At 69.7% G+C, this 43,556-nt stretch carries 44 protein-coding genes, 1 tRNA gene and 1 pseudogene (1 of these 46 cut by a window edge); 25 read left to right on the forward strand and 21 right to left on the reverse strand.

Annotated elements, in window-relative coordinates:
* A protein-coding gene (locus ACFSKW_RS53430; protein ID WP_379583363.1) for an ATP-grasp domain-containing protein crosses the window boundary here: on the reverse strand, window positions 1-291 show its beginning. Its footprint begins 819 nt before the window's first position; the window shows 291 of its 1,110 coding nt (coding positions 1-291); its start codon is at window positions 289-291; its stop codon lies beyond the left edge, outside the window.
* Between the two features lie 99 nt (window positions 292-390).
* Here ACFSKW_RS53430 and ACFSKW_RS53435 point away from each other — a divergent pair, with 99 nt between their 5' ends.
* Complete coding sequence (locus tag ACFSKW_RS53435) at window positions 391-549, forward strand: hypothetical protein (RefSeq protein WP_379583365.1); 159 nt, start codon at window positions 391-393, stop codon at window positions 547-549.
* A 98-nt stretch (window positions 550-647) separates the two neighbouring features.
* Window positions 648-1,622 carry an NAD(+) diphosphatase gene (nudC, locus tag ACFSKW_RS53440; protein WP_379583367.1) on the forward strand — a complete coding sequence of 325 codons (975 nt, stop codon included), beginning with the start codon at window positions 648-650 and terminating at the stop codon, window positions 1,620-1,622.
* A gap of 28 nt (window positions 1,623-1,650) precedes the next feature.
* Here nudC and ACFSKW_RS53445 read toward each other — a convergent pair whose 3' ends face one another.
* The 3 genes from ACFSKW_RS53445 to ACFSKW_RS53455 form a co-directional block, all read right to left on the reverse strand.
* Window positions 1,651-2,598 carry a YbgA family protein gene (locus ACFSKW_RS53445; RefSeq protein ID WP_379583369.1) on the reverse strand — a complete coding sequence of 316 codons (948 nt, stop codon included), beginning with the start codon at window positions 2,596-2,598 and terminating at the stop codon, window positions 1,651-1,653.
* On the reverse strand, window positions 2,595-3,074 hold the full coding sequence (locus ACFSKW_RS53450) for an RNA polymerase sigma factor (RefSeq protein ID WP_379583371.1): 480 nt from the start codon (window positions 3,072-3,074) through the stop codon (window positions 2,595-2,597). The genes ACFSKW_RS53445 and ACFSKW_RS53450 overlap by 4 nt, the downstream gene beginning before the upstream one ends.
* 80 nt (window positions 3,075-3,154) lie before the next feature.
* Window positions 3,155-4,102, reverse strand: a complete 948-nt coding sequence (locus ACFSKW_RS53455; RefSeq protein WP_379583443.1) for a MerR family transcriptional regulator — start codon at window positions 4,100-4,102, stop codon at window positions 3,155-3,157.
* A 53-nt stretch (window positions 4,103-4,155) separates the two neighbouring features.
* Here ACFSKW_RS53455 and ACFSKW_RS53460 point away from each other — a divergent pair, with 53 nt between their 5' ends.
* A complete protein-coding gene (locus ACFSKW_RS53460; protein ID WP_379583373.1) occupies window positions 4,156-5,406 on the forward strand; it encodes a cryptochrome/photolyase family protein in 1,251 nt (416 codons plus the stop codon).
* Between the two features lie 96 nt (window positions 5,407-5,502).
* Here the strand turns inward: ACFSKW_RS53460 and ACFSKW_RS53465 are convergent, their stop codons facing one another.
* Both ACFSKW_RS53465 and ACFSKW_RS53470 read right to left on the reverse strand, forming a co-directional pair.
* Complete coding sequence (locus tag ACFSKW_RS53465; RefSeq protein WP_379583375.1) at window positions 5,503-6,126, reverse strand: response regulator transcription factor; 624 nt, start codon at window positions 6,124-6,126, stop codon at window positions 5,503-5,505.
* Window positions 6,123-7,307 (reverse strand): sensor histidine kinase, encoded by a 1,185-nt coding sequence (locus ACFSKW_RS53470; protein ID WP_379583377.1) that lies wholly within the window; start codon window positions 7,305-7,307, stop codon window positions 6,123-6,125. Before ACFSKW_RS53470 ends, ACFSKW_RS53465 begins: the two co-directional genes overlap by 4 nt.
* Before the next feature lie 147 nt (window positions 7,308-7,454).
* Here ACFSKW_RS53470 and ACFSKW_RS53475 point away from each other — a divergent pair, with 147 nt between their 5' ends.
* Complete coding sequence (locus ACFSKW_RS53475; RefSeq protein ID WP_379583379.1) at window positions 7,455-8,522, forward strand: ABC transporter permease; 1,068 nt, start codon at window positions 7,455-7,457, stop codon at window positions 8,520-8,522.
* A complete protein-coding gene (locus ACFSKW_RS53480; protein ID WP_379583381.1) occupies window positions 8,519-9,208 on the forward strand; it encodes an ABC transporter ATP-binding protein in 690 nt (229 codons plus the stop codon). Before ACFSKW_RS53475 ends, ACFSKW_RS53480 begins: the two co-directional genes overlap by 4 nt.
* Before the next feature lie 50 nt (window positions 9,209-9,258).
* Here ACFSKW_RS53480 and ACFSKW_RS53485 read toward each other — a convergent pair whose 3' ends face one another.
* From ACFSKW_RS53485 to ACFSKW_RS53495, 3 genes are read right to left on the reverse strand one after another with little or no spacing between them, the layout of a single operon-like run.
* Entirely contained in the window at window positions 9,259-9,675 is a 417-nt protein-coding gene (locus ACFSKW_RS53485) for a DUF6463 family protein (protein WP_379583383.1), read from the reverse strand.
* Between the two features lie 52 nt (window positions 9,676-9,727).
* The gene (locus tag ACFSKW_RS53490; RefSeq protein WP_379583385.1) at window positions 9,728-10,336 is read right to left on the reverse strand and encodes a DUF2867 domain-containing protein; all 609 of its coding nucleotides are present in this window, start codon (window positions 10,334-10,336) and stop codon (window positions 9,728-9,730) included.
* Complete coding sequence (locus tag ACFSKW_RS53495) at window positions 10,329-10,637, reverse strand: hypothetical protein (RefSeq protein WP_379583387.1); 309 nt, start codon at window positions 10,635-10,637, stop codon at window positions 10,329-10,331. The genes ACFSKW_RS53490 and ACFSKW_RS53495 overlap by 8 nt, the downstream gene beginning before the upstream one ends.
* 101 nt (window positions 10,638-10,738) lie before the next feature.
* On the opposite strand from ACFSKW_RS53495, the gene ACFSKW_RS53500 reads away from it, so the two are divergent.
* Complete coding sequence (locus ACFSKW_RS53500) at window positions 10,739-11,311, forward strand: TetR/AcrR family transcriptional regulator (protein ID WP_379583389.1); 573 nt, start codon at window positions 10,739-10,741, stop codon at window positions 11,309-11,311.
* 694 nt (window positions 11,312-12,005) lie between these two features.
* Here ACFSKW_RS53500 and ACFSKW_RS53505 read toward each other — a convergent pair.
* Together ACFSKW_RS53505 and ACFSKW_RS53510 are read right to left on the reverse strand one after the other, a co-directional pair.
* Window positions 12,006-12,266, reverse strand: a complete 261-nt coding sequence (locus ACFSKW_RS53505) for a mycoredoxin (RefSeq protein WP_379583391.1) — start codon at window positions 12,264-12,266, stop codon at window positions 12,006-12,008.
* Window positions 12,267-12,337: 71 nt separating this feature from the next.
* Window positions 12,338-13,219 carry an alpha/beta hydrolase gene (locus ACFSKW_RS53510; RefSeq protein WP_379583393.1) on the reverse strand — a complete coding sequence of 294 codons (882 nt, stop codon included), beginning with the start codon at window positions 13,217-13,219 and terminating at the stop codon, window positions 12,338-12,340.
* Window positions 13,220-13,367: 148 nt separating this feature from the next.
* Between ACFSKW_RS53510 and ACFSKW_RS53515 the strand changes: the two genes are divergently transcribed.
* From ACFSKW_RS53515 to ACFSKW_RS53530, 4 genes are all read left to right on the forward strand, one after another.
* A complete protein-coding gene (locus ACFSKW_RS53515) occupies window positions 13,368-15,416 on the forward strand; it encodes an ATP-dependent DNA helicase UvrD2 (RefSeq protein ID WP_379583395.1) in 2,049 nt (682 codons plus the stop codon).
* A gap of 286 nt (window positions 15,417-15,702) precedes the next feature.
* Window positions 15,703-16,575: an acyl-CoA thioesterase gene (locus ACFSKW_RS53520; RefSeq protein WP_379583397.1), complete on the forward strand. Its 873-nt coding sequence runs from the start codon at window positions 15,703-15,705 to the stop codon at window positions 16,573-16,575.
* A gap of 117 nt (window positions 16,576-16,692) precedes the next feature.
* Window positions 16,693-16,944, forward strand: a complete 252-nt coding sequence (locus tag ACFSKW_RS53525) for a hypothetical protein (protein WP_379583399.1) — start codon at window positions 16,693-16,695, stop codon at window positions 16,942-16,944.
* A gap of 120 nt (window positions 16,945-17,064) precedes the next feature.
* A complete protein-coding gene (locus ACFSKW_RS53530) occupies window positions 17,065-17,334 on the forward strand; it encodes a WhiB family transcriptional regulator (RefSeq protein WP_358135760.1) in 270 nt (89 codons plus the stop codon).
* Window positions 17,335-17,676: 342 nt separating this feature from the next.
* On the opposite strand, the gene ACFSKW_RS53535 is transcribed toward ACFSKW_RS53530, so the two are convergent.
* From ACFSKW_RS53535 to ACFSKW_RS53545, 3 genes are all read right to left on the reverse strand, one after another.
* Window positions 17,677-19,173: an alpha/beta hydrolase gene (locus ACFSKW_RS53535; protein WP_379583401.1), complete on the reverse strand. Its 1,497-nt coding sequence runs from the start codon at window positions 19,171-19,173 to the stop codon at window positions 17,677-17,679.
* A gap of 987 nt (window positions 19,174-20,160) precedes the next feature.
* The gene (locus ACFSKW_RS53540; RefSeq protein ID WP_431895992.1) at window positions 20,161-21,480 is read right to left on the reverse strand and encodes an ABC1 kinase family protein; all 1,320 of its coding nucleotides are present in this window, start codon (window positions 21,478-21,480) and stop codon (window positions 20,161-20,163) included.
* Window positions 21,481-21,564: 84 nt separating this feature from the next.
* Window positions 21,565-23,004 (reverse strand): thiamine biosynthesis protein ThiF, encoded by a 1,440-nt coding sequence (locus tag ACFSKW_RS53545; protein WP_379583403.1) that lies wholly within the window; start codon window positions 23,002-23,004, stop codon window positions 21,565-21,567.
* Window positions 23,005-23,107: 103 nt separating this feature from the next.
* Between ACFSKW_RS53545 and ACFSKW_RS53550 the strand changes: the two genes are divergently transcribed.
* From ACFSKW_RS53550 to ACFSKW_RS53560, 3 genes are all read left to right on the forward strand, one after another.
* Entirely contained in the window at window positions 23,108-23,890 is a 783-nt protein-coding gene (locus tag ACFSKW_RS53550) for an enoyl-CoA hydratase/isomerase family protein (RefSeq protein ID WP_379583405.1), read from the forward strand.
* A 69-nt stretch (window positions 23,891-23,959) separates the two neighbouring features.
* Window positions 23,960-24,475 (forward strand): M48 metallopeptidase family protein, encoded by a 516-nt coding sequence (locus ACFSKW_RS53555; protein ID WP_379583407.1) that lies wholly within the window; start codon window positions 23,960-23,962, stop codon window positions 24,473-24,475.
* A 32-nt stretch (window positions 24,476-24,507) separates the two neighbouring features.
* On the forward strand, window positions 24,508-25,047 hold the full coding sequence (locus tag ACFSKW_RS53560; RefSeq protein WP_379583408.1) for a hypothetical protein: 540 nt from the start codon (window positions 24,508-24,510) through the stop codon (window positions 25,045-25,047).
* Here ACFSKW_RS53560 and ACFSKW_RS53565 read toward each other — a convergent pair.
* From ACFSKW_RS53565 to ACFSKW_RS53575, 3 genes are read right to left on the reverse strand one after another with little or no spacing between them, the layout of a single operon-like run.
* Entirely contained in the window at window positions 25,034-26,002 is a 969-nt protein-coding gene (locus ACFSKW_RS53565) for an endonuclease/exonuclease/phosphatase family protein (RefSeq protein WP_379583447.1), read from the reverse strand. The genes ACFSKW_RS53560 and ACFSKW_RS53565 overlap by 14 nt on opposite strands.
* A 27-nt stretch (window positions 26,003-26,029) precedes the next feature.
* Window positions 26,030-26,590: an NUDIX hydrolase gene (locus ACFSKW_RS53570; protein WP_379583410.1), complete on the reverse strand. Its 561-nt coding sequence runs from the start codon at window positions 26,588-26,590 to the stop codon at window positions 26,030-26,032.
* Complete coding sequence (locus tag ACFSKW_RS53575; RefSeq protein ID WP_379583449.1) at window positions 26,587-27,783, reverse strand: zinc-dependent metalloprotease; 1,197 nt, start codon at window positions 27,781-27,783, stop codon at window positions 26,587-26,589. Before ACFSKW_RS53575 ends, ACFSKW_RS53570 begins: the two co-directional genes overlap by 4 nt.
* Window positions 27,784-27,913: 130 nt before the next feature.
* Between ACFSKW_RS53575 and ACFSKW_RS53580 the strand changes: the two genes are divergently transcribed.
* From ACFSKW_RS53580 to ACFSKW_RS53605, 6 genes and pseudogenes are all read left to right on the forward strand, one after another.
* Window positions 27,914-28,987: an NAD-dependent epimerase/dehydratase family protein gene (locus ACFSKW_RS53580; protein ID WP_379583451.1), complete on the forward strand. Its 1,074-nt coding sequence runs from the start codon at window positions 27,914-27,916 to the stop codon at window positions 28,985-28,987.
* Complete coding sequence (locus tag ACFSKW_RS53585; RefSeq protein WP_379583453.1) at window positions 28,984-29,409, forward strand: molybdenum cofactor biosynthesis protein MoaE; 426 nt, start codon at window positions 28,984-28,986, stop codon at window positions 29,407-29,409. The genes ACFSKW_RS53580 and ACFSKW_RS53585 overlap by 4 nt, the downstream gene beginning before the upstream one ends.
* 10 nt (window positions 29,410-29,419) lie before the next feature.
* On the forward strand, window positions 29,420-30,466 hold the full coding sequence (locus ACFSKW_RS53590; RefSeq protein WP_379583411.1) for a YlbL family protein: 1,047 nt from the start codon (window positions 29,420-29,422) through the stop codon (window positions 30,464-30,466).
* A 143-nt stretch (window positions 30,467-30,609) separates the two neighbouring features.
* Window positions 30,610-33,516, forward strand: coding sequence for a UPF0182 family membrane protein (locus tag ACFSKW_RS53595; protein ID WP_379583413.1), 2,907 nt, complete (start codon window positions 30,610-30,612; stop codon window positions 33,514-33,516).
* Between the two features lie 45 nt (window positions 33,517-33,561).
* Window positions 33,562-33,638 (forward strand) — tRNA-Met (locus ACFSKW_RS53600).
* A 436-nt stretch (window positions 33,639-34,074) separates the two neighbouring features.
* Window positions 34,075-34,185, forward strand: a pseudogene (locus ACFSKW_RS53605) (DUF2510 domain-containing protein); the annotation flags it as partial.
* Between the two features lie 214 nt (window positions 34,186-34,399).
* On the opposite strand, the gene ACFSKW_RS53610 reads toward ACFSKW_RS53605, so the two are convergent.
* Complete coding sequence (locus tag ACFSKW_RS53610; RefSeq protein ID WP_379583415.1) at window positions 34,400-35,569, reverse strand: class I SAM-dependent methyltransferase; 1,170 nt, start codon at window positions 35,567-35,569, stop codon at window positions 34,400-34,402.
* A gap of 145 nt (window positions 35,570-35,714) precedes the next feature.
* Here ACFSKW_RS53610 and ACFSKW_RS53615 point away from each other — a divergent pair, with 145 nt between their 5' ends.
* The 6 genes from ACFSKW_RS53615 to ACFSKW_RS53640 all read left to right on the forward strand — a co-directional run bounded on the left by ACFSKW_RS53615 (window position 35,715) and on the right by ACFSKW_RS53640 (window position 42,329).
* Window positions 35,715-36,632 carry a hypothetical protein gene (locus tag ACFSKW_RS53615; RefSeq protein ID WP_379583417.1) on the forward strand — a complete coding sequence of 306 codons (918 nt, stop codon included), beginning with the start codon at window positions 35,715-35,717 and terminating at the stop codon, window positions 36,630-36,632.
* Window positions 36,633-36,775: 143 nt separating this feature from the next.
* Complete coding sequence (locus ACFSKW_RS53620; RefSeq protein ID WP_379583419.1) at window positions 36,776-37,495, forward strand: hypothetical protein; 720 nt, start codon at window positions 36,776-36,778, stop codon at window positions 37,493-37,495.
* Window positions 37,496-37,611: 116 nt separating this feature from the next.
* Entirely contained in the window at window positions 37,612-38,205 is a 594-nt protein-coding gene (locus ACFSKW_RS53625; protein ID WP_379583421.1) for a DUF1707 SHOCT-like domain-containing protein, read from the forward strand.
* 243 nt (window positions 38,206-38,448) lie between these two features.
* Window positions 38,449-39,192, forward strand: coding sequence for a group II truncated hemoglobin (locus ACFSKW_RS53630; protein ID WP_379583423.1), 744 nt, complete (start codon window positions 38,449-38,451; stop codon window positions 39,190-39,192).
* Between the two features lie 9 nt (window positions 39,193-39,201).
* Window positions 39,202-41,664 (forward strand): sensor histidine kinase, encoded by a 2,463-nt coding sequence (locus ACFSKW_RS53635; RefSeq protein WP_379583425.1) that lies wholly within the window; start codon window positions 39,202-39,204, stop codon window positions 41,662-41,664.
* On the forward strand, window positions 41,661-42,329 hold the full coding sequence (locus tag ACFSKW_RS53640; RefSeq protein ID WP_379583427.1) for a response regulator: 669 nt from the start codon (window positions 41,661-41,663) through the stop codon (window positions 42,327-42,329). The genes ACFSKW_RS53635 and ACFSKW_RS53640 overlap by 4 nt, the downstream gene beginning before the upstream one ends.
* On the opposite strand, the gene ACFSKW_RS53645 is transcribed toward ACFSKW_RS53640, so the two are convergent.
* Genes ACFSKW_RS53645 through ACFSKW_RS53655 form a run of 3 tightly spaced genes read right to left on the reverse strand, consistent with a single transcriptional unit; the run spans window position 42,326 to window position 43,221 of the window.
* Window positions 42,326-42,550, reverse strand: coding sequence for a hypothetical protein (locus ACFSKW_RS53645; protein ID WP_379583429.1), 225 nt, complete (start codon window positions 42,548-42,550; stop codon window positions 42,326-42,328). The two genes, ACFSKW_RS53640 and ACFSKW_RS53645, sit on opposite strands and share 4 nt — an antisense overlap.
* Before the next feature lie 28 nt (window positions 42,551-42,578).
* The gene (locus ACFSKW_RS53650; RefSeq protein WP_379583431.1) at window positions 42,579-42,773 is read right to left on the reverse strand and encodes a hypothetical protein; all 195 of its coding nucleotides are present in this window, start codon (window positions 42,771-42,773) and stop codon (window positions 42,579-42,581) included.
* Between the two features lie 49 nt (window positions 42,774-42,822).
* The gene (locus ACFSKW_RS53655; protein WP_379583432.1) at window positions 42,823-43,221 is read right to left on the reverse strand and encodes a hypothetical protein; all 399 of its coding nucleotides are present in this window, start codon (window positions 43,219-43,221) and stop codon (window positions 42,823-42,825) included.
* Window positions 43,222-43,556 lie beyond the last annotated feature (335 nt).

Below are 43,556 nucleotides of genomic sequence, written 5' to 3' on the forward strand. Positions count from 1 at the left end.
GGCCGCCAGGCAGGCCCGCCAGTCCTTGCCGGGCAGGCCGAAGTACTCCGCCGCCAGCGCCGTCTCCACCTGCAGGTGGTCGGAGTTGGAGAAGATCACGTCAGGCCGGTGGTGGTGAGCGATGGTGTCGATCACCGCACGCGGATCCCACACGTCGCACGCGATCGCGTCGGGGTGCTGTCGCGGCCGGTCGGTGAGGATCGTGACGTCGCAGCCCATGGCGCGGGCCGCGGGCAGGAAACCGCCGGTCACCGAGTCGGTCGGTTTGGCAGCGATCACGTACAGCCGCAACGCGTGACACCCCCGGGGCTCAGGTAAGGCTAACCTAACTCGGCAGAATCCTAGCGCGGTGGAGATCATCCTGCGGCACGGACAGCGTAATCACCCGATATGAGAGTCCTCTCATGCCCGGCCGTCTTCTGCGGCCTGCGCCGCCATATAGATGTACGGCCCGACAGGCCGCCCGAACTCCGGCTGATCACCTGTGGCGGCGGCGTCGATGAGCGCAGACACGGCTACCGCGACAACCTGGTGGTCTACGCTGCCTGACAGCGGGCCCCTGACGTTCACCGTCCGGGGCCCTGCGTCCTGCTGCGGTCAAAGGACCGTCATAAGATGACATCTGACCTTCGGGGAGGAAGTGGCGCGTGGAGACGACGGCCGAAGAGCAGTTGCTGGGGCCCTTGCTACTCGCGCGTGGCACGATCGACAGGTCGGCGCTCCTGCGCGGCGACCCGGACTGGATCGCCAGGGCGTGGGCGGACCCCGCGAGCAGGGTGCTGATCGTCAGCGACGGCCACACACTGGTCAGGCGCACGGGCGACCACGTCGAGGCCGTCCTGTACACCACGGAGGAGGCTCCCGAGGGGGAGCGCTACCTGCTCGGCGTCGAGAACGACGTCGCCTACTTCGCGGTCGCCGCGCCGCTGCCCGGGTTCGCCACGGCCGACACCAACGGCCGCGTCGTCGCGCCGCTGAACCTGAACGAGACCCCTGAGGGTGAGCCGTTCCCCGCCGGCCTGCGCCAGGGTGGAGCGCTCCTGGGCGACCGCGACGCGGGCCTGCTCGTCTACGCCGTCGCCCTGGAGGCCTGGCACACCACCCACGAGTTCTGCCCGCGGTGCGGCAGCCGTACGAGAGTCGAGGCGGGCGGGCACATCCGCGTCTGCCCCGAGGACCGCAGCCAGCACTTCCCCAGGGTGGACCCCGCGGTCATCATGCTGGTCCGCGACGAGCTCGACCGCTGCCTGCTGGCCCGCGGGCCCCAGTGGCCCGAAGGCAGGCTGTCGATCCTGGCCGGGTTCGTGGAGCCGGGGGAGTCGCTGGAGCACGCGGTCATCCGCGAAGTGGCCGAGGAGGTGGGCGTCACCGTCGTCAACCCCCGCTACCTGGGCAGCCAGCCGTGGCCCTTTCCGCGCAGCCTCATGCTGGGCTTCTTCGCCCACGCCACGACCACCGAGCTCGTCTGCGACGCCGACGAGATCGCCGAGGCCCGCTGGTTCACGCGTGCGGAGCTGCTGGCCGCACTGGAGAGCGGCGAGGTACGGCTCCCGCCGCCCGTCTCCATCGCCCGCCGCCTGATCGAGACCTGGTACGGCGGCCACCTGTCCGGCGACTGGTGACCCGGCGGGGCCCCGCCCGTCCGAACGGTCACGCCGGCACGTGGTTGCGCAGGCGCAACGCCTCGGGGAAGGGCAGGAAGTAGGTCTGGTCGCGTACGTAGGCGGCGGGCTGGCCGCGGGCGTGATGCCGAAGCAGGGTCGTGGGGACGCTGAGCGGCACCCGGCCCGCCTGGTACGACTCGATGACCTCCACCAGGTCCGCCCGTCTCGCCGGGTCGAGCGTGATCATTCCCATGCAGTGCTGCAGCACGTTGACGTTCCTGCCCACGGTGGCCTTGGTCGCCAGCGCCGAGCGGAACGCCCTGGCGTAGTCGGCGCCCAGCTCCTGCCTGGGCCGCACGCCCGCCCTCGCCACCACGCGGCCCGCCTCCCTGTAGTGGACGGGGTCATGGGCGAGGATCTGCATCTTGTGCCTGGCGTGGAAGGCGACCAGGTCGGCTGGCCGCCATTCGCCGTCCAGCAGCTCGCGCAGCCTGGCATGGGCGAAGACCCGCTCCACGAAGCTCTCCCTGAGCAGCGCGTCGTTGAGCCTGCCCTCGTCCTCGACGGGGAGCAGGGGGTGCGCGTCCGTCACGACCGAGGCGAACGCGCCCCTGTTGCGCTTGCCGACGGGCCTGCCGCCCCCCTCGGGGTGGAGCGGGATGCCGTGGAGGCCGCAGCTGGGGCTCCTGGACTTGAACACATACCCGTCCACGTCGAGCGCGGCGCTGCGGGCGCGCGCCAGAGCGGTCATGCGGCCGGTCAGGTCGACGCCCGTCGTGCGGGTCATCAGCCTCGGCCCGTCGGGTGAGCGCTCCAGCCTGAGCGTCTCGCGCGGGGTGCCGAGCCCGAGCTCCATCTCGGGGCAGATCCGCACCCAGTCCACGAACGGGTCGAGGGCTCCGGACAGGAACCTGTCACGGCTGTGCCCGCCGTTGAACCTGACGAGCTCGCCCAGCAGGCAGCTGGAGACCGCGATCCTCGGCCTGGCCGTCATGCCGCCGCCAGCAGCGTCGAGAGGCGGTGCAGGCCGCGTGCCGTACGGGCCTTGACGGTGCCGAGCGGGACCCGCAGCCGTTCGGCGATCTCCCGCTGGCTGAGCTCGCCGTAGTAGGCCAGCTCGATGGCCTGGCGCTGCGGCGCGGGCAGTTCGGCGAGCGCGCGGCGGACGAGGTCGCGGTCGGCGAGGTCGTCGCCGACCGCCCTGCCGTCGGGCCCCTGGGGGTCGCCGACGGCTTCCAGCGGGACGGTGGGTGGTCGGCGGCCGCGCAGGTGGTCGACGGCCCTCTTGTGGGCGATGCCCAGGACCCACGTCTCCAGGCTCCTGGCCGGGTCGTACCTGTGTCTGGACCGCCAGATCTCGGTGAACACCACCTGGGTGACGTCGTCGATGTCCTGCGCCGGCACGAGGCGGCGCAGATAGGAGCGGACCAGCGAGGCGTGGGTGCGGTAGCACTCGGCGAGTGCCTCCATGTCGCCTCCCTCGCGAGATAACTTATTCAAAACTCATTCAACCCCGCCGGTGGGAAGCCGTGCAACCAAGTCGAGGGAGATCAGTCGACGGCGGCGGAGACCACGGTGACGGCCTCGTCCAGCGAGGCCACCCGGGTGACCCTGGCGGGCAGCGGCTCCGCCCATCCCGGGCCGCCGACGACCACCCGGCCGGGAGGGCGCGGCGACGGCAACGCGCTCAGCGGGGCAGGGTCGCCGGTCGAGGGCTGCTGCGACCAGACGAAGACGACGGAAGGACCCAGGCGGCGCATCGCGTCCCCCAGCGCGGAGTACGGCGTGCGGGCGCCCAGCACCCGCGTCTCCACGAGCCTGTCCACGCTCAGCGCGGCGGCCAGCGCGTAGACGGGCAGGCTGTGCTGCTCCTCCTCCGCGCACGCCAGCAGCACCGGCCGCGTGTTCACGGGGCGGGCGGGCCGCTCGATCAGCGGGAACAGCGCGGCCAGCAACCGGTCGGAGAACAGGTGCTCGACGTCGACGCCTGCCCCCGTCTCCGTCTGCCTGAGGCAGATCGTCCTGAAGACGGGGCGGACCAGCCGCTCCCACGTCCACACGACCCCGCGCCCCGCCAGCGCGGCGGCGAGGCCGTCGGCGACCGCGCGCCCGTCGAGCGCGCACGCCGCCCTGGCCACCGACGCCGCCGTCGGCACCTGCCCCCGCTCCTCCTCGGCCCGCGGTACGGCAGGCGCCTCCCGGGCGTCGTCGGGCGTGATGCTGAGGCGAAGGGCCTCGCGGGCGGCGTCGGCGGGCGGGACGCCCGCGTGGATCAGCCGGTTCATCTCCTCCAGGCGCCGCAGGTCCCCCGCGTCATAGCGGCGGTGGCCACCGGGACTGCGCCTGGACGGGCCGATGCCGTACCGCAGGTTCCACGTCCGCAGCGTGGGCGCGGGCACGCCGAGCCGCCTGGACACGGCGCCGATGCCGTACCCGGGCCCTTCCTCGTGAGGCTCGTCGCCCCGCTCATGCGCACCGATCCCGACATTGTGTCGGATCGGCCGGTCCCTGACCGCAACCGCCCGGCGCCGGCCGTCGAATGCCCGAAGTGATGGACACCGTGATAGTGCTCTTCAACAGGGACCTCAGGGTCCACGACCACCCGGCGCTTGCCGCCGCCTGCGCCCAGGCCAGGCGGGTGGTGCCGCTGTTCGTGCTCGACCCTGCCATCCCCTCGGGGCGCCGCCGCCCGTTCCTGTACGACTGCCTGCGGGACCTGCGCGACTCGCTGCGCGCCCGCGGCGGAGACCTCCTCGTACGGCAGGGCGACACGGTCGCCGAGACGATGCGGCTGGCCGGTGAGACGTCGGCGACGGCCGTCTTCACCAGCGCCGACGTCAGCTCGCTCGCCAGGCGCAGGCAGCGGAGGTTCGCGGAGGAGCCGATCGAGTTCCGGCGCTTCCCCGGCGTGACCGTCGTGCCGCCCGACCTGCTGCGCCCCTCGGGCGGGGGCGACCACTACCGGGTCTTCACCCCGTACTGGCGCGCGTGGTCCGGCGCGCCGCGGCGATCGATCGTCGGGGCGCCCGAAGCCGTCCCGACGCCCAAGGGGCTGCGGGCCGGCGCCATTCCGCGCGGCCTGCCGTACGGAGGGATCGAGGGTGGCGAGGGGGCGGCCAGGAAGAGGATGCGCGCCTGGACGCGCGACCGCCTGGACGGCTACGAGGACCTGCGCGACGACCTGGCGGGCGACGGGACCTCCAGGCTCAGCCCCTACCTGAGGTTCGGCTGCCTGTCGCCGCTGGAGCTGGCCGCCTGCGGGAACGAGGCCTTCGTGAGGCAGCTGTGCTGGCGCGACTTCCACCACCAGGTCGCCTTCGCCTTCCCCGACCTGAACCGGCGCGACTACCGGCCGCGAGGCACGACGTGGCGCTCGGACAAGGACGCCGAGCAGGCCTGGCGCGAGGGCATGACAGGAGTGCCGATCGTCGACGCCGGCATGCGCCAGCTGCTCGCCGAGGGATGGATGCACAACCGCGCCCGCCTGATCACCGCCGCCTACCTCGTCAAGCACCTGAGGATCGACTGGCGGGTGGGCTACGACCACTTCTTCGACCTGCTGCTCGACGGGGACGTGGCCGACAACGCGGGCAACTGGCAGTGGGTCGCGGGCACGGGCAACGACACGCGGCCCAACAGGACGTTCAACCCGCTGCGGCAGGCCAGGCGGTTCGACCCCGACGGCGAGTACGTCCGGCGGTACGTCCCTGAGCTGGCCGACGTGCCCGCGACGCACATCCACGAGCCATGGCTGCTGTCCGGCCAGGCAGGAGGCTACCCGCCACCCCTCACCCGGCCGTAAGACCACAAGGGGCCCCGCCCGCCGTGTCACGACGAGATCACCGCCTGGAGGTCCGCGGCGGGCTCCCGACTCGACGTCGTCCTTGCCTGGCTCGGCTCACGGGGGACGGATGAGGCCCTTCTTCGAGGCCACGGCGACAGCCGCGGTTCGCGAGTCGACGCCCAGCTTGGTGTAGATGTGTGCCAGGTGAGTCTTGACCGTGGTCTCGCTGAGGAACATGGCCTTGCTGATGTGCCGGTTCGACAGGCCCGCGGCGACGTGGCCGAGGACCTCCAGCTCGCGCGGGCTGAGCGTGGTGTCGGGCGTGCGCACCCGGCCCAGCAGGCGCGAGGCGACGCTGGGCGCCAGAGCGCTGGCTCCCGCGGCGGCCGATCGGATGGCGGCGTGCAGGTCGTCCGACGGAGCGTCCTTGAGCAGGTAACCGGTGGCGCCCGCCTCGATGGCGGCGACGATGTCGGCGTCGGTGTCGAACGTGGTCAGCACGAGGACCCGGGGCCCGCCCAGGGCCACGACGCGCCGAGTGGCCTCGCTGCCGTGCATGCCAGGCCCGAGCTGGAGATCCATCAGCACGACGTCGGGAGCGAGCGTTCCGGCGAGCTCCACGCCCTCCTCGGCGGTGGCGGCCTCGCCGACCAGGTCGAAATCCGGCTGCCCGCTGAGCATGGCCCGCAGACCGGAGCGAACCACGGGATGGTCATCCACCAGGACGATCCGGATCACGGCGCCTCCTGGGGCGGCAGCGGCAGGGTGGCCACGACTGCCGTGCCCTCGCCGGGGGCCGACTCCACGGCGATGCTGCCGCCCAGGGCTCCCACCCGCTCGCGCATCGCGCGCAGGCCGAACCCGGCGGTACTGGCGGGGTCGAACCCCCGGCCATCGTCGTACACGTCCAGCATGACCGCGTCGTCCAGGTACGTGAGTGTCACACCGGCGTGCCCGGCACCGGAATGGCGACTGATGTTGCCCAACGCGCCCTGGGCGATACGCAGCAGCGTCGCATCGTAGTCCGCGGGCAACAGCACCGGGGCGCCCGAGACCTCGAAGCGCGCCTGGATGGGCGTGCCGGCCACCGCGGAGTCGCTGATCCTGCGCAGCGCCGCGACCAGGGACGAGTGCTGCAGCGCCGGCGGAGCCAGGGCCCTGACGAAGTTGCGCGCCTCTTCCAGGTTCTCCTTGGCCGCGTCCTCCGCCTCGGTGATGCGGCGCTCGGCCGCGGACGGGTCCTGCGCGAGATCCCGCCGGGCGGCGCGCAGCAGCAGGATGATGCTGGACATGCCTTGCGCCAGCGTGTCGTGGATCTCCCTCGCCAGCCGCTCGCGCTCGGCCAGCCGTACGGCGTCGCTCTCCGCTTCGATCAGCTTCCCGCGCGTGCGGACCAGATCGTCGATCAGCAGGCGGCGCTCCTCGCTCTCCGCGTAGAGCGCCTTGTAGACCATCGCCATCAGAGTGGCCACCGCGGCACCGATCGTCGGCCCGATGACCTGAGCGGCGGTCAGGCGGCCCTCGTGCCAGGCGGCGGCGAGGACGGCCGCGACGGTCAGCACCGCCACGCCCGGCAGCGCGACGGCCAGGGGCAACAGGTGGAGGTAGGCGAAGAACAGGGGGAACGCCAGCCAGACGAACTGGTGCGCTGCCAGGGCGAGCCAAGCCCACCCGACCGTGATCATCACCAGCCAGACCCGGCCCAGGCGCAGGTGCGTCGCTCCCCCGAAGTGCGGCAGCCGTCCCTCGATCAGGAGGCCTGCCGCATAGAGAACCCCGAGGAGCGTCCCACCCAGGACCAGCAGCGGCTGTCCCTGCCTGATGACGCCGGCCAACGCGATCACCAGGAGGATCGCGAACGTGCCGTGGACGGTCCACCGGAGCAGCCGCAACGCGGGCGGGAACGGATAGTCAGCCATTTCTCACACAGAGTATGCGAGATCGTTCATCTCCTGCATCGTTCAAAAGGAGTATTCCGGGCGACCGCATGCACGATGTGCGCGCGTGCCCGGCACGAGGACGCTGACGGAGTCAACGTTCGATTCGACCGCAACGGGGGACGCGCCGTGTTCGTGGCGCTCAGAGACCTGCGCTTCGCGAAGGGACGGTTCGCTCTCATGGGCACCGTCGTCTTCCTCATCACCCTCCTGGTGACCATGCTCTCCGGACTGACCGCAGGGCTGGCGCGGGAGAACATCTCGGCAGTGGAGAACCTGCCCGCCGACCACATCGTCTTCGACAGCGGCGAGAAGGCCGCCTTCGCCGACAGCCGTATCGGCAACCAGACCTGGAAGGACTGGCAGCAGGTGGCGGGCGTCACCGCCGAGCGGCTCGGCGTCTCCATGTCGAGGCTCGCCTACGGCGACGACCAAAGCGCGGGCGTAGCCCTCTTCGGCATCCAGCCCGGCGGCGACCTCGCCCAGGGAGAGCCGGTCGACACAGGCAACGTCGTCCTGTCCGCCGCGCTCGCGGCCGACACCGCGGTGAAGACCGGCGACACGGTGCAGATCTCCGGCAAGGACTTCACCGTCGCAGGCATCGGCGGCGAAGCGTCCTACAGCCACACCCCGGTCGCCTGGATCAGCATCGGCGACTGGGAGCGGACGGGCCGCCAGGGCGACGCCGATACCGTGGCGACCGTCCTGGCTCTACGCACCGCCGGTGCACCCGACCTGGCCGCCACCGACGCCCGACTCGGCACGACGACGCTCACGCTGTCCGATTCGCCCGCCGCGATCGGCTCCTTCTCCTCCGAGAACGGCTCACTCCAGCTCATGCGCGGCTTCCTGTTCGCGATCTCGGCGCTGGTCATCGGCGCCTTCTTCACCGTCTGGACGATCCAGCGGCGTGCCGACGTCGCCGTGCTCAAGGCGCTCGGCGCGAGCTCCGGCTACCTCCTGCAGGACGCGCTCGCCCAGGCGGTCATCGTGCTGCTCGCCGGCGCGAGCGCAGGCGGCCTGCTCGGCGCGGGCCTCGGCGCGCTCGCCGAGGGCACCGTCCCCTTCGTGCTGTCGGTGACCACCACCGTCGTTCCAGTGGCCGTGATGATCCTCCTCGGAGCCGCGGGCGCCACCCTGGCCATCCGCAAGATCACCTCTGTCGACCCGCTGATCGCCCTGGGAGCCTCCCGATGACCCTCGCCCTCACCGACGTCGTGCTGACCTACCCCGACGGGGACCGCACCCTGACGGCGCTCGACCACGTCAGCCTGACCGTCGCTCCAGGCGAGTTCGCCGCGGTGGTCGGCCCGTCCGGCTCGGGCAAGTCCAGCCTGCTCGCCGTCGCCGCCACCCTCATCACGCCCAGCGAGGGCACCGTGAGCGTCGCCGGGCAGGATGTCTCACGAGCCGGCCAGGCGGCCCGCACGCGGGTCCGCCGCGACCACATCGGCATCGTGTTCCAGCAGGCCAACCTGCTGCCCTCCCTCACCGCGCTCGACCAGCTCCTGGTGATGGCGCACCTGGCCGGCGAATCTCCGCGTACGGCCAGCAGCCGCGCCCGGGAGCTACTGCTCGCTGTCGATCTGGGCGGAAAGGAACACAAGCGCCCGCACCAGCTGTCGGGAGGCGAGCGGCAGCGCGTCAACATCGCCCGTGCGCTGATGAACTCTCCCGCGGTCCTGCTCGTCGATGAGCCGACGAGCGCGCTCGACCACCGCCGGGGCGAGCAGATCGTCTCCCTCCTGGCCGATCTCACCCAGAAGAACGACCTTGCCACCGTGATGGTCACGCACGATCTCGCCACCCTGGCGATGGTCGACACCGTGCTCAGCATGAGCGACGGCAGGCTCAGCGAAGGCGCCGCGACGCAGGTCGCCTGACCGGACCGGCAGCGGGGTGGGCTGGGGATGCCCGGACATAACGCGGTCTCCTACGGGGTCCGCGTTATGTCGGCGTGGGGCGCGGGGTTGTCGTGGCGGGCGGCGCGGCGGGCTCCGATCAGCAGCAGGACGTTCGCGAGCAGGAGGATCGGCCAGGGCGTGAACAGGAGGACCACCGCGCCGACCACGGTCCAGATCCCCAGCGTCCAGGCGATGAACGGCGGTGGCGCGATGCCGCGCCGGTCCAGCCACAGCACGATGAGGCCGACCACGATGAGCGGTACGCCGAAGCTGGCCAAACTCAGCCAGTACGCGCTGTTCGCCGGGCTCATCGCGGCGAGGTCGTCCCCCCACAGCCTCCCGCTGAACCACGTCCCGGTGTGGCGCGCGGCCTTTTCCACCGTCAGGGCGCCGAGCGTGTGCGCGGCTCCGAATAGCGTGATGAGCCAGCCGGCCCATTTGATCATTTGAGGTTCCATTCTCGTGGTGGAGCGAGGCGGCTTTGCGTCTCTGCTCGGTTTAGGCGTTCGTGGCCGTGGGGTGGGCGTGGTCCCGCCACGCGCGTTCCCATCGTCGGGTGAGTGCCGGGTAGACGACCAGGTAGCGGAACGGGGCGATGGCGGCCATGTAGAGGCGTCCGAACAGGCCGTTGGGTTTGACCAGGGCCGCCATCCGCAGCTCGTGGTCGCCGTTGTCGGTGGGGACCCACCCGAGGTGGCAGACGGTGTGAACGGTTTTGTTCGCCAGTTCCATGGCGAACTCGTCGCCGAGTTCGTAGAGGTTGGTGAACGGGGTGCCGTCGAGGTTCGGGCTGAGCGGCGCCAGGCGCAGGTCGGGCGGCAGGCGCTCGCGCAGTGACCACACCCGCCCGCCGACGCCCTGCCGGGGATCATCCCAGCCGAACAGGGCACCCAGCTTCCAGCGCACGGCGAACAGGAACCGGGTCGGCAAGGGCTGCCCGGCGGGTCCGCCGGTCGCTCGCAGCGCGGCGAGCATGGCGGGGAAGTCGTCCGGTCCGGCGTCGGGTGTGCGGAACGCCCACACGTCCTCCACCCGGAAGTCGGGCGTGATCTCGTGGATCCGCCACGGGCGGCTGGTGTGCTCGGTGTCGGGAAGTCTCCTAGACATGGCCGGCCTCCCCGTCACCACGATAGGAAGCGGTGGGCCTGGCGGGGCTTGACCTCCCGGTCGCTGAAGCCGTCGGCGCCGCGCCCAGCTCGTGGACGGTCTCGGCTGACGCCCGGCAGGCATCCTCGGACTCGAGCGCACCGGTGATGACGACGGCGTCCGTGCCGGGAGCGCCCCAGTTCTCGGCGCGCAGGAGGCCCGGCCGCGTGCGCCCCGCGTCGATGACCTGGGGGTATCGGCCCGCGAACTCCTCGGCGTGCTCGGGAGCCGGGGATGGGAAGGCGACGAAACCGAATGACACGACTACTGTCCCCTCTATTGTTATACGGCTGCGTATAACTTGAGGCTAGACCGGTTATACGGCTCCGTACAACGGATGGAAAGAGTGAGGTGGGTCATACGATGGGTGCGCTGCGCACACCGCGTGAAATCTGGATCGAGGAGGGGCTGCGGGCACTGGCCGAGGGTGGCGTGGACGCGGTGCGTGTCGAGGCCCTGGCCAAGGCGCTCGGCGTGACCAAGGGCGGTTTCTACGGCTACTTCGCCGACCGCGACGCGCTGCTGACAGAGATGCTGGACACCTGGGAGCGCGAGAGCGTCGACGACGTCCTCGACCGGGTCGAGCGGGAGGGCGGCGACGTGCTGGACAAGGTCCGGCTGGCCGGGCAGCTCACCTTCTCCAGCGACCGCCTGCTCCCCATCGACTTGGCCATCCGCGAATGGGCCCGCCGCGACCAGGCCGTCGCCGAACGCCTACGTCGCGTGGACAACCGGCGCATGCAGCTGTCACGCGACGCGATCAGCACGTTCTGCCCCGACCCCGACGAGGTCGAGGCCCGCGCTCTGCTCGCCTTCTGCGCGGCCATCGGCAGCCACTTGATCGCCGCCGACCATCCCGGCCGCACCCGCGCGCAGGTCATCGCCCGCGCCGGCGACCTCATCCTCGACCGCCCACCCAGCAACCCGAGGTACTGATACGCGCTCACCTGGCGCACATTCACGCCGATTGGTCGGGCGGAGTGGCGGGGCTGGTGGAGATCGAGCCCGGCGTAGGTGTTGAGCAGGACGCGGGCGCGATCGTAGCCGAGGCGGCGGCCGGTGTGCGGGCAGACGTCAGCGGCAGCAGACCGGCAGGCGGGCACGGGTCGACGTTGGGCGAGGAAGAGCGGCCCGTGGGCGCGGGAGCTGTCATCCGGTAGCCGCGGCAGACGGGGTAGCAAGTGGGCGGTGCCGCTGTCCCAGCTCGCTGGGTGTTCGGGTTCCGGGCGGAGGTCAGGAACGCCTCGGCGGCCCGATGTCACTACGCGATGCGGGCCTGAGAGTCCTATTCAAGGACACCAGCCCCGGGAGGGGGCTCAAGGACCCACTCATTTACCTCACGGGGACCGACCTTTCGAAGGAGGCGCAGTCACTCACGGGCAATCCGGTCCTGGTTCTTGAGCCAGCCGAACGTGGACATTTCAAGATCGGGACTGCTCGCCCGGTTGGTCGAGCCCCCCAGTTGATTAGCCCTGGCCGTAACCGAGCCAGGGAAGGCGTTCATCAAACCGAAGCGCCTCATCATGCGATCCGGCATCCGGAGGATCGGCACCCGTGCTGGCAACAGCCGTTGGCCCGGGCGAGGTAAAAGCCCCGGCTCGAGAACACGCCAAGCCGGGGCAGCTCTGCTCTACCCCAGGGACGCTGCGCCCTCAAGCAGGCGCTTGATCTGGGCGACGGGCGGGTTGGTCAACACCGTCCGACCGTTAGGGGAATCTACAACAACAGTTGGCACCGTCTGGTTGCCGTTGTTGACGCTCATCACGAACTCCGCCGCCGCGGGGTTCCGCTCGATGTCGACCTCTTCGTAGGCGATGCCCTCACGGCTGAGCTGGCTCTTGAGCCGCTTGCAGGGACCGCACCAGGTAGTGGAGTAGACGGTGAGCGCCATAAGACAATCCTTCCGGGTTCAAACGAAGGCCAAAGAGCGCAACAATCGGCAGGGCCTTCGTAATCCCAGGGTCAGGACGACAGCCGTTCCTCGATCCACTTCTGCACGCGCTCGGCCACGCCTGGCTCCCTGTAGAGCGGCGCGCTGTGCGAGATGCCTGGCTCGGTGAAGACCGTCATCTTCACCCCGACCTGGCCGAGCATTTGCTTCAGCAGCAGGCTCTGCGCCGCGGGCACGAACTCGTCATCGGAGTGGACGGTCAGCATCGGCGCGTCCTTCTTGCTGGCGTGCCACGGCACCTCCATCGACGCCCACACCCGCGAGCACTTGCCCTTGGGTTCGCATCCGCCCGCCAGCTTGATCGCGGCGTCACGCAGCTTGACACGGTTGGGGTCGGTCGAGTCGGCGCCGTCGGTGTAGGCCCGCAGCGGCGAGATCACGGGGGAGACGCCGACGACGCCCTTGAGCCCCTGGAGCGCGCCGTCGCCGTACGTGCCCACGGCGGCGGCGATGTGGCCGCCCGCGGAGAAGCCGACGACCACGTAGTTGTTCGGGTCGAAGTTCCAGCGGTCGGCGTGCCTGCGGGCGGTCGCGATGGCGTCGAACGCGTCGGTGCGCTGCGCGGGCCACGGCGCCTCGGTGGACAGGCGGTAGTTGAGGTTGAAGACCGTGTAGCCGAGCTCGACGTAGCTGCGGGTGATCTCGGTCATGTACTTCTTGTCGCCGCCCGACCACCAGCCGCCGTGGATGAGGAAGACGGCGGGATGCTTGGTGTAGTCGGGCATCCACCAGACGTCCATGGCCTGGTGGCGGCCGGGGCCGTACGACACGGTCTCGAACGTCGTGCCGCCCAGCGGGTCGCTGTACGAGGGGGTCGGATCCTTCGACGCGTGCGCCACTCCGGGGACCAACGCGACGGCAGCGAGAACACTCGCGAACACCGCAGCTCGCACGGGCCTTCCTTTCCCCCATGATTCGGTCGGGCCCCATTGTGGGGGAAATGACCTACTTTTCGCATCTCAGCGACGAAGAAACAGGTGACGGCGGCATGTTGCCAGAATGGAGCAGCCCCCCGCCACCTGCTGCGAGGATGTTGATGTGATGACAGGCGACGACGTTCTGACCGGGCTCGACCCTGAGCAGCGCGCGGTGGCCGAGGCCGTGCGCGGCCCGGTCTGCGTGCTCGCCGGTGCCGGCACGGGCAAGACCAGGGCGATCACCCATCGCATCGCGCACGCCGTGCAGTCGGGCGTCGTCGACGCGCAGGGCGTGCTCGCCGTGACCTTCACCACTCGTGCGGCGGGGGAGCTGCGGCAGCGGCTGCGGCAACTCGGCGCACCCGGCGTGCAGGCGCGTACCTTCCACGCCGCCGCGCTGCGCCAGCTCACCTACTTCTGGCCGAAGGTGATCGGCGGGTCCGCGCCCTCGGTGATCGAGTCGAAGCTGCCGCTGCTCGTCGAGGCGTCCAGACTGATCCGCCGCAGCCCCGACAGGTCGGAGCTGCGCGACATCGCCTCGGAGATCGAGTGGGCCAAGGTCACCCAGATCGGCCACGAGGACTACGTCGCCGCCGCGGCCAAGGCCCACCGTTCGCCTCCCGCCCCTCCGGAGGAGATCGCCCGGCTCTACGAGGCCTACGAACGGCTGCGCCGCGAGCGCCACCTGGTCGACTTCGAGACGATCCTCGAGCTGACCGCCGCGGTGATGACCGAGCATCCCGACGTCGCCAACCAGATCCGCCAGCAGTACCGCTACTTCGTCGTCGACGAGTACCAGGACGTCAACCCGCTGCAGAAGCTCCTGCTCGACACCTGGCTCGGCGGCCGCGACGACCTGTGCGTGGTCGGCGACCCCAACCAGACGATCTACTCCTTCACCGGCGCGACCCCCCGCTACCTCACCGGGTTCTCCGTCGAGTACCCGAACGCCTCACTGATCAAGCTGGTCCGCGACTACCGCTCCACGCCTGAGGTCGTCGGCCTCGCCAACCTCGTGATAGCCAAGGGCAAGAGCCCGCACCGCCTCGAACTCGTCGCCCAGCGGCCCGAGGGCCCCGCGCCCACGTTCTCCGAGCACGACGACGAGCCGGCCGAGGCCGCCGGTGTGGCCCGCGCGATCAGGAAACTGATCGACAAGGGCGTCTCGCCCCGCGAGATCGCCGTGCTGTTCCGCGTGAACGCCCAGTCGGAGGCCTACGAGGAGGCGCTCGCCAAGGCGGAGATCCCCTACCTGGTGCGCGGCGCCGACCGCTTCTTCGAACGTCCAGAGGTACGGCGGGCCGTCGTCCTGCTGCGCGGCGCCGCCCGATCGGCCTCGGGCGAACCCCTGGCGCAGGAGGTCCACGGCATCCTCGGCGGCATCGGCCTCACCCCCATCCCGCCCGGCGGTGGCAAGGCGCGCGAGGAGTGGGAGTCGCTGCGCGCCCTCGCCGACCTGGCCGAGGACCTGGCCGCCGAAGGCGCCGACCTGCCCGCCTTCGTCGCCGAGCTCGAGCGCCGTGCCGCCGAGCAGCACGCCCCTCCCGTCGAAGGAGTCACCCTCGCCTCCCTCCACGCGGCCAAGGGCCTGGAGTGGGACGCGGTGTTCCTCGTCGGGCTCACCGACGGCATGATGCCGATCATCTACGCCGAGACGCCCGAACAGATCGAGGAGGAACGCCGGCTCCTCTACGTCGGCATCACCCGCGCGCGCGTCCACCTCGGCCTGTCGTGGGCGCTCGCCCGCGCCCCCGGCGGGCGCAAGGGCCGCCGGCCCTCCCGGTTCCTCGACGGGCTCACAGGACGTCCCATGCGGTCGTCCTCTTCCGCGGGTACGGCCGCCGCCCCCCGCCGCCCGGTCGCCGCGCCCGTCCACTGCAGGGTGTGCGGGAAGACCCTGGTGGCGGCGGCCGAGCAGAAGCTGGGCCGGTGTTCGACGTGCCCGTCCGAGTACGACGAGGCGCTGCTGGAGGCGCTCAAGGCCTGGCGCACGTCCACGGCGAAGGAGGCCAAGGTCCCGCCGTACGTGGTCTTCACGGACGTCACCCTCCAGGCGATCGCCGAACGCGCACCGCGGAGCGAGCAGGAACTGGTGTCGATCGCGGGCATCGGAAAGGTCAAACTCGACCGGTACGGCGCCGCCGTCCTCGACATCTGCCGCACCCACACCTGACCCGGCCACCCGGCAGACCCTCACCACCGGATGCCGGCGAGCCCAACCGGCCCAGGCCGTACACCGGGCTCCATCGGGCCGCGCACTCTCGGGTAGCGCCTGCGACCTGCGGGAGATCTTCGTCACAGGGGACCTGCCGGGCCTGGGCTCTCCCGTTCGTTCCTCGCCCGAAAGCACCCCGCCCCCCGGCTTCGAGCGGTCCGCTCCCAACGCCCCGGGGGGAGGTCAAGGCATCGGTCCCGTCACACTAGGTTTGGATGGCTTTCCGCCGTAGAAGGGGACCCCCGTGAACGAAGCGCTCAAGGAGCTGCTCGACCTCCTCGACCTGGAGCAGATCGAGCTCGACATCTTCCGCGGGCGTAGCCCCGAAGAGCGCATCCAGCGGGTCTTCGGCGGCCAGGTCGCGGCCCAGGCGCTCGTCGCGGCCGGCCGTACCGTGCCCGATGACCGCGACGTGCACTCCCTGCACGCCTACTTCATCCGCCCGGGCGACCCCTCCATCCCGATCGTCTACAACGTGGAGCGGGTCAGGGACGGCAGGTCCTTCACCACCCGCAGGGTCGTCGCCGTCCAGCACGGCAAGGCGATTTTCACGATGTCCGCCTCCTTCCACATCTTCGAGGAGGGCGTCCACCACCAGGCGGCGGTCATGCCGCAGGTCGTGGGTCCCGAGGAACTGCCGACGTTCCAGTCGCGCATGCTGGAGCTGGTGGGTGACGACTCCCAGTGGAAGGAGTGGCTGGCCCGCCCCCGCCCCGTCGACGCCCGCTACGTCTCCCCGCTGACCTGGGAGGCCTACAAGGACCCTTCGTTGCGGTCGGCGGAGAACAACGTGTGGTTCCGCTACGACGCCGAGCTGCCCGACGACCGCCTGCTGCACGTCGTGCTGGCCGCCTACGCCTCCGACTACACGCTCGTCGACACCGTGCTCCTCGCCCATGGCCTGGCGTGGGGGGCGTCGAACGTCATCGGGGCCTCGCTCGACCACGCCATGTGGTTCCACCGCCCCTTCAGGGCCGACGACTGGGTGCTCTATGCTCAGGAGTCCCCCTGGTCAGGGGGTGCGCGGGGTCTGGCGCGGGGCGAGATGTTCACCCCGTCGGGAGACCTGGCCGTGTCCGTGGTTCAGGAGTGCATGATCCGCGTGGCGAAGCCATAAAACTGCAGGTAGAAAATATGTTGCCCCTTCCGGGCTTCCCGGTTTAGGGTCATGGTCAAGCGAGTCGGACACTCCTGTCCGACGATCCCAGAGTGGAGGTGAGCCCCGGTGACGAACATGACTGAGATGTCTGCCACGCAGTGGCTCGCTTCCGCATGCCGTGACGGGGTCAGGCTCGCCAGTGGCCTGGCCAAGCTCCGACAGGACAAGTCTGCCCGCAGCCAGCTCGCGATCCACGCAGGCTACGGCGCAGCCGCTGCCCAGGGCGCCCCCGTCTACGTCGCGGGCGCCGACGTGCCGACCCAGCAGATCACCAAGGGTGGACTGCGCGGTCCGCATCCCTGGAGGGATGAACCGGTCATAACCTGACCGGCACTTTCAGCCTCCAGGCCGCGGATCCGCAGACAGGATCCGCGGCCTTCTTGTTTGTCCGTGATCCCCCAGACACCCACGAGGTACCTGACCAAGAACAACCAGAAGGAGACACAGATGGGGGCCAAGACGATCATGGACCTGATCGACGAAGCCGGAATCCCCTGTCGTACCGACCCCGACCTGTGGTTCGCCGAGTCGCCCGAGGACGTCGAGTTCGCGAAGACGCTCTGCGGCGGCTGCCCGATCCAGAAGGCCTGCCTGGCCCGCGCGCTCGAGCGTGAGGAGCCTTGGGGCGTCTGGGGCGGCGAGCTGATCCTCAGGGGGACCGTCGTCCCCCGCAAGCGGCCTCGCGGGCGTCCGCGCAAGCACCCGGTCGCTGCCTGAACCCCACCCACCGCACCACAGAAAGCCGAGACATCCGATGAGCATCATTCCTGGTAGGAGCTTCGAAATGCCGTATATGTATCAAGAACTGGTCAATGACCGAATACAAACCCTCCACCGGGAGGCCGAGGAGTACCGGATGGTGTCCCGCCTGAAGCGCGTCCAGCGCGCGCGGCGTGACGTCCAGCGGGCCAACGACCGGCTCCGCAGGGCTCTTCTTCCCCATGGATAGGTGGTGAGATCCTGCCGCCGGCGGAGGATCTCACGGTCTGACCTCACGTAGAAAGGCCGGGTGCGCTCCACGCACCCGGCCTTTCGGCTGTCTTCGGTACTCCTACGGCCCTACTTCGCCGCCGCCTCGCACAGCAGGTCCCGCTCCGGCCGTACCCCTTCGGTCAGGAACGCGGTCACCGTACGGTCGCCGCACGCGTTGCCGTTCGCGAGGTAGACACCGTGCCCGCCCGAGTCCACGACCACCATGCGCGCCCGCTCGCCGAACGCCCGCCGCATCTTCTTCGCCCCGCTGTACGGCGTCGACGGGTCACGCAGGTTCTGGATGAGCAGCACATTGGACGGCCCACGCGACGTGATCCGCACCGGCGCCTCCGCCACCGGGTAGGGCCAGTACGCGCACGGCCCCATGTTGACCGGCATCCCCGCCGTCAACGGGTAGCGCGCCCTGTCCCGCGCCACCTGCCGACGGTGCCAGTCCACCGAACTCGGCCACTCCACGTCGTTGCACAGCGTCGCGGCCGCCGACGCCGCGATGTTCTGCAGCGCGCTCTCCGGCGGGGTGTTCGGCGCGGGCAGCGGGCCGCCCGCCATCGCCGCCCGCATCAGACCCGCCAGCATCGGGAAGCCCGCGTCGCTGTAGAGCGCGGTGAGCACGGTGTCGCGCAGCACGTTGCCGTTCAGCTCCTCCGGGTTGGCGCCGGGCCACGGCACCGGCTGCCGGTCCAGCCGCTCCGCGAGCCGCAGGAACGTACGGCGGACCGCCGCCTGGTCCCGGCCGAAGCCGTACTCGCCGTCACGCGCCGCGGCCCAGGCGGCGAAGTCCGGGAACCGGTCCTCGACCCCGACCGAGTAGTTCGCCAGCCAGGCCCGCGCCACCCGCCGCGGGTCGGGGTCGTCGTTGCTGTCCAGCACCACCCGATCCGTCCGCTCGGGGAACAGTTCCGCGTAGACCGCGCCCGCGTACGTGCCGTACGACACCCCCCAGTACGACAGCTTCTCCTCGCCCAGCGCCCGCCTGATGCTGTCGATGTCCCTGGCCTCGTTGCGGGTGCTGACGTGCCGCAACACCTCACCCCCGTTCCGCGCGCACGCCGCCGCGATCCGCCGCGACCATGCCGCGTTCTCGGTGATGTCCCCGTTCGCGGCGGGCCACGGCTTGATCCTGGTGAAGGCCAGATCGGCCTTGCTCAACCCGCACGAGACCGGCGAACTCGCCCCCACCCCGCGCGGGTCGAACCCGACCAGGTCGAAACGGTCGAGCACCTCCTGCGGGAGCCGCTTCACCTGCGCGCTCGGCCTGTTCAGCCCCGGACTCCCTGGACCGCCGGGGATCAGCAGCAGGACGCCTCGCCTGAGCTCCGGCTTGGCGGTCCTGATCCTGGAGACGGCCAGCGAGATCGTTTGCCCGCCCGGCGCCCGGTAGTCCAAGGGCACCCGCAGGGTCGTGCACTCCTGCCGCGGATCGACGCCCGCCCCTCCCGCGCATCCTCCCCAGACGGGCGTGGCGACGGGGGCGGCCATCGCGCCGGCCGAGGCGGCCGGTGCGACGGCGACGGTGAGGGCGGCTGCGGTGGCGAGGGCGGACAGTTTCGTGAGGGCGCGCATGGGGTTTCGTCTCTTCCGTTCGGGTGGTTCGTCTTGCTGCACCTCAGAGTCTTCCGATCAGCGAACCGCAGCCCCAGAGACGTGATCACCACCCCACCATGACCTCATCACAATCCAGACAAACCACCGCAAACCACTCCCATCATCGAGCCCGACAGTCCTCCAAGCTGACCCGAACACGGATGCGCTGACGGGCAGCCAAGCCCTGAACCCCAACCAGGGCGAGGGCCCCGAACCCGGGTGGACGACGGCAGGACCGGCGGCTGGTCTGAGGGGCGGCAGGCGGAAGTCGAGGCACGTGAATCGAGGGTGAGGAGCCCCTGGACTCGGGCGGGCGATGTCAGGTTCGACGGCTGGTCTGAGGGGCGACAAGGTCGAGGGGGGAGCTGAGGGCGCACGAACCGGGGGTGAGGGTCGACGGCTTTCGGGTGGCTGAGGTCACGGTCGGCGGCTGGCCTTGGGGCGACAGGGTCGAGGACGGAAGCCGGTGCTGGTCCGGGGTGGTGAGGGGCGGTGGCTCTCGGGTGGCGACGTCAGGGTCGGCGGCTGGTCTGAGGGCGACAAGGTCGAGGGGGGAGCCGAGGGCGCACGAACCGGGGGTGAGGGTCGACGGCTTTCGGGTGGCTGAGGTCACGGTCGGCGGCTGGCCTTGGGGCGACAGGGTCGAGGACGCAAACCGGTGCTGGTCCGGGGTGGTGAGGGACGACGGCTCTCGGGTGGGCGACGGCAGGACCGGCGGCTGGCCTGAAGTGCGGCAGGGCCGGGTACGGGGACTCCTTGAGTCCGAGAAGGTAGCAAGGCCGAGGACAGAGGCCCGCTCGGCGAGCGAGAGGGCAGGACCAGGTAGAGGAGCTCGAACGGACCGACCCAGGCACGCGGCGTGTAACCGAAGGGGTGAGGCGTATAGCCGAAGGAGCGTGAGGGCGTGAGGAGGGATGAGATGAAGGGACTCGATCGAAGGGGACCAGGAGACCGCCGGAGCAGGCGTCAGCCGACGGCCTCGTCGGCGAACCCCGGAACCCACCGGATCACCTCGTCGCGAAAACGGGCCGTGGTCCCGAGCTGGCACAGCACCCCGACCCCCGCCGCATGGACGCGGTGGATCAGCACGTACGAGACGGGCAGGTTGAGTTGCCTGACCACGTTCGTGGGTCGCAGGTCGGTCGCGCTGGCCGCCTGTGCCTGCAGCCATTCCCTGCTGAACGTGAACTCCTCGACCGCCGTCGGCTCCACATAAGGCGCCAGGAAGCCGCGCAACGCCTCCGGGTCGATGTCGATGTGCTCCTGGATGAAGCCCTCGTCACGCAGCCCGGCCACGACCGTGTCCATGTCGCCCTGGTTGAAGATGCGGGTCAGCTGGCCGAACGCCTTCGGGTATCCGTCGGGCAGCCGGTTGACCGCTCCGAAGTCGAGCACGCCGAGCCGGCCGTCGGGCAGCATGCGGAAGTTGCCCGGATGCGGGTCGGCGTGGAGCATCGCCACGCGGGCCGGTGAGGAGAACAGGAACCGCACGAACAGCAGCCCTGCTCTGTCGCGCTCGTCCTTGGTGCCGTCGGTGATGATGCGCGACAGCGGCGTGCCGTCCATCCACTCGGTGACCAGCACCTCCTCGTTGGCCGCGATGACGTCGGGCACGAAGAAGTCGGGATCGTCGCCGAACTCCTGCGCGAAGGCGTGCTGCGCCTCGGCCTCGTGGAGGTAGTCGAGCTCCTCGGCGATCCGCTCGCGTAGTTCGGCCAGGACCGCCCTGATGTCGAGGCCGGGCAGGAGCACCCCGAAGAGCTTGCCGAGGCGCGCCAGCTGGGCGAAGTCGCCGAGCAGGGCCTTGCCCGCCCCCGGGTACTGGATCTTGACGGCGACCGTCCTGCCGTCGTGCCATACCGCCTTGTGGACCTGTCCGATGGACGCGGCGGCGGTCGGCCGGTCGTCGAAGGACTGGAAGTGGTCGCGCCAGTCGTCGCCCAGCTGCTCGGCCAGCACTTTGTGGACGGTGGCCGCGGGCAGCGGGGGAGCGGAGTCCTGCAGTTTGGTGAGTGTCGCCCGGTAGGGGCCCGCGATCTCGGGAGGCAGCGCCGCCTCGAAGATGGACAGCGCCTGGCCGAGCTTCATCGCTCCGCCCTTCAGCTCGCCGAGCACCTTGAAGATCTGCTCGGCGGTGCGCTGCTGGATCTCCTGGGTGACCAGCTCGGCCGACTTGCCGCCGATCCGCTTGCCGATCCCCATGACGGTACGGCCGGCGAACCCCAGCGGAAGGGTCGCCAGCTTGGCGGAGCGCGTGACGGCGCGGCGCGGAAGATCACTCACCATGACGCGCGACATCTCTCGTCGACATGCCGCTTCCCCCCTTCGTGGTCCGGACCTGACGGGGCCCACGGTCCTGCGGCTGGCCCGTCAGCAGCAGGAACCCGGCTCGACCATTGTTAGCGCACCTAGGTCGTTTCGCCAGCAACGACATTGTGGATGCACCCTCCAGGATCGGCGCTTCCAGCGCCAATCAGGCAAAACATCCATTGTGCCGTTTGTCACAGCGCTGTCCTGGCCGTCGATATGAGCAAGCGCATGTCCGGCTGCGGTGGCCGCGACCAGCGAGGACAGCGCCGACCCGCAGGCGATCTCGCCGGCGGGGAAGCCGCCGAGTCTCGCGGTGACGATCGGCCACGCAGGGTCACGATCGCGCCGTGCGAGATCGAGGCAGTGCAGGCATGCGGTCTCGCCCGGCCGTACCAGGGGGCCGACGGAGCCGTGCCCCTCGAAGGCGGCCACGAGCAGGTGGGGGATCTTCATCGCGACCAGTTCGGACACCAGGACGGCGTCGAGCGGGCCGACGGGCGCGAGCACGACGAGGTTGGGCCGCTCGACACCGTCCCCGAGCTGCGGCCCCCCGGCCCGCGCGTCCACCGACCCCTCGAACTCCGCACCCGGAGCGCCCGCACCACGGGCGTCCGCACTCTGAGCGCCCGCACCACGGGCGTCCGCCCCCGGAGCGTTCGTACCCCGAGCGCCCGCCCCACAGGAGCCCGCCCTACGGGCGTCCGCCCTGGGAGCGTTCGCACCCCGAGCGCCCGCACCCCGGGAGCCCGCCCCACGGGCGTCCGCCCCGGGAGCCTTCGTACCCCGAGGGCTGGTGTCCTGAGGGCCGGTGTCCGGGAGGTCGGTGTCCCGGGGGTTCTCCCTCCGGGAGTCCGCGCCGGCAGAGTCCGGTGCCTGCGAGTTCGGCGAGCCCGGGGCGGGCGAGCAGGCGGACCCCGCGGTGATGCGTCTGGCCACCGCCACCGCGCCCTGTTCGCGCGGCAGCCCGAGCTCCTCCCAGCCCAGCCCGCCCGGCACGAGGTCCTCCGGCCTGGCAGGCTCGGGGTCGATCACCCGCACCTGGCCCACCCCCGAGGCGGCCAGCAGCGCGACGATCTGCGCGCCCACCCGCCCCGCGCCGTAGACCCGCACCCGCGCCTCCCGTCGCCGGCGCATCGTCACGAGCGCGCCTCCAGGCGTCGTCGACGCCAGGTCGAGCGCGTCGAGATCGGGCCGCAACCTGTCCCGCTCGGCCAGCGTGAGCCGCGCGAGGGGAACAGGCAGCACGGCCGCGTCGTCGAGCACGCCCCTGGCCGTGAGCGTGTCGAGCAACGTCTGGGCGCCTTCCTCCGACAGCCCGGCCTTGGACGCCTCCTTCATCACCTGCCCGATCTCTCTCGTGCCGTCGAGCCGGTCGATCCACTGCTTCACCGACGGCGCCAGATCGCTCAGCAGGACCGCCCTGCGCGGATGTACACCGAACTGCAGGGTGTGCTCGTCACGGAGGATCCTGCGCAGCACGGGTTTCACACGTGGCCTCATGGCGCGCAAGATTCCCACCGCGAATCATGATCGCGGGGCCGTTTCGCCTGCCCTGTGGATAACCTGTGCCGCCCTCGCGAGGGGCTGTGGATACGCTCTCCCAATGAACGAGCTCTTGATCGATCGGCACGACGACGGGGTCGTCCTGCTCACCCTCAACCGCCCCGACCGCCGCAACTCCATGACCGACGGCATGACCGCCGCGTGGGCCGAGACGATCGGCGCGCTGGCCTCCGACAGGGAGGCCCGGTGCCTGGTGGTCACCGGCGAGGGCAGCGCCTTCTCCTCCGGCGGAGACCTGTCGTGGCTGGCGGAGCGGGGTGACGAGACGGTGCCCGCGCTCCGCGACCGCATGCTCGCCTTCTACCGCACCTGGCTGTCGATCGCCGACCTGGAGATCCCCACGATCGCCGCGGTCAACGGTCCGGCCGTCGGCGCGGGTCTGTGCGTCGCCCTGGCGTGCGACCTCGTCTACGCCGCCGACGAGGCCAAGCTCCTGGCTCCCTTCACCTCGCTCGGCCTGCACCCCGGTATGGCCGCCACCTACCTGCTCCCGAGCAGAGGCGGGATCAACCTCGCGCGCGAGCTCCTCCTCACCGGCAGGACCATCAGCGGGCAGGAGGCCGCGCGTGAAGGGCTCATCAACCGCTCGTTCCCGAAAGCCGACCTTCTTCCGAAAACTCTGGAGATCGCGAGAAGCGTCGCGGCCAACGCTCCGATCGCCACCCGGCTGACCAAAATCGCCCTCAAGACCGCACACAATGACCTTGATGAGGCGCTCAAATGGGAGTCGCTGGCCCAGCCTGTGACGATGACCTCGAACGACATGCTTGAGGGCCTCACCGCGCATCGGGAAAGGCGGGTGCCCAAATTCACCGGCTCTTAATCATGCTGACCAGCGAAAACAGAGGCTCACCCCCTGTGGAATTTCGTCAGTGTCGGCTAACGTGCATATGTGTCCCCCGAGAGAGTCGAGGTCCGTCGAAGTTCTCGTCGCCGGCGTACGGTCTCCGCCTACCGCGACGGCGACAAGACGATCGTGCTCCTGCCCGCCTGGCTGAGTGGCGAGGACGCTGACGAATGGGTGAGCCGGATGCTCGATCGGCTGGCGGCCAAGGAGCAGCGCAGGCGTCCCACGGACGAAGGCCTGCTCGAAAGGGCCGTCGAGCTCTCATCGCGATATCTCGACGGCAAGCCCCAGCCGATCAGCGTTCGATGGGTCGACAACCAGCAGCACAGATGGGGCTCGTGCACCCCTGACAGCGGCACGATCAGGATCTCGACCCGGCTCAAGGGGCTGCCCGAGTGGGTCATCAACTACGTCATCATTCACGAACTCGTGCACCTGCTGGTGCCGAGCCACGGGCCCGATTTCTGGGCACTGGTCGAACAGTATCCCAAGGCGGAGCGGGCGCGCGGCTTCCTTGAAGGATTCTCCGCGGCGGCCGTCAACCCTCCGGAGGAGTGTTGACCCGGGTTGTCGCGGTTCTGGCACGGCAAAGCATGACGAATGCCGCCCCCGGCGATCCAAGGAAGTTCCTGGAAGCCATAGTCGAGGACACCTACGAGATGGTCGCGGGCCTCGAACTCGTCACGCCCGTCCTCGTCACGAGCGTTCCCGACTTGGATCATCTCTTGTGGCCCGGCACGGACATTATCCCGATAAATGAGGACACACCGCTTAAGGACATCTTCAAGGCGATAAATGCTGATCAAGCGGCGATTGTCAGTGGGGACGCCCCCGACCTACCACCCCTCCTCATCGGCAAGCTGTTCCGCGAACTCGGCAGAGCCGAGCTGACCGTCTGCCCCGCCGAGCAGGGCGGCGCGGTCGCCATCGCGGCGAACCTCCCCTTCCCCGACTGGGCCGGTCCCGATCTCGACGCCGTCGACCCGGTGAAGGAGCTGCGCGCCCAGGCCCCCGGCCGCCGCATGGTCGCCACCACCCCCGGCTGGCACCGCCTGCGCACCAGAGCCGACCTCGACCGTCTCGACCCTGGCCTGGAGGGCTGGGACAACACCAGGGCGGTCACGGCACGGTGAGGACGGCGAAGACCGCCCGGTGATCGGTGCCCGGCACCGTGTGCACGCTGACCTCCCGCACCCCCACCCGCGAGTCGGCCAGCACGTGGTCGATCGTGATGATCGGCGGGATCCGCTTGTTCGCCGGCCACGTCGGCACCAGGCCCTGCCCGACCTCGTCGGCCGCGTCCTTGTAGCCCCGCCCGAGCACCTCGCGCATCGCCGCGTGGTCGAGGCTCGCGTTGAAGTCGCCCGCCAGCACCCGCACGGCCTCGCCCGAGGCGGCCGGCAGTGCCCGCAGTGCGGCGTGCCAGTCCTGGACCTGCGGGCCGAGCGGCGGATAGGGATGCACGGCCACGACCTGGACGGGCTTGCCGCCGGGCAGCGCCAGCGTCGCCGCCGGCGTGTTGTTGCCTGTCGGCGGGATCAGCCCCGGCAGCTGGGTCAGTGGAAACTTCGCGTACAGGCCGCTGCCGCCAGGGCCGTCCTCGTCCTCCAGCACCCGGTACGGCATCAGGTCCTTCAACCCCGCCGAGTCGAGCCGCTCGACCCCGTCGTGCGTGAGTTCCTGTGTCGACAGCACGTCAGGGTCGAAGCGCCGCACCAGCTCGATGACCGACGCGGCGTCCGCCTCGCCGAAGAACATGTTGAGAGTGAGCACCCTGAGCGGCCTGCCCGCGGTGGCGTCGGCCGTACCGAGGGCCCGGGGCAGGACGCTGAAACCGAGGGCCGCGGTCGTGATCACGGCCACCGCCGCGACCGCGCGGTTGCGCGAGGCGAGCGCGAGCAGGAGCGGCACCAGGGAACCCGCCGCCGCGTACGGCGTGGCCGTCATGAGCTGCGTGGTGAGGGAGCCGCTTTCGAGCCCGCCGACCCTGGCGGCGGCCCAGACCGCGAAGGGGGACACCGCCACCCACGCGAGCGCCTTGAAAGGGAATCGGCGACGCGCGGGCGTCACGATCGTGCCACCGACCATGTCCACATAACCCCCTGCACGGGGACTCTAACCAAGCGAGTGTGAACCCGCCGTAAGAACCTGCCGGCCGCGCCGGGCCAGCAGCCTGGTGGCCTCGTCGGACAGCTCGGGGATCTCGTCCACGGGGAACCAGCGCAGGTCGAGCGACTCGTCGCTCATCACCGCCTCGGCGCCCTCGGGGGCGACCGCCGCGTACTCCACGTCCAGATGCCAGCTGTGGGGCGGGTGGCACCACACCTTGTGCCTGTCGAGCGCGAGCGGCCCCGGAAGCAGCCGCAGGCCCTCGATCCCCGACTCCTCCGTGGCCTCGCGCAGCGCGACGCCGGCGAGCGAGCCGTCGTACGACTCGCAGTGGCCGCCCATCGGCAGCCACATGCCCGCCTTGGGGTGCAGCGTGAGCAGCACGCTGGCGCCGTCGTGCGAGAGCACGGCGGTGGTCGCCGTGAGGTGCCCCGGCGCGCACGCGCGGGTCATGGCGTCGGGATGCCGCCGCAGGTGCTCGAGGAACTCGCGCCTGAGCTCCTCCTCGGCCGCGGTGGGCGCGGACCATCCACCGAGTACGGCTACCGCGTCGCGGTGAAGGGTCAAGCCTCGCCGTCCTCGAGCTTGGAGATGTCCCAGGCCGTCTCGCCCTTGACGAACGTGTCGGGGGCGTCGAGGTCGTCGGCCGTCGGCATCAGGTCGGGGTGGCCCCAGATCGCGTCGCGTCCGTCGATCCCCCTGTCGGCGAGCACCGCCTGCCAGAGGGCCGCGGCCTCGCGCAGTCGCCTGGGCCGCAGCTCCAGGCCGACCAGCGTGCCGAACGTCGTCTCCGCGGGACCGCCGGTCGCGCGGCGTCGCCGTACCGTCTCGGCGAGGGCGTTCGCGGACGGCAGCTTGCCGTCGGCCGCGGCGTCGACCACGGTGGCGACCCAGCCCTCGACCAGCGCGAGCATGGTCTCGAGGCGGGCCACGGCGGCCTTCTGCCGTTCGGTCTCCGCGGGCTTGAGCAGCGCGCCGCCGCTCAGCGCCTCCTGGAGCGCCTCGGGGTTGTTGATGTCGAGGCCGCGGATCTGCTCCTCCAGGGCGGAGGTGTCGACCGTGATGCCCCTGGCGTACTCCTCGACCGCGCCGAGCAGGTTCGCGCGCAGCCACGGCACGTGCTGGAACAGCCGGTGGTGCGCCGCCTCGCGCAGAGCCAGGTAGAGCCTGATCTCGTCGGCGGGCAGTTCGAGGCCGTTGCTGAAGGAGGCGATGCCGCCCGGCAGCAGCGCGGCGGTGTCGGACAGCGGCAGGCCGATGTCCGTCGTGCCGATCACCTCGCGGGCGAGCGAGCCGAGGGCCTGGCCGATCTGCTGGCCGACCATCATCCCGCCCATCTGCTTCATCATGCCCATGAGGGGGCCGAGCTGGGCGGCCATCTGCTGAGCCTCGGGCGGCAGCTCGGCGCCGCCGATCATGCCGCTCATGGTCTCGACCATGCGCTCGGCGATCGGCTCGCACAACTTGCGCCAGACGGGGACCGTGTTCTCGATCCACTCGGAACGGCTCCACGCCTGAGGGTTGGACACCCCGCTGGGCAGCGCGGTCGCCTCGTTGAGCCACAGGTCGGCGAGCTGAAGAGCGTCGACGATCTGGCGGCGTTCGCCCTCCATCACGCTGGGATCGCCCTCGGCGACCACCGCGTGGCGGGCGATGTTCTTCGCCATGTCCCAGTTGACAGGGCCCGAGCCCTGCGGCGCCGACAGCATGTCGGCGAACTGGCGCATCGCCTGAGCCATCTGCTCAGGGTTGCCGAACATCCCGAAGGGATTCTCGTTGGGGTCGTTTTCGCGACCTGGCAGGTCAGTCACCGCTCTACCTCGTGCAGGATGGAGGAGTCCACATCCGCCACGTTAGTCGTCCTACGGCGGATCAGTGCAAAGTGAGGACCTGGTGCCTACCTCGAAACGCCCGCGCCAACCAGTCGTCGCCGTCACCGGCGCGTCCTCAGGCATCGGCCGCGAGCTCATCGCGAAGCTCGCCACCAACGCGGATTTCCGCAGGGTGGTGGCCATCGACGAGCAGCGCGGCGACGTCCAGGACGTCACCTGGCGAGTGATCGACGTGCGAGATCCGCTCTTGGCGAACCGGATCTCCGACATCGACGTGCTGGTCCACCTGGCGGGCGACTACGCCCTCGACTCCGACCCGGCCGAGCGGCGCGCCTACAACCTGCGCGCGGCCCAGACGGTGCTGACCGCCAGCGCGGCCGCGCGCGTCCGCCGCGCGGTCCTGGTCACCAGCGCCATGGTGTACGGCGCGGCTCCCGACAACGAGGTGCCGCTGGCCGAGGGCGCCGCGGTCGCCGCCGAGCCGGACACCGGCGTGGTCGGCGACTACCTGGAGATCGAGGCGCTGGTCCGCAGGGCCTCGCGCAGCCACCCCGGCCTCGAGGTGACGGTGCTGCGTCCCGCGGCCGTCGTGGGCCCCGGCATCGACACCGTCATCACCAGGCACTTCGAGTCGCCCAGGCTGCTGAAGGTCAAGGGCTGCTCGCCGCGCTGGCAGTTCTGCCACATCGACGACCTGGTCTCGGCCTTGGAACTGGCCGCCCGCGGCGTGGTCACGGGCGTGGTCGCGGTCGGCTCCGACGGCTGGCTCGAACACGAGCAGGTGGAGGAGCTGTCCGGGATCCGCGGCTTCGAGCTGCCCGCCGGCCTCACCTTCGGTACGGCACAGCGCCTGCACCGCCTCGGCATCACCCCCGCCCCCGCCACGGACCTCCACTACGTCGTCTACCCATGGGTCGTCGACTGCGCCGGCCTGCGCGAGGCGGGATGGAAGCCCGCGTGGACCAACGAGGCCGCCCTGGAGCAGCTGCTCGAGCTGCGCGAGAACAGGACCACCGTGGTCGGCAGGCGACTGCCGGTCAAGGAGGCCACGCTCACCGCCGCCGGCGCCACGGTCGCGGTCATCGGCACGGCCGCCATCGTCAGGCAGGTACGAAGGAAGCGTAAGCTCTGAGCGTGATTCGGTTGCTGGACATTCGCGACACCCCACTGTCGGTCGAAGAGGTGTTCGCGGCCGTGGGATCCCACGCGGCCGGAGGCACCGCGCTGTTCGTGGGCACGGTTCGTGAGCAGGATCACGGCAAGGCCGTGACGAGGCTGTCGTACTCCGCGCATCCCAGCGCGGTCGAGGAACTGAGGCGGGTGGCGGAGAAGGTCGCCACCGACTATCCCGTGACGGCCCTCGCCGCCGTTCACAGGGTGGGCGACCTCGAGCTCGGCGACATCGCGGTGATCGTCGCCGTGGCGTGCCCGCACAGGGGAGAGGCCTTCGAGGCCTCCCGCAGGCTGATCGACGACCTCAAGGCAGAGGTTCCGATCTGGAAACATCAGGTGTTCGCCGACGGGTCGACCGAGTGGGTCGGCGCCTGCGAATAAGCTCATGCCCATGTCACGACGTGCAATCACCTTGTTGGTGGCCGGCTTCCTGGTCCTGGCGCTCGGCATCGCGGGCGCCTGGCTGGACGTGCCGTACGTCGTGCTGAGCCCGGGGCCGACCGAGAACACGATCGGCGAGGTCGACAAGAAGCCCGTCATCTCCATCCAGGACAGGCAGACCTACCCGACGACCGGCGCGCTGAGCCTGGTCACGGTCTCCTACCAGGGCGGCCCGCGAGCCAGGCCCGACCTGCTGACCGCGCTGCGCGGCTGGGTCGACCCCACCTCGGCGGTCGTGCCCGAAGAGTCGATCTTCCCGCGCACGCAGACGGCGGAGGAGGTCGAGCAGGAGAACACGGCGGAGATGACCAGCTCCCAGGACAACGCGACCGCCGCGGCCCTGACCGAGCTGAAGATCGACTACTCCATGGTGCCGGCCGTCCTGTCGGTGGAGAAGACGGCGCCCGCGGCCGGTGTGCTCAAGCCGTCCGACGAGATCCGCACCGTCGACGGTAAGCCCATCACCTCGGTCGACCAGGTCTCCGCAGGGGTCAAGGCGCGCAAGCCGGGCGACGAGATCGTCTTCGGCGTCACCAGGGACGGCCGTCAGCTGGACGTCACGGTCAAGAGCATCGCCTCCAAGCAGGGCACCGCGATGGTCGGCATCGTCATGCACGCCAAGTACAAGTTCCCGTTCAAGGTGAGCATCAGCGTCGGCGACGTCGGCGGGCCGAGCGCGGGAATGATGTTCGCCCTCGGCATCATCGACAAGCTCACCCCCGGCGCGCTGACCGGCGGCAAGTCGGTCGCGGGCACGGGCACCATCACCCCCGACGGCAAGGTGGGCGGCATCGGGGGCATCGCGCAGAAGATGGTCGGCGCCAAGGACTCCGGGGCCACGATCTTCCTCACCCCCGCCGACAACTGCGCCGAAGCCGTCAAGGCGGCTCCCGACGGGCTCAGGCTCGTCAAGGCGGAGACGCTCCACGGCGCCGTCCAGGCGCTCGACGCGATCAGGTCGGGCAAGGGCGTCGTGCCTTCCTGCTCGGCGGGGTGAACTTTCCGGGCCCCTCGAGCGTTAGCCGTACGGCATCCTTCGTCAGCTCTCTCGAGCCGGTGTAGGTTGCCAATCACGGACCGTTTGCTCATCACGACGAGGGGTTGGCCTTGGCATTCCGGACCCCAGGACCCGGTCGGGGGATGCGTTTGCCCCGTCGACCGCGACTGCTTCTTCCCGTCGCCATCGCTCTGGTGGCGATCGTGGCATTCTTCTTCTTGTTCTCCGGCATCTACACCGACTACCTCTGGTTCGACTCGGTCAAGGCCACCTCCGTCTTCTCGGGCGTGCTGCTGACCGAGATCGGGCTGTTCGTGGTGGGTGCGCTCCTGATGGCGGGCATCGTCGGCGGCAACATGCTGCTGGCCTTCAGGATGCGCCCGATGTTCGGTCCCGCCATGTTCGGCGGGGGCAGCGGCGCCGACCGCTACCGGTTGGCGCTCGACCCCCACCGCAAGCTGATCTTCATCATCGGCATGGCCGTGCTCGCGCTGTTCGCGGGCTCGTCGTTCGCCGGGCAGTGGAAGACGTGGCTCCAGTACGTCAACGGCACGCGGTTCAACAAGACCGACACGCTGTTCAAGCTGGACATCTCGTTCTTCATGTTCGACTACCCGTTCATCAGGATGGTGCTGAACTTCCTGTTCACCGCGGTGATCATCGCGATCATCATGGCGGCGATCACGCACTACCTGTACGGCGGGTTCCGGCTGCAGTCGCCGGGCGTCCACGCCTCCCGCGCGGCCCGCGTGCACCTGTCGGTGCTGCTGGGCCTCTTCGTACTGCTCAAGGCGGTCGCCTACTGGGTCGACCGCTACGGCCTGGTCTTCTCCGACCGCGGCTTCGTCCACGGCGCCTCCTACACCGATGTCAGCGCCGTCCTGCCCGCCAAGACGATCCTCGCGATCATCGCGCTGATCTGCGCCGCGCTCTTCTTCGCGGGCGTCGTACGGCCTGGCGGCATGCTCCCCGGCGTCTCCTTCGGCCTGCTGGTCCTGTCGGCCATCCTGATCGGCGGCGTCTATCCCGCGCTCGTCGAGCAGTTCCAGGTCAAGCCCAACCAGCAGCAGCGTGAGGCCGTCTACATCGGCCGCAACATCGAGGCCACCCGTGACGCCTACGGTGTGGCGGGCAGCGAGGTCATCCCCTACTCCGCGCAGTCGGACCCGAGCAAGGTGACCGCCGACGGCGACGTCTCCGTGTCGGGCGTCCGGTTGCTCGACCCCAACCTGGTGGCCAAGACCTTCCAGCAGAAGCAGCGCATCCGCGGCTTCTACGACTTCCCGACCCAGCTCGACGTCGACCGCTACAAGGGCACGGGACCCGTACCTCGTGACCACGTCGTCGCGGTCCGCGAGCTGACGGGCCCGCCGGCCCAGCAGAACAACTGGATCAACAAGCACCTCGTCTACACCCACGGCTACGGCTTCGTCGCCGCGCCGGGCAACGAGGTCGACTCCGAGGGTCTGCCCAACTTCGACGCCAAGGACATGCCGGTCATCGGCTCCCTCGGCCAGACCATCAAGGAGCCGCGGGTCTACTTCGGCGAGCAGGTCGCCACCGAGTACGTCATCGCGGGCGGCCCCGACGCCAAGGCGGGTCAGGGCCAGGAGCTCAACTACCCCGAGAGCGGCGGCACGGGGCAGTCCAACACCACCTACACAGGTCAGGGCGGCGTGCCCGTCGGCTCGTTCTTCAACCGCCTGGTCTACGCGGCCAAGTACGGCGAGAAGAACATCCTGCTGTCGGGCGACATCAACGACGACTCCAAGATCCTTTACGAGCGCAACCCGCGTGACCGCGTCGCCAAGGTGGCCCCGTTCCTCACGCTGGACGGCAACCCCTACCCGGCGATCGTCGACGGGCGCATCACCTGGATCGTCGACGGCTACACGCTGTCCAACGACTACCCCTACTCGCAGAGCAAGTCGCTGGCCTCGATGACCGAGGACACCACGACCCTTCGAGGCGTGGTCGCCCAGCAGCCCCGCGACCAGATCAACTACATCCGCAACTCGGTCAAGGCGACCGTCGACGCCTACGACGGCACGGTCACGCTCTACGCGTGGGACCCCAAGGACCCGATGCTGCAGACGTGGAGCAAGGCCTTCCCCGGCGTCATCCAGCCCGCCAGCAAGATGAGCCAGGGCCTCAAGGATCACATCCGCTACCCCGAGGACCTGTTCAAGGTGCAGCGCGACATCCTGTCGCAGTACCACATCGAGGACGCCAACGCCTTCTACAGCGGCCAGGACTTCTGGAACGTCCCCTTCGACCCCTCGCAGGGCGACAGGGACGTCAAGCAGCCGCCGTACTACCTGACCACCACGATGCCGAACCAGTCGCCGTCCTTCTCGCTGACGACGACCTTCGTCCCGCGCCAGGGACCCAACCTGGCGGCCTTCATGGCGGTGGACGCGACCGACGGACCCGACTACGGGAAGCTGCGCATCCTGCGCATGCCGTCCAACACCTCGATCCCCGGTCCCGGACAGGCGCAGAACAACTTCCAGAACAAGTTCTCCGGTGAGCTCAACCTGCTCGGCCTGGGCAACGCCACGGTCCGCTACGGCAACCTGCTGACACTGCCCTTCGCCGACGGCCTCGTCTACATCGAGCCTGTCTACGTCCAGACCGCGGCCGCCGCCGGTCAGGAGCCGTTCCCGATCCTGAAGCGGGTTCTGGTGGCGTACGGCAGCACGGTCGGCTCGGGTGACACGCTGAAGGATGCCCTGGCCCAGGTCTTCAGTGGCAAGGCCGCCGAGCAGAACACCGGGCAGGACCAGCAGACGGGCCAGCCCGCCAACGTCACCGTCACGGCCAAGCTGATCGCCGATGCCCAGAAGGCGTACGACGACGCCAACAAGGCGCTGGCCAGCTCGCCGCCCGACTGGGTCAAGTACGGCGAGGCGCAGAAGCGTCTGCAGGACGCGCTCAACGCCCTCGGCCGTAACTCCTCCATCCAGCCCACGCCCACCACGAGCCCGACTCCCGCGCCGAGCGGGACCCCGACGGGTTCGCCGACACCGTCGCCTACGCCGAGTTCTTGATTTGCACAAGCCCCGCGTCGCGGATAGTCTCTAGACACACACCGACGCGGGGTGGAGCAGTTCGGTAGCTCGCTGGGCTCATAACCCAGAGGTCGCAGGTTCAAATCCTGCCCCCGCTACCAACGAAAAGGCCCTCAGGGAAATCCTCCCTGAGGGCCTTTTCCATGCCTGCGTAACCATCGAGCCTCCAACGGGGTTCCGGCGGCCTACGGGACCTGCCGGTTCTCCTCACCGAAGATCTGCTTGGCCCAGCCCTTGCCTGTCGAGCGGTGTGTGTAGATCGCGAACGTGTAGGACATGCTGGCGTGGCCGATGCGGTCGCTGAGGATCTTCGGCGTCCATGGGTGTGCCGTACGTCGTGAAGACGGATCGACAAGACATCAGGACATCGCCATCCAGGCTGAAACACTGGGGTGATCAGGGCGACGAGCGGCAGCAGCGTGGCACTGCGCATCTGGCGGATCTTGTTAGACGAGCCCTCGCGACTGCTGCTAGCCTGCGGCAGGTTCTAGATCGTCCAGAGTTCGATCCTCATCGCGCTGGAAGGCAGGACACCCAGTGGACGCACCACATCAGCCGAGCCCGCCTGCCCCCGGCTTCTACCCGGACCCTGGTGGGCAGCCGTTCCTGCGCGAGTGGGACGGCCAACGGTGGACCGAGCGGACGGCCGCCCAGGGCGGCACGTCAGCCCCACCTGTCAGGGCGCGGAAGTGGCTGCTCCCCGCTGGGATCGCCCTCGGCGTCCTGGTGCTCGTCGCTGTCGCCGTCGGCGTCGTGGTCGTCATGCGGGGCACTGATCCGGTCGTCGTCGTGCGGTCATCGGGTCAGGAGATCCGACGGAGCGAGGTGGCCGAGCACCTCGCCTCGATCTCCAAGGCTCATTTCAATCTCGAACGTGATGCCGGTGCGCCCCAGTCGCGGGAGCGGAAGAAGCTATGCGGGCACATCGCCGGCTGGATCGTGGATGAGGACAGACCTCTGGCACTGCCATTGGAGTCGATGGGCGAACCCCTGCGGTTCCCGGAGGGGCCGAAGTCATTCCTGGAAGCGTGTTTGGCCGCCGAATGATGTAGCGGGCCGCTGCCGCTACATCATGGAGTTGACGACGTTGCGCGGCGAAGGTTCGCAGAGCCAACCGAGTAGGTCTCCCCAATGGTTCAGCCTCGTCAACTCTGCGGACCAGTCCTGTTCCCGCTCGCGGTGACCAAAGCGGTCGGTCGCCTCCGCCAACCAGCCGCCTCAGGCCATGTTCGCCCGGTCGGGCTTGCTCGGCTGGGCGGCTTGGCGTTCGGTGCCCGATCGGTGAGGTCAAACGGCTTCCAGGACGAAGAACAGGAAGCACAGGAAGGTCGAGTCTGGCTTTTTTGAGTTCGTCGGGGAACAGTTCGTGGGCGCCTGGCGCCGGGCGCGGTTCGCTGATGACGGCGATCCGGAAGCCGGCCGCGGTGAAGGCGTCGGTCATCGCGTGCAGCGGCCGGTGCCAAAACGTGAGCACAGCATCCTGGCCGCTGAAGGTGAAATCCTCGGAGTACTCGCGGGTCGCGAAGTAGCCGCCACCGGGATAGGCCAACGGGTAGATCAAGGGGTGATTGACCGCCACGATGAGTCGGCCGCCGGGCACCAGCAGGCGCCGCAGGTCGGCGAGCGGTGCCTTCCAGTCCTCCAGGTAGTGCAGGACCAGGCACACGATGACATCGTCGAACGCGCCGTCAGGGAACGACAGAGGACCGCCGCCCAGACCGGCCTGATGCAGGGCCGCGCCCTCGCCGAGCCGCTGCCGGGCCAGGTCCAGCATCTTGGCGCTGGGGTCGACGCCGGTCACGATGGCGCCCCGCTCACGCAGTTCCGCGAGCAGAGGACCCGCACCGCAGCCGACATCGAGGATCCGCCGCCCGGCCACGTCTCCGGCCAGGTCCAGGATCGCAGGCCGCGTGTAGTAGCCGTTGATGAGGTTGGACTCGGTTTCGGCCGCGTACGCCTCGGCGAAGCCGTCGTAGTCGTTGGCCACGGTCTGGTCGGCGGGCCCGGCGGAGTTCTCGATCGCGGCAGACATGCGGCCCATCCTGGCATAGGCGATCGGTCACCACGGGCGTGCCCAGATCCGATCGGCGCAGGGGACGAACATCTGCCGGCTCGATCACCCTATGCTCCCGCTCATGACGTATCGGCCCTATGCGCCAGACTCTCCGGGTCAAGAGATGGACGAACCACCAGCGCCGGCAGCGGCGCGGTCGCAGGAAGAGAGACCGCAGCAGGAGGACGAGGACAAGGCGGGCGTTCTCGACCTGCTCGAGAAGATCGGATCAGTCGTCGTCCCGCTCGGCGTGACGTTGTACGCGCTGCTCTACATGGGCTACCAGGGGATGTACGCCGTCTTCGGCATCACCCCCGAGCAGGCCGGAATCGACCAGTCGGTGTTGTTAGGCCGGCTGCTGGGAACGCTGCTCCCCCTGCTGATCCTCGGTGCGATCGTCACCGGGCTCCTCATCAGCCTGGGCTGGCTGCTGAACGTGATCACGCGTGGCTGGGTGGGTCGGGTGGCTCAGCGGATCAGGGAGCAGCCGTGGATCGTCGCCGTGGTCGCGGCGGCATGGGCAGGTGCGTCCTATCTGGGCTGGATGTACTTCATGACCGCTCTGGACGCCGCCGATCCCACCGCGAAAGTGACGGTCGAGGCCGGTGACGTGCTCATCGCGGCTGGGGTGGGTGTGGTGGCCTATGTCGTGCCCTTCCGGCTGCTGCGGCGCAGGCCGATCGGCAGGGCGGGGCTGAAGGTGCTGGTCGGGGCGCTGACCGGGATCGGGCTCGGCTACATCCTCATGATTCAGATGATCTACGGTGCGATCGCGGTGCTGGAGAAGGGGGAGTCGACCGCGCTGCTGGACGCCGTCGGCTTCCAGACGCAGTGGGCGAAGCTCCAGGACAGCGGCGGCAAGCCCCTCTACGACAGCCGCTGGATGATGATCCTCGGCGAGCACGAGGGCGGGTACGCGATCTATGACTGCGACAAGGGGCAGACGTTCCGCAAGTTCTCCGAGAGCACGATCCTGACCGAGGTCCAGATGTGGTCTCCCGACCGTAAGAAGGGCTTCACCTGCGGAACGCTCGCGGAGTAGGACCAATTGGTCGTGGTGGTGGGCCTGGTGATCGCCGCCCTGTGGCGGGTGAGGTCCGGCCGGTCGTTCCCTGACGAAAGTCGGGGCGGTGCCCCGACGATCGGGAGGTGTGGCGGCGTTGCGTTCCGTTCAGGATCGGCGGCATGGATCGCACTGCCTGGTTCCCCGGCCGCTTCCTCGGCGGGATCGCCCTCGTCCTCGGCCCCCTCCTGTGGCTGGCCGGACTGTTCGTCCGCCATCTCAGCCTGCGGCTGCCCTTCACCGCCGAGCAACTGCGGCACTTCGACAGCCTGCCGTTCGCCGCGACCTGGCAGCTCGCCGCCTACGTCGAGAACCCGGCCCTGGTCACCGCGGGCTTCGCGCTCTTCGCCGCCGGATCGGCCGTGCTCTGCCTCGCCTTCGCCACTCTCGCGCGGATCGTGGGCCACGGGCTCGCCGTCTGGGGTGGGGCGATGCTCATCGCCACCCTTTTCTCCCGCCTGTACTGGACGGGCGTCGAGCAGACGGCGTTCCAGCTGATCGGCCCGCTGGGCCTGGAGAGGGCGACGGAACACGTGCTCGGGATCTACACGGAGGTCTCCTACGGGCCCTGGCTGTTGTCCGTCGCCCTGTCCTGCGGCCAGTACGTGGGCACGGTCCTGCTGTGCGTCGGCGGCTACCTGACCGGCACGTTCGGCACCGCCCGCCTGGCCCTGCTCCTCTTCGCCGGCACGCTGTGGGCCGGTGTGCTCAAGGCCGCCCAGGCGCAGGACCTGGTCGCGATCGGCGGCCTCTGCGTGGTCCTGGTCCCGCTCGGCGTCACGGTGCTCCGCGCAGGACTCCCCGAACCCGCCCGCAGGACCAGGCGCCTGGTGAGCTGGTAAGCGGGCGTCATGCGCGCGCCTGCCACGCGACCGGCGGTACGGGTCGCCGGGATCCGCCGGCCGGAACCGATCATCGGGTCTGGCCCGGAGCGGGATCGATCTCTACTGTGAACGGTATGACCGACCGGGCACAGCTCCGGGCCGGCGACAGCGACAGGGACAGGGTGGCGCAGATCCTCCGCCTCGCCGTCGGCGATGGACGCATCAGCACCGACGAACTCGACGAGCGTCTCGACCGCACCTACGCCGCGCGGACGTGCGGGGAGCTCGACGCTGTCGTCGCCGACCTCCCGGACTTGGGCGACCAGGGCGGCCACCTGGAGATTCCCGCCGCGCTGCGGCTGTCCACCGGCTGGGCCAGGAGCGTCAAGCAGGTCGGCCACTGGGTGGTGCCGCCGCGCATCGAGCTCGAGTGCGGATGGGGCACGGTGCGGGTCAACTTCATGCGCGCGACGTGCCCGCACCGCGAGGTGTCCGTGGACGTGCGGTGCGACTCGCTGTTCGCGGACATCTGGATCGTCGTGCCGCGAGGATGGCTGGTGCGCGCCGAGGAGGTCACGACCGGCCGGTCAGGGCACGTCCACAACAAGCCGCCCACGCCTCTCGCGCAGGACGGCGTCGTCCTGCGCATGACGGGCCACGTCGAGAGCGGCGACGTGTGGATTCGCTACCGCAGGCCGCCGGGCGCGAACGTCACTGCGAGGGCGTAGGGGCGGGAGCCCATCGCCTGGTGGTCACGCCGCTCGTGCCGAGGCAGTGGAGACCTGTCTCAGGTGCTGCCTCGGCTGTCCCGGTCGTGCCTGAGCGCCAGCCGTACCGCGAAATACACGATCACGAACTGGAGCAGTGCGCTGAGTAGCCACGAAAGGAGGGGATCCACACACCGAGTTTGACGGCATATATCTGGATACTCCATGGTTGTGGCAAAGTCCGCAGGATGATTACATAATTACGTGATTGTTGAGTACATTCGCTACCGGGTTCCGGACGCGGACGGCTTCGAGGCCGCCTACCAGCGGGCGGTCGTGCCGCTGGGCAGGTCGCCGCAGTGCCTGAACTACGAGCTGTCCCGAGCAGTGGACGAGCCGGAGTGCTACATCCTGCGCATCGAGTGGACCTCCGCTGAGGACCACCTGGAGGGTTTCAGGAAGAGCGACCACTTCGCAGAGTTTTTCGCAGAGATCAAGCCCTATGTGTCGAATATCGAAGAGATGCGGCACTACGAGCAGGTCATCACCAAGACCGAGCCCACACTCTACGAGTGGGCCGGCGGTGCCGCGGCGCTCGAACGGCTCACCGAGGTCTTCTACGCGAAGGTCGAGAAGGACGACCTGGTCGGACCCCTGTTCGCGGGCATGGACCCGGGCCACCCGCGGTACGTGGCGATGTGGCTGGGCGAGGTCTTCGGCGGACCCGACACCTACTCGCGCGAGCGCGGAGGCCACTCGCACATGGTCTCCAAGCATCTCGGCAAGGGCGTCACCGAGCCGCAACGCCGCCGATGGGTGAACCTGCTCATGGACGCGGCCGACGAGGTCGGCCTGCCCCGCGACGCGGAGTTCAGGGCGGCGTTCGCCGGCTACATCGAGTGGGGCACGCGTCTGGCGCTCTACTTCTCCGGACCGAAGGCGCAGGCGCCACGCCCGGAGCCCGTGCCCAGGTGGGACTGGGGGAGCAGGCCACCGTACAGGCCATAGTCTGGAGCCATGGGCAGGGGGAGGTTGCGGATCTACCTGGGCGCGGCCCCCGGAGTGGGCAAGACCTACGCGATGCTCGGTGAGGGCGGCAGAGCCCTCGCGCGCGGCAGGGACGTGGTCGTGGGTTTCGTGGAGACCCACGGCCGCAGGCGGACCGCCGAGCAGCTCGACGGGCTGGAGATCCTTCCCCGCAAGCACCTGCGTCACCGCGGCGCCGACTTCACCGAGCTCGACGTCGAGGCCGTCATCGCCCGCGAGCCGAAGATCGCCCTGATCGACGAGCTGGCCCACACCAACGTGCCGGGCTCCCGCAACGCCAAGCGCTGGCAGGACGTCGAGGAGATCCTCGCCGCGGGCATCGACGTGATCTCGACCGTGAACGTCCAGCACCTGGAATCCCTCAACGACGTCGTCGAGGAGATCACCGGAGTGCCGCAGCGCGAGACCGTGCCCGACGAGGTCGTCCGGCGCGCCGACCAGATAGAGCTGGTCGACATGTCGCCCGAGGCGCTCAGACGCCGGATGGCTCACGGCAACGTCTACGCGCCGGAGAACGTCGACGCCGCCCTGTCCAACTACTTCCGCGTCGGCAACCTGACCGCCCTCCGCGAGCTGGCGCTGCTGTGGCTCGCGGGCAAGGTCGACGAGCAACTCGACCGCTACCGCGCCGACCACGGCATCTCCGGCACGTGGGAGGCGCGCGAGCGCGTGGTCGTGGCCCTGACCGGCGGCCCCGAAGGCGAGACCCTCGTACGGCGGGCCGCCCGCATCGCCGCCAGGAGCAAGGGCGCCGACCTGCTGGCCGTCCACGTGACGCGCGCCGACGGCCTGTCGAGCAGCGCCGACCCCGCCAGCCTCACCAAGCAGCGCGCCCTCGTGGAGAGCCTCGGCGGCACCTACCACCAGGTGGTCGGCGACGATGTCCCGCGCGCGCTGCTCGACTTCGCCACCGGCGTCAACGCCACCCAGCTCGTCCTCGGGGCCTCCCGCAGGAGCAGGCTCGCCCAGGTTCTCGCCCGCGGGGTGGGTCTCACGACCACGGCGCTGTCCGGCTCGATCGACGTGCACCTGGTCACGCACGAGGCGACCCACTATCCCGGCAGGCCGCCGGCCTCGCGTGCCGCGCTGACGCGCAGGCGCAGGACGGCAGGCTGGGCCATGGCGCTGCTGGCGATGCCGCTGCTGACCGCCGGCATGCTGCCCTTCCACGGCCACCTGACGCTGCCCAGCCAGATCCTGCTGTTCCTGCTGCTGGTGGTGGGGGTGGCGCTGGTCGGCGGGATGTGGCCCGCGCTGACCGCGGCCGTTTTCGGGTTCGCGCTGCTCAACTGGTTCTTCACGCCGCCTCTGCGCACCCTGACGATCCACGCGCCGGAGAACCTGCTGGCGCTGGTCATCTTCGTGCTCGTCGCGGCGATGGTGAGCACGGTGGTCGACCTGGCGGCCCGCCGTACCAGAGAGGCGGCCAGGTCGAGCGCCGAGGCGGAGGTCCTCTCGACGCTGGCGGGGCAGGTGCTCAGGGGTGAGCCGCTGCTCGAACGGCTGCGCGAGATCTACGGGCTGACCTCGGTCACGCTCCTGGAACGGGCGGGGGAGAGCTGGCGGATCGTGTCCATGGCGGGCGGTCCGCCCTGCACCGACCCAGGAGCGGGTGACACGGACGTGGTGATCGACGAGGACCTGGTGCTGGCCGTGCGGGGCAAGCTCCTGGACGCCGCCGACCGTCGCGTGCTGGAGGCGTTCGCGGCGGAGGCCGCGGTGGCGCTGCGCCATCAGCGGCTGACGGAGGAGGCCGAGGCGGCGCGTCCGCTGGCCGAGGCCGACAAGATGCGCACCGCGCTGCTCGCGGCGGTCAGCCACGACCTGCGCACGCCCCTCGCGTCGGCGAAGGCGGCGGTGGAGAGCCTGCGCAGCACCGAGATCGACTGGAGCTCCGCCGACCGGCGGGAACTGCTGGCCACCGCCGACGAGTCGCTGGTGAAACTGCATCGGCTGGTGGAGAACCTCCTCGACATGAGCCGCCTGCAGGCGGGCGTGCTCGGGCTCTCGCTGCAGCACGTGGCCCTGGAGGAGATCGTCCCCAGGGCGGCGGCCGACGTGGGCGACATGGTGAAGGTCGACCTCCCCGCCGACCTGCCCGAGGTGATGGCCGACCCCGTCCTGCTGGAACGGGTCCTGGTCAACCTCATGGGCAACGGTGCCCGCTACAGCCCCGTGCTCGTCACCGCCAGCGCGCACGGCTCGTCCGTCGAGATCAGGATCATCGACCGCGGTCCCGGCATCCCGCCGGAGGCGCACGAGCGGGTGTTCCTGCCGTTCCAGCGACTGGGGGACCGCGACAACCACACGGGCGTCGGGCTCGGGCTCGCGCTGTCGCGCGGGCTGACCGAAGCGATGGGCGGCACCCTCGTGCCGGAGGAGACACCAGGAGGAGGACTCACCATGATCATCTCTCTGGAGATCGCCACATGACGCGGGTCCTGGTGGTCGATGACGAGCCGCAGCTGCTTCGCGCGCTGCGGATCAACCTGGCGGCCAGGGAGTACGAGGTCGCCGTGGCCGAGGACGGCACCTCGGCGCTGCGCCAGGCCGCCGACTGGCATCCTGACCTGGTCATCCTCGATCTGGGACTGCCCGACCTCGACGGCGTCGACGTCATCCACGGCCTGCGCGGCTGGACGAGCGTGCCCATCATCGTCCTGTCGGGCAGGACGGGCAGCGACGACAAGGTCGACGCCCTCGACGCCGGCGCCGACGACTACGTGACCAAACCCTTCGGCATCGACGAGCTCCTCGCGCGCATCCGCGCGGTCACCCGCAGAACGCAGGCGTCGCCCGACGACCCGGCCGCCGTACGGATCGGCGACCACGAGATCGACCTGGCCACCAAGACCATCTCGGGTGGAGTACGGCTCACCCCCACCGAATGGCACTTCCTGGAGCTCCTGCTACGCAATCCCGGCAAGCTCATCAGCCAGCGGCAGGTGCTCACGGAGGTGTGGGGCAGCGCGTACCTGAAGGAGACGCACTACCTGCGCCAGTACATGGCCCAGCTCAGGCGGAAGCTCGAGCGCGACCCCGCGCGCCCTGTCCACCTGCTCACCGAGCCGGGAATGGGATATCGCTTCCAGCCCTAGAGATCCTCGTTAAAGGATCTCGGCTCCTCCAGAGGATCGGGGTGGGCGTCGGTGACGCGCCGATCTTCCTCGTTCATCCAGTGGAAGATCCCTCGCGTGCACTCGTCGTCGATTTCGTTGATGTGGTGCCGCTCGGGATAGCTGTCCTTGTACATGGCGATCGAGGATTCCTGAACGTCATCGCCCATGTCCTGGGAGATTTCGTAAGGTTGATCACTCATAGCTATAGAATACTCACTTTGCGGCGATCTATCGGACATGTCGGGCGCGGAGTGACCGGGCCTTGTGCACGGACCAGCCCGCGAGCAGGACACCGAAGAGCACCTGAGCGGCGCGAATCCACGCTGGAGTGGTGTCGGCCGCGAAGACCACCACACCCGTCCACAGCACCGCGAAGCCCGTGACCAGGGCCAGCGCGGCCCAGTCCGTTGCCGTCCGCCACATGCGGGCAGTCTGGCAGGCGGTCAGCCAAGATCGGGTATGCGTCCGGTCGTCATCGCGGAAGCGTACGGCTGGTGCCCACGCACCGGCGCAGGCGCAGCCCGGTCCGCTTGGGAGCGACGGGCTGGTCGAGGGCCGCGAGCAGAGCGGCGGCGGTGCGCGCGTCGGCCAGGATGCGCTGGACGGTCTCGTCGCCGGCAGGCAACTGGCCGCGCTCGTCGAGCTCGTGCTTGAGGAAGACCAGCGGGTCGGGCTCACCTGCGGACTCGGCCGCGACAGTGGCGCGGGCCGCGGTCACCAGGCGCAGGTAGTAGTTGCGCAGGGCGGCCTCCCGCATGCGCACGTGCTCCAGGTCGTCCAGCAACGTGCTGGCGATCCGGAGCAGGTCGCCGACGCGATTACTCTCGTCGGCGATGGCGGCGCGGATGTCGTCGAACTCCGAGCGGGTCATGGCGGGCACCTCCACAGGCGCAGTGAGCGCGTGCCTACTTCGTACCGGGGGGCGATTGCGGATGGCTTGCCAACTGGTTGCGAGAGCCCGAGGTTTGGGGAGCAGCTGGGGTGGGAATGACCTCCAGGTTGCCTGAGTGGCGTGAAGTGCCTCCGGAGTCCTGCTAGAGTTTCTGCTGTCGCCCCGCTCCGCAGGAGTGTGGCGCGACGAATCCCACTTCTTGATCGCTTGTCCGGTTGGTTCGCATCTGTCCGGATCGGCTGGTAGAGTAGAGGGGTTGTCCCGAAAGGGGCGGTCGGAAATTCTCGGCAGGTTTCGCGAAAAGAGTCAATTTG

Origin of the sequence: Nonomuraea mangrovi, assembly GCF_042681425.1 — a bacterium.
In the GTDB taxonomy this organism is placed as follows: domain Bacteria; phylum Actinomycetota; class Actinomycetes; order Streptosporangiales; family Streptosporangiaceae; genus Nonomuraea; species Nonomuraea mangrovi.

Excerpts from the sequence above, each read along its gene's own strand:
- ACFSKW_RS53435 (WP_379583365.1), top strand. The coding sequence starts at position 391 with ATGAGAGTCCTCTCATGCCCGGCCGTCTTCTGCGGCCTGCGCCGCCAT.
- ACFSKW_RS53445 (WP_379583369.1), bottom strand. The coding sequence starts at position 2,598 with ATGACGGCCAGGCCGAGGATCGCGGTCTCCAGCTGCCTGCTGGGCGAG.
- ACFSKW_RS53450 (WP_379583371.1), bottom strand. The coding sequence starts at position 3,074 with ATGGAGGCACTCGCCGAGTGCTACCGCACCCACGCCTCGCTGGTCCGC.
- ACFSKW_RS53460 (WP_379583373.1), top strand. The coding sequence starts at position 4,156 with ATGGACACCGTGATAGTGCTCTTCAACAGGGACCTCAGGGTCCACGAC.
- ACFSKW_RS53470 (WP_379583377.1), bottom strand. The coding sequence starts at position 7,307 with ATGGCTGACTATCCGTTCCCGCCCGCGTTGCGGCTGCTCCGGTGGACC.
- ACFSKW_RS53480 (WP_379583381.1), top strand. The coding sequence starts at position 8,519 with ATGACCCTCGCCCTCACCGACGTCGTGCTGACCTACCCCGACGGGGAC.
- ACFSKW_RS53485 (WP_379583383.1), bottom strand. The coding sequence starts at position 9,675 with ATGATCAAATGGGCCGGCTGGCTCATCACGCTATTCGGAGCCGCGCAC.
- ACFSKW_RS53490 (WP_379583385.1), bottom strand. The coding sequence starts at position 10,336 with ATGTCTAGGAGACTTCCCGACACCGAGCACACCAGCCGCCCGTGGCGG.
- ACFSKW_RS53500 (WP_379583389.1), top strand. The coding sequence starts at position 10,739 with ATGGGTGCGCTGCGCACACCGCGTGAAATCTGGATCGAGGAGGGGCTG.
- ACFSKW_RS53505 (WP_379583391.1), bottom strand. The coding sequence starts at position 12,266 with ATGGCGCTCACCGTCTACTCCACTACCTGGTGCGGTCCCTGCAAGCGG.
- ACFSKW_RS53515 (WP_379583395.1), top strand. The coding sequence starts at position 13,368 with ATGACAGGCGACGACGTTCTGACCGGGCTCGACCCTGAGCAGCGCGCG.
- ACFSKW_RS53525 (WP_379583399.1), top strand. The coding sequence starts at position 16,693 with ATGACTGAGATGTCTGCCACGCAGTGGCTCGCTTCCGCATGCCGTGAC.
- ACFSKW_RS53530 (WP_358135760.1), top strand. The coding sequence starts at position 17,065 with ATGGGGGCCAAGACGATCATGGACCTGATCGACGAAGCCGGAATCCCC.
- ACFSKW_RS53535 (WP_379583401.1), bottom strand. The coding sequence starts at position 19,173 with ATGCGCGCCCTCACGAAACTGTCCGCCCTCGCCACCGCAGCCGCCCTC.
- ACFSKW_RS53540 (WP_431895992.1), bottom strand. The coding sequence starts at position 21,480 with ATGGTGAGTGATCTTCCGCGCCGCGCCGTCACGCGCTCCGCCAAGCTG.
- ACFSKW_RS53545 (WP_379583403.1), bottom strand. The coding sequence starts at position 23,004 with ATGAGGCCACGTGTGAAACCCGTGCTGCGCAGGATCCTCCGTGACGAG.
- ACFSKW_RS53550 (WP_379583405.1), top strand. The coding sequence starts at position 23,108 with ATGAACGAGCTCTTGATCGATCGGCACGACGACGGGGTCGTCCTGCTC.
- ACFSKW_RS53560 (WP_379583408.1), top strand. The coding sequence starts at position 24,508 with ATGACGAATGCCGCCCCCGGCGATCCAAGGAAGTTCCTGGAAGCCATA.
- ACFSKW_RS53565 (WP_379583447.1), bottom strand. The coding sequence starts at position 26,002 with ATGGTCGGTGGCACGATCGTGACGCCCGCGCGTCGCCGATTCCCTTTC.
- ACFSKW_RS53575 (WP_379583449.1), bottom strand. The coding sequence starts at position 27,783 with ATGTTCGGCAACCCTGAGCAGATGGCTCAGGCGATGCGCCAGTTCGCC.
- ACFSKW_RS53590 (WP_379583411.1), top strand. The coding sequence starts at position 29,420 with ATGTCACGACGTGCAATCACCTTGTTGGTGGCCGGCTTCCTGGTCCTG.
- ACFSKW_RS53595 (WP_379583413.1), top strand. The coding sequence starts at position 30,610 with ATGCGTTTGCCCCGTCGACCGCGACTGCTTCTTCCCGTCGCCATCGCT.
- ACFSKW_RS53610 (WP_379583415.1), bottom strand. The coding sequence starts at position 35,569 with ATGTCTGCCGCGATCGAGAACTCCGCCGGGCCCGCCGACCAGACCGTG.
- ACFSKW_RS53615 (WP_379583417.1), top strand. The coding sequence starts at position 35,715 with ATGGACGAACCACCAGCGCCGGCAGCGGCGCGGTCGCAGGAAGAGAGA.
- ACFSKW_RS53620 (WP_379583419.1), top strand. The coding sequence starts at position 36,776 with ATGGATCGCACTGCCTGGTTCCCCGGCCGCTTCCTCGGCGGGATCGCC.
- ACFSKW_RS53625 (WP_379583421.1), top strand. The coding sequence starts at position 37,612 with ATGACCGACCGGGCACAGCTCCGGGCCGGCGACAGCGACAGGGACAGG.
- ACFSKW_RS53635 (WP_379583425.1), top strand. The coding sequence starts at position 39,202 with ATGGGCAGGGGGAGGTTGCGGATCTACCTGGGCGCGGCCCCCGGAGTG.
- ACFSKW_RS53640 (WP_379583427.1), top strand. The coding sequence starts at position 41,661 with ATGACGCGGGTCCTGGTGGTCGATGACGAGCCGCAGCTGCTTCGCGCG.
- ACFSKW_RS53645 (WP_379583429.1), bottom strand. The coding sequence starts at position 42,550 with ATGAGTGATCAACCTTACGAAATCTCCCAGGACATGGGCGATGACGTT.
- ACFSKW_RS53650 (WP_379583431.1), bottom strand. The coding sequence starts at position 42,773 with ATGTGGCGGACGGCAACGGACTGGGCCGCGCTGGCCCTGGTCACGGGC.
- ACFSKW_RS53655 (WP_379583432.1), bottom strand. The coding sequence starts at position 43,221 with ATGACCCGCTCGGAGTTCGACGACATCCGCGCCGCCATCGCCGACGAG.